46 protein-coding genes and 2 pseudogenes are annotated in these 53,520 nt (G+C 39.2%); 28 read left to right on the top strand and 20 right to left on the bottom strand.

The features are described from left to right. Nucleotides 1-322 precede the first annotated feature (322 nt). Nucleotides 323-3,220, bottom strand: a complete 2,898-nt coding sequence (locus ACH63V_RS11345) for a valine--tRNA ligase (protein ID WP_396463545.1) — start codon at nt 3,218-3,220, stop codon at nt 323-325. A 196-nt stretch (nt 3,221-3,416) separates the two neighbouring features. Here ACH63V_RS11345 and ACH63V_RS11340 point away from each other — a divergent pair, with 196 nt between their 5' ends. The 3 genes from ACH63V_RS11340 to ACH63V_RS11330 are packed head-to-tail and all read left to right on the top strand — an operon-like array spanning nt 3,417 to nt 5,417. Next, nucleotides 3,417-4,094 carry a hypothetical protein gene (locus tag ACH63V_RS11340; protein WP_107972825.1) on the top strand — a complete coding sequence of 226 codons (678 nt, stop codon included), beginning with the start codon at nt 3,417-3,419 and terminating at the stop codon, nt 4,092-4,094. Nucleotides 4,095-4,121: 27 nt separating this feature from the next. After that, nucleotides 4,122-4,928, top strand: coding sequence for an SDR family NAD(P)-dependent oxidoreductase (locus tag ACH63V_RS11335; protein ID WP_396463544.1), 807 nt, complete (start codon nt 4,122-4,124; stop codon nt 4,926-4,928). Between the two features lie 54 nt (nt 4,929-4,982). Beyond that, on the top strand, nt 4,983-5,417 hold the full coding sequence (locus ACH63V_RS11330) for a nuclear transport factor 2 family protein (protein WP_016803829.1): 435 nt from the start codon (nt 4,983-4,985) through the stop codon (nt 5,415-5,417). Here the strand turns inward: ACH63V_RS11330 and ACH63V_RS11325 are convergent. The 9 genes and pseudogenes from ACH63V_RS11325 to ACH63V_RS11285 form a co-directional block, all read right to left on the bottom strand. Continuing rightward, nucleotides 5,414-5,848, bottom strand: coding sequence for a YbjQ family protein (locus ACH63V_RS11325; RefSeq protein WP_396463543.1), 435 nt, complete (start codon nt 5,846-5,848; stop codon nt 5,414-5,416). The two genes, ACH63V_RS11330 and ACH63V_RS11325, sit on opposite strands and share 4 nt — an antisense overlap. Nucleotides 5,849-5,855: 7 nt before the next feature. Further along, entirely contained in the window at nt 5,856-6,206 is a 351-nt protein-coding gene (locus ACH63V_RS11320; RefSeq protein WP_002051367.1) for a YbjQ family protein, read from the bottom strand. A 109-nt stretch (nt 6,207-6,315) separates the two neighbouring features. Then, nucleotides 6,316-7,770 (bottom strand): multidrug efflux RND transporter outer membrane channel subunit AdeK, encoded by a 1,455-nt coding sequence (gene adeK, locus ACH63V_RS11315; RefSeq protein ID WP_263614919.1) that lies wholly within the window; start codon nt 7,768-7,770, stop codon nt 6,316-6,318. Beyond that, a complete protein-coding gene (adeJ, locus tag ACH63V_RS11310; RefSeq protein WP_263614466.1) occupies nt 7,770-10,946 on the bottom strand; it encodes a multidrug efflux RND transporter permease subunit AdeJ in 3,177 nt (1,058 codons plus the stop codon). Before adeJ ends, adeK begins: the two co-directional genes overlap by 1 nt. Before the next feature lie 12 nt (nt 10,947-10,958). Further along, nucleotides 10,959-12,209, bottom strand: coding sequence for a multidrug efflux RND transporter periplasmic adaptor subunit AdeI (gene adeI, locus ACH63V_RS11305; RefSeq protein WP_263614465.1), 1,251 nt, complete (start codon nt 12,207-12,209; stop codon nt 10,959-10,961). A 24-nt stretch (nt 12,210-12,233) separates the two neighbouring features. Next, complete coding sequence (locus ACH63V_RS11300) at nt 12,234-12,860, bottom strand: phosphatase PAP2 family protein (RefSeq protein ID WP_396463542.1); 627 nt, start codon at nt 12,858-12,860, stop codon at nt 12,234-12,236. Nucleotides 12,861-13,043: 183 nt separating this feature from the next. Then, complete coding sequence (locus ACH63V_RS11295; RefSeq protein WP_396463541.1) at nt 13,044-15,104, bottom strand: site-specific recombinase; 2,061 nt, start codon at nt 15,102-15,104, stop codon at nt 13,044-13,046. 14 nt (nt 15,105-15,118) lie between these two features. Beyond that, on the bottom strand, nt 15,119-16,096 hold the full coding sequence (gene sdsA, locus ACH63V_RS11290; protein WP_240287935.1) for an All-trans-nonaprenyl-diphosphate synthase: 978 nt from the start codon (nt 16,094-16,096) through the stop codon (nt 15,119-15,121). Nucleotides 16,097-16,142: 46 nt separating this feature from the next. After that, nucleotides 16,143-16,442 (bottom strand): annotated as a pseudogene (locus ACH63V_RS11285) (hypothetical protein). Between the two features lie 96 nt (nt 16,443-16,538). Between ACH63V_RS11285 and rplU the strand changes: the two are divergent. From rplU to ACH63V_RS11250, 7 genes are all read left to right on the top strand, one after another. Continuing rightward, nucleotides 16,539-16,850, top strand: coding sequence for a 50S ribosomal protein L21 (gene rplU, locus ACH63V_RS11280; protein WP_000271409.1), 312 nt, complete (start codon nt 16,539-16,541; stop codon nt 16,848-16,850). 18 nt (nt 16,851-16,868) lie between these two features. Further along, complete coding sequence (gene rpmA, locus ACH63V_RS11275) at nt 16,869-17,126, top strand: 50S ribosomal protein L27 (RefSeq protein WP_000201632.1); 258 nt, start codon at nt 16,869-16,871, stop codon at nt 17,124-17,126. A gap of 240 nt (nt 17,127-17,366) precedes the next feature. Then, complete coding sequence (lolA, locus tag ACH63V_RS11270) at nt 17,367-18,062, top strand: outer membrane lipoprotein chaperone LolA (protein WP_311086962.1); 696 nt, start codon at nt 17,367-17,369, stop codon at nt 18,060-18,062. Between the two features lie 132 nt (nt 18,063-18,194). Further along, entirely contained in the window at nt 18,195-18,983 is a 789-nt protein-coding gene (locus tag ACH63V_RS11265; RefSeq protein ID WP_396463540.1) for an RsiV family protein, read from the top strand. A 118-nt stretch (nt 18,984-19,101) separates the two neighbouring features. Continuing rightward, nucleotides 19,102-20,373: a serine--tRNA ligase gene (gene serS, locus ACH63V_RS11260; RefSeq protein WP_004705874.1), complete on the top strand. Its 1,272-nt coding sequence runs from the start codon at nt 19,102-19,104 to the stop codon at nt 20,371-20,373. A 67-nt stretch (nt 20,374-20,440) separates the two neighbouring features. Next, nucleotides 20,441-21,814 carry a siroheme synthase CysG gene (gene cysG / locus ACH63V_RS11255; protein WP_396463539.1) on the top strand — a complete coding sequence of 458 codons (1,374 nt, stop codon included), beginning with the start codon at nt 20,441-20,443 and terminating at the stop codon, nt 21,812-21,814. Between the two features lie 73 nt (nt 21,815-21,887). After that, nucleotides 21,888-22,361, top strand: a complete 474-nt coding sequence (locus ACH63V_RS11250) for a tRNA (cytidine(34)-2'-O)-methyltransferase (RefSeq protein ID WP_002051239.1) — start codon at nt 21,888-21,890, stop codon at nt 22,359-22,361. Nucleotides 22,362-22,421: 60 nt separating this feature from the next. On the opposite strand, the gene ACH63V_RS11245 is transcribed toward ACH63V_RS11250, so the two are convergent. Continuing rightward, complete coding sequence (locus tag ACH63V_RS11245) at nt 22,422-22,802, bottom strand: helix-turn-helix domain-containing protein (RefSeq protein ID WP_032010152.1); 381 nt, start codon at nt 22,800-22,802, stop codon at nt 22,422-22,424. A 114-nt stretch (nt 22,803-22,916) separates the two neighbouring features. On the opposite strand from ACH63V_RS11245, the gene ACH63V_RS11240 reads away from it, so the two are divergent. Next, nucleotides 22,917-23,477, top strand: a complete 561-nt coding sequence (locus tag ACH63V_RS11240) for a flavodoxin family protein (RefSeq protein ID WP_151684918.1) — start codon at nt 22,917-22,919, stop codon at nt 23,475-23,477. Nucleotides 23,478-23,514: 37 nt separating this feature from the next. Here ACH63V_RS11240 and ACH63V_RS11235 read toward each other — a convergent pair whose 3' ends face one another. From ACH63V_RS11235 to rpoD, 6 genes are all read right to left on the bottom strand, one after another. Next, entirely contained in the window at nt 23,515-24,900 is a 1,386-nt protein-coding gene (locus tag ACH63V_RS11235) for an APC family permease (protein ID WP_080961315.1), read from the bottom strand. A gap of 264 nt (nt 24,901-25,164) precedes the next feature. Then, nucleotides 25,165-26,349: an iron-containing alcohol dehydrogenase gene (locus tag ACH63V_RS11230; protein ID WP_004705881.1), complete on the bottom strand. Its 1,185-nt coding sequence runs from the start codon at nt 26,347-26,349 to the stop codon at nt 25,165-25,167. A 1-nt stretch (nt 26,350) separates the two neighbouring features. After that, complete coding sequence (locus ACH63V_RS11225) at nt 26,351-26,884, bottom strand: hypothetical protein (protein ID WP_002051257.1); 534 nt, start codon at nt 26,882-26,884, stop codon at nt 26,351-26,353. Nucleotides 26,885-26,964: 80 nt separating this feature from the next. Further along, a complete protein-coding gene (gene lipB / locus ACH63V_RS11220; RefSeq protein WP_396463538.1) occupies nt 26,965-27,618 on the bottom strand; it encodes a lipoyl(octanoyl) transferase LipB in 654 nt (217 codons plus the stop codon). Between the two features lie 181 nt (nt 27,619-27,799). Then, nucleotides 27,800-28,087, bottom strand: coding sequence for a YbeD family protein (locus ACH63V_RS11215; protein ID WP_002051390.1), 288 nt, complete (start codon nt 28,085-28,087; stop codon nt 27,800-27,802). Between the two features lie 97 nt (nt 28,088-28,184). Then, a complete protein-coding gene (gene rpoD, locus ACH63V_RS11210; RefSeq protein WP_396463537.1) occupies nt 28,185-30,071 on the bottom strand; it encodes an RNA polymerase sigma factor RpoD in 1,887 nt (628 codons plus the stop codon). Between the two features lie 358 nt (nt 30,072-30,429). Between rpoD and ACH63V_RS11205 the strand changes: the two genes are divergently transcribed. From ACH63V_RS11205 to ACH63V_RS11195, 3 genes are all read left to right on the top strand, one after another. Next, nucleotides 30,430-30,636, top strand: coding sequence for a PA3496 family putative envelope integrity protein (locus ACH63V_RS11205; RefSeq protein WP_000099358.1), 207 nt, complete (start codon nt 30,430-30,432; stop codon nt 30,634-30,636). 73 nt (nt 30,637-30,709) lie between these two features. Beyond that, complete coding sequence (locus tag ACH63V_RS11200; RefSeq protein ID WP_001274941.1) at nt 30,710-31,234, top strand: YecA family protein; 525 nt, start codon at nt 30,710-30,712, stop codon at nt 31,232-31,234. 225 nt (nt 31,235-31,459) lie between these two features. Further along, nucleotides 31,460-32,545 (top strand): hypothetical protein, encoded by a 1,086-nt coding sequence (locus ACH63V_RS11195; protein WP_396463536.1) that lies wholly within the window; start codon nt 31,460-31,462, stop codon nt 32,543-32,545. Nucleotides 32,546-32,620: 75 nt separating this feature from the next. On the opposite strand, the gene ACH63V_RS11190 is transcribed toward ACH63V_RS11195, so the two are convergent. After that, complete coding sequence (locus tag ACH63V_RS11190) at nt 32,621-33,553, bottom strand: rhodanese-related sulfurtransferase (protein WP_396463535.1); 933 nt, start codon at nt 33,551-33,553, stop codon at nt 32,621-32,623. Between the two features lie 111 nt (nt 33,554-33,664). Between ACH63V_RS11190 and ACH63V_RS11185 the strand changes: the two genes are divergently transcribed. Continuing rightward, a complete protein-coding gene (locus tag ACH63V_RS11185) occupies nt 33,665-34,150 on the top strand; it encodes a DUF1289 domain-containing protein (protein WP_396463534.1) in 486 nt (161 codons plus the stop codon). Nucleotides 34,151-34,220: 70 nt separating this feature from the next. On the opposite strand, the gene gltA is transcribed toward ACH63V_RS11185, so the two are convergent. Next, nucleotides 34,221-35,495 carry a citrate synthase gene (gltA, locus tag ACH63V_RS11180; RefSeq protein WP_396463533.1) on the bottom strand — a complete coding sequence of 425 codons (1,275 nt, stop codon included), beginning with the start codon at nt 35,493-35,495 and terminating at the stop codon, nt 34,221-34,223. A 953-nt stretch (nt 35,496-36,448) separates the two neighbouring features. Here gltA and sdhC point away from each other — a divergent pair. The 10 genes and pseudogenes from sdhC (at nt 36,449) to sucD (ending at nt 48,107) form a co-directional block, all read left to right on the top strand. After that, entirely contained in the window at nt 36,449-36,850 is a 402-nt protein-coding gene (sdhC, locus tag ACH63V_RS11175) for a succinate dehydrogenase, cytochrome b556 subunit (RefSeq protein ID WP_001984863.1), read from the top strand. Beyond that, nucleotides 36,850-37,215 carry a succinate dehydrogenase, hydrophobic membrane anchor protein gene (gene sdhD / locus ACH63V_RS11170; RefSeq protein ID WP_000833672.1) on the top strand — a complete coding sequence of 122 codons (366 nt, stop codon included), beginning with the start codon at nt 36,850-36,852 and terminating at the stop codon, nt 37,213-37,215. Before sdhC ends, sdhD begins: the two co-directional genes overlap by 1 nt. Nucleotides 37,216-37,227: 12 nt before the next feature. Then, entirely contained in the window at nt 37,228-39,063 is a 1,836-nt protein-coding gene (gene sdhA, locus ACH63V_RS11165) for a succinate dehydrogenase flavoprotein subunit (protein WP_227062829.1), read from the top strand. Nucleotides 39,064-39,077: 14 nt separating this feature from the next. Continuing rightward, complete coding sequence (locus tag ACH63V_RS11160; RefSeq protein ID WP_004705893.1) at nt 39,078-39,788, top strand: succinate dehydrogenase iron-sulfur subunit; 711 nt, start codon at nt 39,078-39,080, stop codon at nt 39,786-39,788. A gap of 283 nt (nt 39,789-40,071) precedes the next feature. After that, a pseudogene (locus ACH63V_RS11155) lies at nt 40,072-40,200 on the top strand (hypothetical protein). Nucleotides 40,201-40,357: 157 nt separating this feature from the next. Further along, entirely contained in the window at nt 40,358-43,198 is a 2,841-nt protein-coding gene (locus ACH63V_RS11150; protein WP_263614459.1) for a 2-oxoglutarate dehydrogenase E1 component, read from the top strand. Further along, a complete protein-coding gene (gene odhB / locus ACH63V_RS11145) occupies nt 43,198-44,391 on the top strand; it encodes a 2-oxoglutarate dehydrogenase complex dihydrolipoyllysine-residue succinyltransferase (protein ID WP_200027436.1) in 1,194 nt (397 codons plus the stop codon). The genes ACH63V_RS11150 and odhB overlap by 1 nt, the downstream gene beginning before the upstream one ends. Before the next feature lie 62 nt (nt 44,392-44,453). After that, complete coding sequence (lpdA, locus tag ACH63V_RS11140) at nt 44,454-45,887, top strand: dihydrolipoyl dehydrogenase (RefSeq protein ID WP_002051272.1); 1,434 nt, start codon at nt 44,454-44,456, stop codon at nt 45,885-45,887. A gap of 148 nt (nt 45,888-46,035) precedes the next feature. Next, nucleotides 46,036-47,202, top strand: a complete 1,167-nt coding sequence (sucC, locus tag ACH63V_RS11135) for an ADP-forming succinate--CoA ligase subunit beta (RefSeq protein WP_001048573.1) — start codon at nt 46,036-46,038, stop codon at nt 47,200-47,202. Between the two features lie 14 nt (nt 47,203-47,216). Continuing rightward, nucleotides 47,217-48,107: a succinate--CoA ligase subunit alpha gene (sucD, locus tag ACH63V_RS11130; protein ID WP_002051332.1), complete on the top strand. Its 891-nt coding sequence runs from the start codon at nt 47,217-47,219 to the stop codon at nt 48,105-48,107. 410 nt (nt 48,108-48,517) lie between these two features. Here the strand turns inward: sucD and trpS are convergent, their stop codons facing one another. Continuing rightward, complete coding sequence (gene trpS, locus ACH63V_RS11125) at nt 48,518-49,531, bottom strand: tryptophan--tRNA ligase (RefSeq protein WP_000072941.1); 1,014 nt, start codon at nt 49,529-49,531, stop codon at nt 48,518-48,520. 206 nt (nt 49,532-49,737) lie between these two features. Here trpS and ACH63V_RS11120 point away from each other — a divergent pair, with 206 nt between their 5' ends. The 3 genes from ACH63V_RS11120 (at nt 49,738) to ACH63V_RS11110 (ending at nt 53,326) form a co-directional block, all read left to right on the top strand. Beyond that, nucleotides 49,738-50,661, top strand: coding sequence for a DUF808 domain-containing protein (locus ACH63V_RS11120; RefSeq protein ID WP_396463532.1), 924 nt, complete (start codon nt 49,738-49,740; stop codon nt 50,659-50,661). Between the two features lie 28 nt (nt 50,662-50,689). Further along, on the top strand, nt 50,690-51,589 hold the full coding sequence (locus ACH63V_RS11115; RefSeq protein ID WP_311070069.1) for a neutral zinc metallopeptidase: 900 nt from the start codon (nt 50,690-50,692) through the stop codon (nt 51,587-51,589). A 234-nt stretch (nt 51,590-51,823) separates the two neighbouring features. Continuing rightward, a complete protein-coding gene (locus ACH63V_RS11110; protein WP_002051161.1) occupies nt 51,824-53,326 on the top strand; it encodes a sodium:proton antiporter in 1,503 nt (500 codons plus the stop codon). The last annotated feature ends 194 nt before the right edge of the window (nt 53,327-53,520 follow it).

Genomic DNA, 53,520 nt, shown 5'->3' with positions numbered 1-53,520 from the left:
ATATAAAAATCTCTGTTTTATTAGAGACTGTATTTTAATATTGAAGTATTTTTTTTAATATGAGAGCTAAGTTGTATAAAAGAAGATATTTTATTTAATACTAGTCATTATAATTATTTAGAGAGTGTTCATTTTGAAGAGTTAATGATCTATTTTTATAGATGTGGCTGTATAAAATTTTATAAGTAAAATCAATTGGTTTTGATTTTTAAGAAATGAAGTATATCCATTTATTATTTCATTTAGATTGACTAATTGTATAGTATAAAGGGCTGAATAATCAGCCCTTTATACTACGATTTAGATTAAAATTATCAATACCTTAAAGCGCAGCAATTTGTTCCATATTCGCTTTAACTTTCTCTAACTGAGCAGCAAACTCAGCAAGCTTCGCTTTTTCACCTTCAACCACTGCTGCTGGTGCTTTAGAAACAAAGCCTTCGTTTGCAAGTTTGCCCGCGATTTGGTCGTGTTGCTTTTGGATTTTATCCAAGTCTTTTTGCAAACGAGCAAGCTCAGCTTTAGGGTCAATTAAGCCTTTCATTGGTACAAATACCGATGCATGGCTAACAACGCTAGAGCAAGATAACGGTGGTTCTTGGTCTTTATTCAAGAACTCAATGCTTTCAACTTTAGCCAATGCTTTGAACAACGCTTCAATACGAATGATTTGTTCACGTTCAGCGTCAGATGTGTTTTGAAGTAATACTGGCAACAAGCGCGCATTACCTAAGCCTAACTCACCTCGAATGTTACGTACTGCACCAATCAAACCTTGAAGCCATTGCATATCTGCTTCAGCTTGTTCATTGATTTTTGCTTGCTCAGGAATAGGGTATTGAGCAGTCATAATCGTTGGACCGCCTTGACCAAGCATTGGTGCAAGAGTTTGCCAGATTTCTTCTGTCAAATACGGCATTAACGGATGAGCCAAACGTAAAGAAGCTTCCATGACTGCAAGCAATACACGGCGTACTTCAGCTTTACGCTCTTCTGAAACTTCTGCATCGTTTAGAACTGGTTTCGTTAACTCAACGTACCAGTCACAGTATTCATTCCAGATAAAGTCGTAAATCGCTTGAGCAGCAAGGTCTAAACGATACGTTGCAAACGCTTGGTGTACAGCAGCTTCTGCTTTCTGCAGACGGCTCATAATCCATTGTTCTGGAAGTTCCCAAAGATCAGGACGAGCGTCTGTACCAACAGTTTGACCTTCAACATTCATGAGAACGAAACGAGTTGCGTTCCAGATCTTGTTACAGAAGTTACGGTAGCCTTCAACACGCTTTAAGTCGAACTTAATGTCACGACCAGTGTTTGCAAGCGCACAGAACGTGAAACGAACTGCGTCAGTACCATAAGCATTAATGCCTTCTGGGAACTCTTTGCGCGTTGATTTTTCAATCTTCGCAGCATCTTTCGGGTTCATGAGGCCAGTAGTACGTTTTGCAACTAAGCTTTCTAAATCAATACCGTCAATCAAGTCTAATGGGTCAAGTACGTTACCTTTAGACTTCGACATTTTTTGACCTTCACCATCACGTACCAAACCGTGAACGTAAACAGTCTTAAATGGAACTTGCGATGAACCATCTTCATTTTTCATGAAGTGCAGGGTCATCATGATCATGCGGGCAACCCAGAAGAAAATGATGTCAAAACCAGTCACCAACACATCTGTTGGATGGAAGGTTTTAAGGAAATCATTTGCTGCATCTTTTTGTGCGTCGCCAGTCCAACCTAAAGTTGAGAATGTCCAAAGTGCAGATGAGAACCATGTATCAAGAACGTCTTCGTCTTGTTTAAGTTCAACGTCAGCAGCGATATTATTTTTCGCACGTACTTCTTCTTCGTTACGGCCCACATAGATGTTGCCATTTGCATCGTACCAAGCTGGAATACGGTGGCCCCACCAAAGCTGACGTGAAATACACCAGTCTTGAATGTCACGCATCCACGCCATGTACATGTTGCTGTACTGCTCTGGAACAAACTTAATACGGCCATCTTGAACTGCTTCAATTGCAGGTTCAGCAAGCGGAGCAATTTTTACGTACCATTGGTCAGTAAGTAATGGCTCGATGATTACGCCTGAACGGTCGCCACGTGGCGCTTTTAAGTCATACGGTTGGATTTGATCTAACCAGCCTTCAGCTTCAGCTTGAGCAACTAATTTTTTACGTGCTTCAAAACGCTCTAAACCAGCATATTCCGCAGGTGCAGTAATGGTTTTAGAAATTTGTTCGCCAGCTTTTGCAATATATTCAAACTCAGCCAAAACTTCGGCATTTTTGTTGAAGATATTAATGATTGGCAAGCTGTTGCGTTTACCTAGGTCATAGTCATTGAAGTCATGAGCAGGGGTAATTTTTACACAGCCAGTACCGAAGTCTTTTTCAACGTAGTCGTCAGCAACGATTGGAATTAAACGACCAGTAATTGGCAATACAATGTTTTTACCAACGAGGTGTGCATAACGCTCATCTTCAGGATGAACAGCAACCGCAGTATCACCAAGTAAAGTTTCAGGACGAGTTGTTGCAACGACTAAATAGTCTTTGCCGTCTTGAGTTTTAACTGATTTGTCTTCAAAGAAATATTTAAAGTGCCAAAGTGAGCCTTTTTCTTCTTTGCTTTCCACTTCAAGGTCAGAAAGAGCAGTTTGAAGTTTAGGATCCCAGTTTACAAGACGCTTACCGCGGTAAATTAAACCGTCTTCGTGCAAACGAACGAATACTTCTTTAACTGCGTTTGATAAACCCTCGTCCATCGTGAAGCGTTCACGTGACCAGTCTACAGACGAACCTAAGCGACGAATTTGTTTCGTAATTGTGCCACCAGATTGTTCTTTCCATTCCCAAACTTTTTCAATGAACTTTTCACGGCCTAAGTCGTGACGAGTGATACCTTGTAAGCCAAGTTGACGCTCAACAACCATTTGAGTTGCAATACCAGCATGGTCAGTACCCGGTTGCCACAACGTGTTTTTACCCATCATGCGGTTATAACGGGTGAGGGCATCCATAATGGCATTGTTAAAACCATGGCCCATGTGCAAACTACCAGTGACGTTTGGTGGTGGAATCATGATACAGAATGATTCACCGTGACCAGAAGGTTTGAAGTAACCTTGTTCTTCCCACGTTTTGTACCACTTCTTTTCGATCTCGGTTGGATCGTATGTGGTTGCAATATTTTGAGCGGTTTGAGCGTCAGTCATAGTAGCTTAGATCGAATATGCATAAAAAATTGCATCTATTGTAGCAAAAAAATGCCTCGAAATTAATGTGCTGAAAACAGATAAACGGTTTTGTATTTTTTTCAAAAAACGGTAGATTTATGAAGCATGGATCACAATTTAATCGTGTAGCGGCACGGCACAAAAATTACAAAAGAATTGATAAGGGATGCGACTCATGAGCTACAAAGTTTTTTTGAAAATTTCCGACTCGACCTATACGCAATTTGCTGCGATTCGAGAGAAATTGCACGCTGGGGTAAAAGAAAGCCAGTCCAAAGTATTAGGTAGTGTTCTTTCCGATTTATCTTGCGAAATTATTGAGCAAGTGTTCTCCGTATTGTTACAAGGAGAGCAAGGTAACTCGACCATGACCGAAAAGCAGCGCCAAGAATCTGAGAAAGTTCTTCAACAAATTTTAGATACTTTCCGAAAGTATATGCCTTGGTCAGTTTCTTTTTTTGGTAATGATCGACTATTACCTTTGGTTGATTATATGACGTCACTCATGAAAGAACGTGAGCAAGATGTTTATATTACGTACCCGATCACACCTCAACTTGTGCAACAAGCCCAAACACTGACCGAGCAAATACGTGCGGGCAATATGCAAAGTGTAGAAGAAGCTTTTCAAACCTTGATTCAAATTGTGGATTTAGGCGTAACAAGCCTAGTACGTGAACCTAAAAAACGTTTAAAATTTAATTTAGTTGTCGATAAAACCCTAAATGGGGTCATTAATATGACAACGCATTTGGGCTATAAACGTTTGGAAAAATTGGGGACGCAGGTTGATCAGACTACAGCAACTCACTATATCAATCACTTTTTGGCCTTCATGCATCAAGCAGCATAATTTAAAAAGATAATAGGAATTTAAAGCATGGCCAAACTTGATAATTTGCAAAATAAAGTGGTGTGGATTACGGGAGCATCTTCTGGATTAGGTAAAGCTTTAGCTGGTGAGTTGGCTCTGCAAGGGGCTCAAGTGATTTTAACTTCACGTCGCTTTGAAGAGTTAGAAGAAGTTCGCGTTGGTTTACTCCATCCAGACCAGCATTTGTCGGTAGTTGCAGACATTACCAATCAAAAGCAAGTTCAAGAAGCGTATGAGCAAATTTTAAAAGCCAAAGGCCGAATCGACTGGCTTATTAATAATGCAGGTTTAGGTCAGCGTGCTCTTATTAAAGACACCACAATGGAAACTGAAAGAGCCATTATGGAAGTGGACTATTTCTCACAAGTCGCACTAACTAAAACTGTGTTGCCGACCATGCTCAAACAGAAGTCTGGCCGAGTTGTATTTGTCTCTAGTGTAGCAGGGCTTTTAGGTACGCAGTACCGTGCAACTTACTCGGCTGCTAAAGCTGCTGTTCATCTGTGGGCCAACAGTTTACGTGCCGAAGTTTCAGATCAGGGCGTTGAAGTTTCTGTGATTTTCCCAGGCTTTGTAAAAACGAATGTTTCATTTAATGCGTTAAATGGTGCAGGGCAGCCTCAAGGTCATCAAGACGAAGCAATCGAAAATGGATTGGAAGCAGATGCTTTTGCAGAACAGGCAGTTAAGGCATTAATGCAAGGGCAAGAATATATTGTAGTGGGCGGAACTAAAGAAAAACTAGGTGTGATGGTTTCCCGTATGTCCCCGAAATTACTCTATAAAATGATTCGAAAAACAAAAGTGAAATAAAAAAGAGATTTCGCCGTGCTAAATTGATGGAAAAACCCACATAGAAGGTTCGCCATGGATCAAGACTACCATCGTATCTTAGACGTTGTAACGCGTTTTCAATTGGTCTTTGACCAGAAAAATTGGGATGCGTTTGATGAGTTATTGGCCGATCAACTTGAGGTGGACTATTTCCAGTTTAGAGGAGAACCTTTATGTGTGGTGTCTTGTCATGAATATAAAGGTTCACGGCAACAAGCTTTGTCACATTTGCGACTACAGCACAATTTGAGTAATCCTCTTATTCGGATTGAACAAGACCAAGCATGGCTAGAGTGTAATTATCAAATTTACCGTTTTTCGGAAAATGATTATTTTCATTCTTTTGGTCGCTATTATTTTACGTTGGCGAAACAACAGGACAAATGGAAAATTACCGGAATTTGCCAACATTTAACTAAAAATATTGGCAATCCGCGTATACATTTTTCTGCTATGGGGCAGTGCTAGTCTTTGACTGCTGTACCATAAGCAAAAACTTCAACCATTCCGCCTTGCATACCGAGTTCGGTTGTACTCAGCCGAACTCCCATAATATGGTTAGCACCCACACTATATGCTTGTTGTTTTAAACGAATAATCGCTTCACGACGAGCACGTTCAACAATACTTTCATAACTGCTAAGGCGACCACCTAGAACATTTTTTATAGAAGCCAGTACATATTTAAAGTAGTCATGGGAAATGACCACGTTACTGCTAATAAAGTGGCCCAACTGATCACTCGTTGCAAAACGATTGGTATCAATTCTGATATGGGCAAATTGTTGCTCTTTTTCTAGAAGTTCATTCAAATGTTTTTGTTCAATATGACGGCCAAAAGCCCAACCGATACTGAAAAGAATGAGAAAAACAACAAGCTGAAAAATAAGATTTTCCATTTTCTACCTATGCATTAAATGGATCTGGTAGATGTGGAGCTTGCGGTTGCACCACGACTGCTGTGCCATATACAAATAGCTCTGAAGCGCCTTGGGCAATGTTTGAAGTTGAAAAACGAATACCGACAATTGCATTTGCACCAAGCTGCTGGGCTTTGGCAATCATACGATCCATGGCTTCTTGGCGGGATTCTTCTAAAAGTTCGGTGTAGCCCGTGAGTTCACCACCTACAATATTTTTTAAACTTGCCATGAGGTCACGGCCCACATGTTTGCTACGAACAGTGCTTCCATAAACAACATCGAGTTGCTTTAAAATTTGATGACCTGGCACACTTTCTAAGTTACTTAATAACATTGTTTTTTATCAATCTAAATTTCTTAAGGTTTCAAGATAAAAAATATTCACATCAGTTGCAATAAAAAAGCCCACCGAAGTGAGCTTTTATAAGAACATGATTTAAAGCCTATTGCTTTTTAAGCTCAGCACTTGATGGTTGGTGTGCCACTGTATCTGAAGTATTTGCTTTTAAACCACCACCTAGAGTTTTATATAACTCGATTTGGTTGTTTAAGTTTGCTTGTTGAAGCAATAACAAACCTTGTTCAGCTGAATAAGATGAACGCTGTGCATCAAGAACCGTCAAGTAACTATCAATACCAGCACGGAAGCGAGCATTTGAAAGTGTGTAGTTGCGGTTAGTTGCTTCTACCAAACGTTGTTGCGCTGTTAAACGGTCACCAATGTTGGCACGCGTAGCAAGTGCATCATTCACTTCACGGAATGCAGACTGAACTGATTTTTCATAGTCAGACAATGCAATTTTCTGATCAGTTTCAGAAATTTTTACATTGGCACGACGAGTACCCCAGTCAAAGATTGGTAAATCTAAGCTTGGACCAATTGACCATGCAAAACCACCAGACTTAAATAGATCACTTAAGTCAGTTGATGCATAACCTGCTGAACCCGTTAAGCTAATGGTTGGGAATAAACGTGCTTTTGCAGCACCAATATTCGCACCCGCAGCGCTTAAGTTATATTCAGCCGCTTTTACATCTGGACGGTTGTTTAACAAGTCACTTGGTAAACCAGCAGTGAATACATTTTGCTGAGCAATACGTTTCACAGGTTGTGTTGGCAACAAGTTTTGTGCAACTGGTTGACCCACAAGTAAGTTCAACAAGTTTTGTGCTTGAGCAATTTGAGTCTTGTAGTTCGCTACATCATTACGCGCAGTTTCTACAGAAATCTGTGCTTGACGTAATGGAACTTCACTGTCGATACCTACATCAAAACGTTTTTTGTTGAGATTGTAAGAATCTTGCTGTGCTTTAAGCGTTTGCTCTGCAAGTCTTAAATTTGCTGTTGCAAATGAATAATTCAACCATGCTTGAGCAACTTGGCTGATCAAGCTGATCTGAGTCGAATCACGCGCACTTTGTGTTGAGAGATAATTATCTAAAGCAGCGTCTTTTAGACTACGAACACGGCCCCAGAAATCAAGCTCATAAGCAGTTACACCCAAACCTACTTGGTAAGTAGAGTAGGGGTTATTCGGGTCACGACTTGGCGTAACCTGACGAATTGCACTACCACTTGCTCCAATCGTTGGAAGCTGGTTGTTCTTCGTAATCTGATATTGCTCTTGAGCACGTTCAATATTGAGCGTTGCTTTACGTAAATCACGGTTATTCGCAAGAGCCAAGTCGATTACTTCCAGCAAACGCGGATCAGCAAAGAACTGTTTGTAGCCCTGTTCAGCAATAGATGTACCAGAAGCGCTGTTATATGCATAGCTCTGTGGAATATCGGTTTTCACGACTGGTTCTGGGCCGCGCATGCTTTGACAAGCTGCCAAAGCAAGCGCAAGTGCAGATACCGCAATGCTACGACCTGAAATAGACCATACTTTTTGCATCACGATTTATGCTCCTGAGTGTTTATGGTTTTTGGTTTGTACTTAAAGATACTACGAATCCACACATAGAATACAGGGATAAAGAAGATACCTAAGAATGTCGCGCTGAGTACGCCACCAAGTACACCGAAGCCTACTGAGTGCTGACTTCCTGCACCAGCACCTGTTGAAAGAGCAAGTGGAAGTACACCAAAACCGAAGGCAAGGGTCGTCATGATAATTGGACGTAAACGCATTTTTGCAGCATGTAAGGTTGCATCAAGCAGATCTTCACCTTTTTCCTGCAATTCTTTTGCGAACTCAACAATCAAGATCGCATTTTTTGCCGAAAGACCGATCACCGCAATAATCGCCACCTGGAAGTAAATGTTATTTGAGAGATTTGGATCTCCTTTAATAATCATACCCAAGTAGGTCAATACAAGTGCACCAATGACACCAAGTGGTACCACAAGTAAAACCGAGAACGGAATAGACCAGCTTTCATATAATGCAGCTAAGCAAAGGAATACGATTAACAATGAAAGTGCGTATAAGAACGGCGCTTGAGCACCAGACTCACGTTCTTCAAGTGATAAACCTGTCCATTCATAGTCGAAACCTTGTAAGCCCATAGATGGTAACTTACCAATAATTTCTTCCATTGCTTTCATCGAGTCACCAGAGCTCACGCCAGGTGCAGGAGTACCTTGAATGTTAACCGATGATACGCCGTTATAACGTTCAAGACGTGGAGAACCATAAGTCCATTTACCTGTAGCAAATGCAGAGAATGGAACCATCACACCTTTGTTATTACGTACATACCACTTGTTTAAGTCTTCAGGCATCATACGAGTATCCGCATCGCCTTGAACATAAACTTTTTTCACACGACCACGGTCAACGAAATCGTTAATGTATGAACCACCCCATGCAATACGCATTGTATTGTTGATGTCAGCAATGCTCACACCCATCGCGCCAGCTTGAGCTTGATCTACATTAATTTGATACTGAGGTGTATCTTCCTGACCATTTGGACGTACACCCATCAGGCGTTTATCTTGTGATGCTAAGCCTAGAATGGTGTTACGAGCTGCAATCAATTTCTCATGGCCTTGACCACTTGAATCTTTAAGCTGCAAGTTAAATCCGGCAGTTACACCCAATTCAGGCATTGCAGGAAGCTGTAATGGCATAACGTATGATGCATCTTTAATGATCATGTTTAATGCCATACCACGCTTAATTAATGCGCCGATTTGAGTTTCTGGTGTTGTACGTTTGCTCCAGTCTTTCAACTTAACGAAGCCAATACCAGCATTTTGACCCACACCCGTGAATGAGAAACCAGATACGGTGAAAATAGATTCCACAGTGTCTTTTTCATTCATGAAGAAGTTAGTCATGGTGTCAATCACTTTACCTGTACGGTCAAGCGTTGCATTTGGTGGTAATTGAACAAGTGTCATGACCACACCCTGATCTTCTTCTGGTAAGAATGAAGATGGGAGTTTTTGGAACAAGAATACTAAAAGGGCAACTACAACAGCATAAAGCACGCCAGAGAAGATTTTGCCTTTAAGCATGCGGCTAACACCATTTTGGTAGCTATGCGACATGCGGTCAAAACCGTTGTTAAAGCTTCTAAAGAAACGCGCAAAGATATTATTGCTTGGTTCTTTATTTGGATCATGCTGTTTTAAGATTGTTGCACAAAGTGCAGGGGTGAAGGTTAATGCCACAATTAACGATAAAACCATTGCTGTTACAAGGGTAATCGAGAACTGACGGTAAATTACACCTGTTGTACCACCAAAGAATGCCATTGGTACGAATACCGCAGTCAATACGCTGGTAATACCCACTAAGGCACCAGAAATCTGCTGCATTGAACGAGAAGTTGCTGTAACTGGATCGGTATGGTCTTCACTCATTACACGTTCAACGTTTTCGACTACAACAATGGCGTCATCAACCAGAAGACCGATTGCCAATACCATAGCGAACATGGTTAAGGTGTTAATTGAGAAACCAAAGATATTAATAACTGCAAATGTACCTAATACAACTACTGGAACTGCAAGCGTTGGAATAATCGTCGCGCGCCAGTTTTGTAAAAATAGGAACATAACAATGAATACCAAAATCACGGCTTCAATTAGCGTGTGTACAACACTTTCAATTGAAAGACGGATAAATGGAGTCGTGTCATAAGCGAGTTTATCTTGTAAACCTGCTGGATAGTTCTTACGTAATTCAGACAAACGTTGTTCAACAGCTGCTGCTGTATCAAGTGCGTTCGCACCAGTTGCAATTTTAATTGCAAGACCAGCCGCTGGTTTGCCATTAAACTTCGAATCGAACTGATAGTTATCAGAACCTAACTCTACACGAGCAACATCTTTTAAACGAACCTCAGCACCTGATGCTGTGTTCTTTAAGAAGATATTTTTAAACTGTTCAGGTGTCTGTAATAAGCTTTGCGCATTTACAGTTGCGTTAAGCACTTGACCTTGTACAGCAGGTGCACCACCTAACTGACCTACAGCAACTTGCGAGTTCTGCGCTTGTAAAGCAGTTGCAATATCACTAGGAGTGAGTTGGTAACTTGTTAATTTAGCTGGATCAAGCCAAATACGCATCGCGTATGAACCACCAAAGACTGTTACTTCACCAACACCAGCAACACGGCTAAGCGGTTCTTTAATTGATGAGTTTACATAGTCTTTAATGTCTGAGTCTGAAAGGTTGTTATCTGGTGAATAGAATGCAATAACTTGCAAGAAGCTCGCACCAGATTTAGTTACTGTCACACCTTGACGTTGTACATCTTCAGGTAAAAGTGCAGTTGCAGATTGCAATTTGTTTTGAACTTGAACCTGTGCAATATCAGGGTCAACACCTTGTTCAAAGTTTAATTGAATAGATGCTTGACCGTTACCTGCACTGTTAGAAGAAATATAACGTAAACCATCGAGACCATTCATTTGTTGTTCAATGATCTGGGTTACGGTGTTTTCAACTGTTTCAGCCGACGCACCAGGATAAGTCGCAGCAATTGTGACTGTCGGTGGTGCAATCGTTGGATACTGTGCAATAGGCATTTTTGTTAGCGTGAGAATACCCGCCAACATAATGACTAATGCAATCACCCACGCAAATATGGGGCGATGAATAAAAAATTGTGCCATTCAATCTACCCCTTATGCATTTGAAGCTGCTTTCTGTTCTGCTTGAGGTTTACCTGATTGAGCCGGTTTCGCAGCATTTGGCGCTGCACCTTGAGGATTTGCTGGTTGAGCTTGATAAGGTTTTGCTGTTACTTGTTGCCCTTCTTTAACTTTGGCAACGCCATCAACAATGACTTTATCGCCAGCTTTTAAGCCGTTAGTCACAATCCAGTTTTGTCCTTGAACCCCTGAGGTTTCAATTGGACGACTCTCAACAGCCCCTTTGGCATTAACAAGCATTGCTACAGCTTGACCTGTAGGTAAACGTGTAACGGCAGCTTGTGGAATCAGATAAGCATTTGGAACAACACCCTGAACAATTTGTGCAGTGGTATACATACCCGGAAGCAATAAATGATTCGGGTTAGAGAATACGGCACGTAACGTAATTGTTCCTGTATCTTGGTTTACAGAAGCGTCAGAGAAAGCAAGTTGCCCTTCGATTGGATAGGTAGAACCATCTTCAAGCTTTAATTTTACTTTCGTATTGTTACTGTTGTTTAAACTGCCTTTACTTAATTGCTGACGTAAACGTAACAACTCGGCGCTAGACTGATTAATATCAACATAGATTGGATCTAACTGTTGAATCGTTACTAACGGGTCAGTCTGGTTTGCAGTAACTAAAGCACCAGCCGTTACTGAAGAACGCCCAGATTGTCCAGAAATAGGAGAGCGAATTGTAGAATAACCAAGATCTACATTTGCATTTGTTACTTGAGCCTTAGCAGCAGCAACTTGTGCTTCTGAGACATTGACTTGACCAAGTAAGTCATCATATTCCTGTTTAGACACAGCATTACTAGAAACAAGTTGTTTATAACGATTTAACTTGGTACGTAGTGAAGCTAGATTTGCCTGTTGTTGTAGGAGTGATGCTTTTGCATTTTCTAACGTTGCGCGGTTCGTTCTAGAGTCGAGCTCATAGAGCGCTTGACCTTCACGAACATAGCTTCCTTCAGCAAATAAGCGTTTTAAAATCACGCCACTTGTTTGAGGACGAACTTCAGAAATTTGATATGCTGAAGTACGGCCTGAAAGCTCAACGCTTTGTTCAACACTTTGTGGTTGAGCAACAATAACACCTACTTCTGCAGGCGGCATTTTCTGAGCAGCAGCAGCTTGCTGTTTCTCATCGGAGCCTTTGCTACAACCAACAAGCGCGATACTTGTTGCTAATGCGCAAGCAGTAAGGGCTGGTGCCCAAAGCTTAGCCGACATCATTGTTCCACCTCGTTTAGATAAAATCTAAAAATATATTTGTTTTCTACTTAACCTACTTTGTGTTTGTAATAACCAGAGCCAAAGCAGTGCAATCCAAATAAAACCAATGCCCCAACCAGCGAGTACGTCTGTTGGGAAATGAACTCCTGCATATATTCTTGAAAGCCCCATACACACAAACCAAAGACAGGAGATCAAAACAATATAAGGAGAGTTAATGTTGTGCTTACGGCATAACATAATCATTGCCAGACAAGCCAGTGTTGATGCATAAACACTATGTGCACTTGGGAACGATGCACCGTAACTTTCAACGATATGATATGCCTCAGGAGGTCTAGGCCGGTTAACACACCACTTGAGCAGCCAACCAATGGTGATACTGCCAATAACTCCCAAGCTAATGAAAATAACAGTAATATATTTTTTATACCATGCTAAATATACACATACTAGAAAGGATAAAAAACATACAAAAGGCATGCCGCCTACGTGTGCAAGAAAGGCAGTTATAGTATTAAGATAATCTAAACGATGATGACTCAATGTTTGAACGGTGAGCAAGTCCAAAGATTGAAGACTTGGTACAACCAGACCAAGAACACCTAATCCTAAAAAAACGCAACCAATACAAAGCAATAGATAGGGCATATACACACCTTTGCTTATTCATGTAGTGTTTTACTACTGAATGCCGTTGAAAGTGTACTTGCCAGTACACTTTTTTTCAAGCCTGATAGATCATCGTAAATTCATTTTGAAATTTTTTTAACATTTGGAAAAACAATCACAACAAAATTGACGGAGTTCACAATTTGTGTACAAAGCAAAACGCTAGTGTTCTGTTTTTTTCCCGCCACTCGTTTGGGTATTTTCTTCTAATTCTAAAGGCTGTTTCGGTGGCCAGAAGAAGTCACTTGGTCGGGTAAGAAAATGGGTCATGACCAGTTTAGCTAATGGCTTCCATTGTTCAAAGCGAACTCGACGTGCACGTAATGCGACAATAATAGTGAGCGTGAAACTCACAAATAAGTTAGTGAGACCAATACAAAGCACACCTAAAAACGAAACTATAATCAAGCCAATATCGGGACTACCATTAATAGTCATTAAACCTTGAATAAAGTTCGCTGATGCAAAGGCAATATGGCGAATATCTAAAGGTAAACCTAGAATAAAGCCGATTGTTCCCATACTTCCTAGCATGACACCGAACAGGAAGTTACCAGCAAGCGCACCTAAGTTACGTTCAATATATTCTGCAAAACGATTTAGGCGCTCTTGACCAAATAAACTGCGTAAACGTCGGTGTGCTTTTAAACGAGGTCCTACTTTTCTATAAACAGCCATATTGTCGAAGTAGCCTGCAATAAGACCCGACAAGAACAAACATACGCCTGCAATTGCTGCATGTGGAACGGCTAAAGATGTAAATGGATTTAAGCTGTGTAAAAGAGAAGTGGCTTTGGTATGGGTTAATAAAGGTTCATCAAGATAAAACTGCCAAGCAAAAGTAATGAGTGCAGCAGTAGGGATTGCAATCGAGATATTACCCAAAATAGCAATAAACTGAGTTCGAATAATATTGATAATAAGTGCGGCTAACTCTGCAATTTGTGCAGTTTTAGAGCCTTTACGCTGCTGAACAGTTGCAGCGAGGGCAGCCGCTGTCATTGCTGGCTGTTTTGTCGCAACAGTAAAGTGCAATACATGAATCAGAATAAAGCCGAGTGAATAGTTCATACTGAACGTAAAGGCTTGCATAAGCGGGGCCATCGTCATACGTGCAGCAAGAATTTTTAATGATGCCATACAGGCAATAATCACACCTGCACCAGCAGCGGCTTTATACATACCCCAAAAGCCTTTAGTGTCTGTACTCACATAGTGCTCACCAGTACGGCTTGCATTTTCTGTAACTTGAAAGGCGATGAGTTCACTAGTGGTACTTAATAACGAGCGAACACTTTTTTCGCTGTAATGTGCTTTAGTTAAGTCCGAAATTAAATTCCCTAAAGAAATATAGCGGCCTTCACTGTCGTCTACGACCAAGTAGAGTAATAATTCAATTCGATCTAAACATTGCTCAAGCAAAGACAGTAAATAAGTCAAACTTAAACTAACACCGATTCTTTTGGTGGCCCGACGTATTTTTAAAACGACGTCACGGCATTGTTCCAACATTACAAATGCTTGAGATGCATCTGGCGGGGGAACAACTGCAATGTCATTGCTAGAAATATCTTGTTTTTTATATTTTTCGATAAACTCAATAATTTCACGGTTCTGTACTAAAAACGGCGATTCATATTCAGTTAACTCAGGCTGAGCATTAATAAACTCAGGATAAAGCCCAATACCACTAATACGATAAGATAAGACAGTAATCGCCTTAATCATTTCTCGTTGAATGGCATGTTTTTCATCGACATTGCTGTTACTTTGCCCAATTAAACCGAATAAGGTTGCCCAATCTTTGTCATCAACATTGTTTAACCAGACTGAATCACTTTCTAAATAGAAAATTTTTCCAATCAAAATTTTGAGCTGGCTTGCATCTTCAATGAGTGGCAGAAAATGGCCACCTAGTCTTTGTCCAAGTTGGTTCCAGAAACCATCTAAAGACAAAATGCCGCTATCTGCATATAAGCTCACTTGCTTATATTGATTAATGAGACGTAATAAAAAGGTTTGTAAAAGGACAGGAGCGGTAGGAGTAAGTAATAAGCTATCAATAAATGCTTGTATTTTTTGCTCTATTTCATCCGTATCGTGAGGATCGGATGGCCGTAAAGCATTGACTAGGTCAATGAGAATATTTTCGTCGATAACAGCTTGAGGATTTTCAAGCTGTTTCTGGATTTCTAAAAAATGATCTGAAAAATTTATATGCATAGGCAAAATAATATCTACTGTATTCGATGTAATGCAAGCCGAGTAAGGTTAATCAACGCCTGACGATAAGGTGTATCAGGCAAGATTGTTAAGGCTTGCAGTGCTGCTTCTGTTTCTTCTTGGGCACGGCGCTGGCAATAATCTAAAGCACCAGACTTTTGTACAATTTCAATAACTTTGGATAATTGGTCAACCCCACCAGTCGCAATACTACGACGAATAATGGCGTGCTCTTCACCAGTTGAATGTGCTAATGCTGAAATTAACGGTAAAGTCGGTTTACCTTCCATTAAATCATCACCAATATTTTTACCTAATGTTTCAGCATCTGAAGTGTAGTCTAAAATATCGTCAATAATTTGGAATGCATTTCCAAAATGACCTGCAAATAATCTTAAAGGTTCACGGTAGGCTTCTTGCCCAGCCAAAATGGCAGCACCTTCAGTTGCAAGTTCAAATAAACGAGAAGTTTTCCCGTGAATAATTTTTAAATATGTTTCTTCGGTTGTATCCGGTTGATGCTGAGATTGAAGTTGTAGTACTTCACCTTCAGCGATTTCACATGTACCTGTTGAGAAATCTTTTAATAAGGTCATGTTGTTTAAATCAACCAATAGATCAAAAGCGCGAGCAATAAGGAAGTCACCTACTAACACAGCAGTTTGGTTGTTCCAAGTTGCGTTGGCAGTAGGGCGGCCACGGCGAAGCCCAGATTCATCGACCACATCATCATGCACTAAAGTTGCGGTATGAAGCATTTCAATAATGGCAGCCAGACGCTGTGCATTTTGCATATTGTCTAGACCACAAGCTCGTGCTGCAAGTAAACACATGATCGGGCGCATACGTTTGCCGCCAGCTTCAACAACATGTTTACTGACCGACATGACCAAGCCGACTTTTGAGCTAATTCCTTCATTAATCAAGTGATCCATCGCAGCAAAGTCTGTAGCAACAGGAGCGAGAATGTCTTGCTTAAAATCGATGACCATATGAAGAAAAACCCCGTATTGGTGATAAGTGGCGTTAGTGTATCAATTAAAAGTGCATTAAACAGGGAAACAAGCAATTGATATTAATCATTTGTAGGTTCATGAAGAGTTCTTTGTTCTTTATTTCGGCAAAACGATGTGTTTCCGACAAAACAATAAATTTTAATAACGTCAACATGAATACAGCTTGTTCTTGTTGCAAGTTGTGTTTGGAACTGTATTTTAAATTCCATTCAGAATCAATGAAAAGTACTAAATTCGAATTGAAGCTGTTTTTATTATGTAAGAATAACGGTCTCTATTGCTTAGATAAAGATAAAGCACTTGTCGTTTGATCAAATTTCACTTAAAATCTGTCGCCTTGTATAACCCCAGTGGCGTTCGTTTTAAGATCGATATATCCCTTTATCGACACGACGACACGGGCTGATTGGAGTACATTATGTACGCAGTAATCCAAAGCGGTGGTAAACAGCACCGTGTAGTTGAGGGTGAAACCCTTAAAGTTGAATTATTGAAGGCTGAATCTGGCGCAACTATTACATTTGATGATGTATTAATGGTTGTAAACGGTGACAACATTCAAATCGGTGCTCCAGTTGTAGCTGGCGCTAAAGTAACTGCAGAAGTGATTGGTCATGGTCGTCACGACAAAATCCGCATTATCAAAATGCGTCGTCGTAAACACTACCGTAAGCAACAAGGTCACCGTCAATGGTTCACTGAGTTGAAAATTACTGGTATTTCAGGCTAATCACGAGGAGTAAGAGACATGGCAACTAAAAAAGCCGGTGGATCGACGAAGAACGGTCGTGATTCAAACCCAAAAATGTTAGGTGTTAAAGTTTACGGTGGTCAAACTGTAACTGCTGGTAACATCATCGTTCGTCAACGTGGTACTGAATTCCACGCTGGTGCAAATGTTGGTATGGGCCGTGACCATACTTTATTTGCTACTGCTGACGGCGTAGTAAAATTCGAAGTGAAAGGTCAATTTGGCCGTCGCTACGTAAAAGTTGAAACTGTTTAAGTTTTAGCTTAAGAAAAAGCCCACATTTTGTGGGCTTTTTTTATGGAATTTCATTAATTTCATCTTCATCATGATGAATGAAATTCTACAAACAATATGAATAACATAACAAAATATCTTATTTTCTCAATGATTAGCACAGAGTTTGTCGGTTAATATGAGTCTTGAATGAAGAGCTTGTTTGGCTTAGTGAAATTAAAAGCGAACAAGTTATCTTACAGCAACTAAAAAGGTGATGACATGAATATGCTTCGTAAAACCATGTGTGCTATTACACTCAGCGCGTCAGTGCTTGCTCCTGTAATGAGTACTACAGCGTTTGCTGCACCAGTAGCAGCACCGGAGCAACAGGCGATTGGGAACCTGGTAAATCAGTTATCAGGATTACAGCGTTTAACTGCTGATTTTGAACAAACAACGAAAGCAAATACAAAAGCTGTAGCACAGAAAAAAGGCTTAGGCGCTCAGCATATGAACCAGACATTTAAAGGTTCAATGAAAGTTGAACGTCCGGGGAAATTTTATTGGGAAACTGTGAGCCCGTCTAAACAAACTATTGTGACGAGTGGTAAAACGGTCTGGATTTATGATCCTGATTTACAACAAGCTGTACGTCAAAGCTTAGATTCGCAAGTAGCTGATACTCCAGCTTTATTGCTCTCTGGTAATACTAATCAAATCATGAAGTCTTACCGAGTGACTCAGCCAGATAAATCTAAATTATATTTCACGTTGTTCCCTAAAAAAGAAGATGGCGCTTTCCAAAGCTTAACGATTAGTTTTGGTGCCAACAAAGCACCGACATTAATGGTGTTACAAGATTCTTTAGGACAAACCACTTACGTGAAATTTAATAATGTAAAAGTGAATGCTTCAATTCCAGCTTCAACTTTTAATTTTACGCCACCTAAAGGCACAGATATTATTGATCAATAATTATTGCGCCTCTTTAAGAAAGCCACCTAAAAGGGTGGCTTTCTTTTTATATATCAATCACAGATACATTTTTTAACCCCGTCTTATTCTTACGCTTTGTATAGTGATAAAAGAGAATACACGGGGATTAACATGCGACTTTACGATAAGAAAATTATTTTCATTCTTCCTATGGTAGCTGCCATGGTGGCAGTAAGTGGCTGTCAGCCAAAATCTGCAGCTAAAGATGAGCAACCCGCATCTAGTGCTTCAGTAAAAGAGCAAAAACAAGCAGAAGTTCCTGTTATTCAGGCAAAAGTAATTCCAGTAAAATTACCAAAGTCTAAAGTTTGTCTTGAAGATGGCTGTACTGAATATGATTTTCAGACAGTACAAACGAATCAAAAATGGATTAATGATTATTTTACGAACCGTATAAAAAAAGCAGATCCGAATGCATTTGCCAACTTGGCTGATAAACCTGTTGAAGTACCAGAGGGAGAGCCTCGTTCAAGTCAAAGTGCAATTTATGTCCGTTATTTGGGACAAAATTATAATCTAGCAACCTTTGCCTTACAGACATACTCATACTCTGCAGGTGCAGCACATGGCATGTCACATCAAGAATTCGTAAATTTTGATTTATTAAATAAAAAGCACATTACTGTTGCTGAACTTATTAAGCCGGATGTAGAAAAACAACTCGTTGATGCACTTTTTGATGCGAATACCAACTGGCTTCAAGAACATAATATTAGCCGTGAAAAACTGCAGTTAAGTGATAATTACTACTACGGTGCCAATGGGATTGTTTTTGTTTATCCAGTTTATGAATTGGCTTCTTATGCAGAGGGTATGACTGAATTAACACTGCCGTATTTTGAGGCAGCTAAGTTCATTAAACCTGAGTATTTACCAAGTGTGCCAAACTACAACATGTAAAATATGTGGTCTCTTCTTAGAATTGTGTGAAAGCTATTCGATATGAAGATGATCACTATATTTTTTAGTTCTAAGGGCTTACACTATAGCCAGTTTTTTACCCATATTATGATTAATTATGATCGACCCTAAGTTACTCAGAAATAATATTGAAGTCGTTAATGCAGCTTTGGCAAAACGTGGTGTTCAGCTAGATGTCCAAGAATGGGCATCTTTAGAAACTCGCCGTAAAGACTTGCAATCAAAAACTGAAAAGTTACAGGCAGAGCGAAATGCCGGTGCTAAACAAGTGGGTCAGATTAAAAAATCCGGTGGCGATGCTTCTGAAATCATGGCACGTATGCAGGCCATTGGTGATGAGATTAAAGCTGCTGAAGTTGCTTTATCAGAACTACAAAACGAGATTGAGCAAAAAGCACTAAGCATTCCAAACTTACCAGATGAGTCTGTTCCAGTTGGTAAGGATGAAAGTGATAACGTTGAAATCTCAAAATGGGGTACACCTCGTCAGTTCGATTTTGAAATCAAAGATCATACTGATTTAGGCGAGTGGATGGGCGGCCTAGAGTTTGAAACTGCGACCAAACTTACTGGTTCACGTTTCAGCGTGTTGAAGGGGCCTTTAGCGCGTCTACAACGTGCTTTAACTCAGTTCATGCTTGATACCCATACTTTAAAGAATGGCTATACTGAAGCTTACGTGCCTTATTTGGTTAATGCTGACTCACTTCGTGGGACAGGACAATTACCAAAATTTGAAGAAGATTTATTTAAACTTCAAGGCGAAAAAGAATACTACCTTATTCCTACAGCTGAAGTTCCTGTCACAAACTTTGTTCGTGACGAAATCATTGATGCAGACCGTTTACCATTAAAATATGCAGCCCATACACCATGTTTCCGTAGTGAAGCTGGTTCTTATGGACGTGATACACGTGGCTTAATCCGTCAGCACCAATTTGATAAAGTTGAAATGGTGCAAATCGTTAAACCTGAAACATCTATGCAGGCACTTGAAGAACTCACTGCACATGCTGAGGGCATTTTGCAGGCACTTGGTTTGCCATACCGCAAAATTTTGCTCTGTGGTGGTGATATGGGCTTTGGTGCGATGAAAACTTACGACTTAGAAGTATGGGTTCCAAGCCAAAATACATATCGTGAGATTTCAAGCTGCTCTAATATGGGTGATTTCCAAGCACGTCGTATGAAAGCGCGCTTCCGTATGGATCAGAAGAAGACTGAATTAGTGCATACGCTAAACGGCTCAGGTCTTGCAGTAGGACGTACTTTGCTTGCGGTAATGGAAAATTACCAACGTGAAGACGGCTCAATCGAGATTCCAGAAGTATTACGCCCATATATGGGTGGTGTAACGTTTATTGACTAAACTTTGCATCTAAATTGTGCACGTTTTTTGCTTAAACATAATCAGATGATTGATGTAGAGGTTTAAGGTGGATATTTTTCCAATCTCTTTGAAGTTGCAGCAGCAACGTTGTCTGATTGTGGGCGGAGGGCATATTGCTTTACGCAAGGCAACCTTATTAGCTAAGGCGGGAGCAATAATTGATATTGTTGCTCCTGAAATTGAAGAACAACTTCTGCAATTAGTAACAACAACAAATGGTCAGCATTTTGTTGAAGTCTTCTCTGAGAAATTTTTAAGTACACCATATCGACTCGTCATTGCCGCGACCAATGATCCGCAAGTCAATAAAACAGTTTTCGAGCAATGCGAAGTACGTAATTTACTCGTAAACAGTGTTGACGATATTCCACATTGCCGCTTTATGGTTCCTGCGATTATTGACCGTTCACCTTTAGTGATTTCGGTTGCTTCAAATGGGAAATCTCCTGTTTTATCTCGTCAAATCCGTACACAATTAGAAACATCCATTCCGCATGGAATGGGAAAGTTAGCTGAGTTTTCAGGAAAATGGCGAAATCAGGTTAAAGTAAAAATTTCTAATCCCGATGAACGCCGTATTTTTTGGGAAAACTTGTATGCAAGTCCTTTAAAAGAGCAGGTTTTTAACGATAATCTAGATGTTGCAAATAGCATGCTTGAACAAGCATTGCAGGAGTGGAAAGCACCTAAAGGTGAAGTTTATTTAGTGGGCGCAGGTCCTGGTGATCCTGAACTGCTTACCTTAAAAGCTTTACGTTTAATGCAGCAAGCTGATGTAGTCATTTATGATCGTTTGGTATCTCAACCTATTTTAGAGTTATGCCGTCGAGACGCGACAAAAATATATGTCGGAAAAGCTCGCTCAAATCATTCGGTTCCCCAAGATGGTATCAATGCTTTACTCGTTGAATATGCTCAACAAGGAAAGCGCGTTTGTCGTTTAAAAGGCGGTGATCCGTTTATTTTTGGGCGTGGTGGAGAAGAGATCCAAGAATTATTCCAAGCTGGTGTGCCATTTCAGGTGGTTCCGGGTATTACGGCAGCGTCAGGCTGTTCAGCTTATGCGGGTATTCCGCTCACTCATCGTGATTATGCGCAGAGTGTACGTTTTCTAACTGGCCATTTAAAAGAAGGCTCTCCTGAGCTTCCTTGGAATGAGCTGGTATATGAGAACCAGACTTTAGTTCTTTATATGGGCTTAGTCGGCTTGGAACGTATTTGTGAGCAATTAATCGCTCACGGACAGCGTCCAGATATGCCAGTTGCATTAATTTCAAAGGGTACAACCCCTGAACAAAAGGTTGTGGTGGGGTCACTTGCTGATATCGCATCTAAAGTGACAGAACATCAAATTCATGCGCCGACTCTTACTATTATTGGTGAGGTCGTACGTCTGCGTGAACAGTTACAGTGGAACTAATGGGCTAATAATTTCTTTGATAGATTTAATGATTGCCTGAGTTAACCAACAAGTAATTTAAGTGAGTAATTAAGTGATTCATGTTGTTCTATACGAGCCTGAAATCCCTGCAAACACAGGGAATATTATTCGACTATGCGCGAATACGGGGGCTCAATTGCATTTGGTTAAGCCTTTAGGTTTTGAGCTTGATGATAAAAAGCTTAAACGTGCAGGGCTTGATTATCATGAATGGGCAAGAATGCAGATTTGGGACAATATTGAAGCATGCCTTGCTGACTTAAAGTCAAAAGGTGTTGAGCATGTCTTTCCTCTAACGACAAAGGGTTCTGCAACTCCGCATACAGTTGATTTGAATCGACCTGTGGCTTTACTGATGGGGCCTGAAACACGTGGCTTGCCTGAGCATGTACGTTTGATGTTTCCTCAAGAACAGTGGATTCGCTTACCAATGGCTGAAAACTCTAGAAGTTTAAATTTATCTAATGCGACTGCTGTGATTGTTTATGAAGCATGGCGTCAGCAAGGCTTTAAAAATTTAGGTTAGTTTCATAAATACAAAAAAATAAGGCCTTTAGTGGCCTTATTTTTTTGATCTAATTTTAATTTAAGCTTGTTCTAGTACTTTTTCATCATAGATGATTTGTGCTGCTAAAACTTGTTCGATGTTTGTTTCAGCCCATTCTTTTAACTGGAAGGCCATTGAAGCGACATTCTGTCCTAATGGTGTAAGTGAGTAGTCAACACGAATAGGTGAAGTGTCTTGAATCTTGCGTTCGATAAAGCCGTCTCTTTCAAGCATTTTTAACTTTTGTGACAAGACTTTAGGTGAAATACCTTGAATATTCTTTTTGAGCAAATTGAAGTGCTGTGTTTCTTCTTCAAGAATGTTTAAGATGAGTAAAACCCACTTGTCTGCAATTTTTTCAAAAAATAAACGAGCAGGGCAATGTTGTTGAAAAATATTATATTTTAGACATTCATTCATACCATTTACCTACTTATTTTAAAAAAAATATACTAGTTACCAAGTGGTAACTAATTGACACCTAGTTTCTAAAATATATCATAAAATGGAATTTAATAAAACACAGGTTCTTCCATGTCTAATTCTAATATTGCGGTTGTATATTTCTCTGGTTATGGCCACACGAAAGTAGTTGCTGAAACTTTTGCTAATGAAATTAATGCTCAACTTATCCAGATTGATCAGGAAGGTAATATTACTGAGCAAGATTGGGAAACATTAAACAATGCAAAAGGTATTGTTTTCGGTGCTCCAACTTATATGGGTGCAGCACCATGGCAGTTTAAAAAATTTGCTGATGCAACTTCAAAAGTTTGGTTTACACGTGGTTGGGAAGATAAAGTATTTGCAGGCTTTACCAACAGTGCAAGCCTAAATGGTGATAAGCAAGTTACGCTTATTCAATTACAAACTTTAGCATCACAACACGGTGGTATTTGGGTGAGCTTAGGTCTATTGCCAGCAAACACTAAAAACGCAAAACGTGAAGATGTAAATAACTTGGGTGGCTCGGTAGGTCTACTTGTTCAGTCGCCATCAGATGCAAGTGTAGATGAGATTCCAACAGGGGACTTGGAAACAGCAAAACTTTATGCAAAACGCGTACAAGGTATTGTAAATAAAATATTCGGATAATAAGTCCATAAAAAAGGCGCTTTAAGCGCCTTTTTTATTATTCATGCTCGTTGTGTTGAGGAGCATTGTATTTAAAGCCTTTGGTCTTGTAAGCAAGATAACCTACACCAACCACTGCCCAAGCTAAGCCAATTTGTAAAGCAAGCTTGTCAATTTCTAACCACATTAGGAACACACTGGCAAAGCCAAGCGTCGGTACAATAATGTAATTAATAATATCTTTAATAGATTTGTTTTTACCATCTCTAAGCGCATAACGCGAAATGACAGAGAAGTTCACAAAACTAAAAGCAGTTAAGGCCCCGAAACTAATTAAGTTAACAATATGTTCAAGGTCTAAAAAGCCAGCAGATAACGCAACTACACCAACAATAAGAATGTTGTAAGTTGGAGTATGTAGTCTTGGGCTGATATGACCAAACAACTTTTTATTGATAACGCCATCACGTCCCATAACATACATTAAGCGAGATACGCCAGCGTGTGCCGAAATACCAGATGCCATTACTGCAACCACAGCAAAGTATAAAACTAATGTTTTAAAGGCAATGCTACCAATTGCTGCAACCATCACAGGTTGTGATTCATCTAACGGTTTAAAGTAAGTCGTTGGGTTGCTTGGGAAATACAACTGGATAAAGTAAGTACTTATGATGAAAATGACACCAGCAAGCAATGCTGTTGAAAAAATCGCTTTTGGAAGTGTTCTTTCAGCATCTTTTGTTTCTTCGGCAAGTGAAGATAAAGCATCAAAACCTGTGAAAGAGAAACAAAGTACCGTTGCACCACCAATCAAAGCACTAATAGACGTCATATCATTCCAAAAAGGAGTGAGTGACCATAATTCAGCTTTATCCGGATTTAGCGTACCATCGGCATATACACCTTGGGTAAGCAAGGTATACACTTGATAAACAAAGTAAAAGATAACACCAAGTTGAATAACTACAATTGTACTGTTAAAACGAGCAACGAAACGTGCGCCGAATAAGTTAATAACAGTCATTAATGCAGTTAGGCCAATTACCCATAACCAATTATTTACTTCTGGAAACAATGCTCTTAAATAAATATCGGCCAAAATGATATTGACGAGTGGTGAAAGTAAATAGTCTAGCCAAGATGACCAACCCACCATAAAACCAACATTAGGGTGAATTGACTTTTGGGCATAGGTGTATGCTGACCCTGAAGAAGGATAGCGTTTGATCATGTGTCCATAACTGATCGACGTCAATAAAATTGCAACTAACGCAAAAATATAAGAAGTAGGTACATGACCACCACTTCGTTCTGATACTAAACCAAAAGTATCAAATAAAGTTAATGGCTGAATATAAGCTAAACCAATAATAATGATGTGCCATAGCACAAGATTCTTTTGAAGTTTAGCTGTTGGTTTAGTCCCAGATAAGTTTGTCAACGGCGTTATCCTCATAATCGTTGATCAAGGATCAGCTTGGTGTTAAGGATCGTTTGAGACGAACGATCCCCCCTACATAAAAGATAAAGTGCGCCAATCTATCCTAAATTGATGCAAATTGTCAGTACTTTCGTGGATTTTTTAGCAAATTTTTTGCCATATTTCCAAAGAAAATGATGAATAAAAATTCATAGATATAAAAAAGGTCTGATTTGTCATAAAAATCAGACCTTTAGTTTTTTCTTTAGATAGCTAAAACTTAAATTACCAAGCTTTTTGTAAGATCTCGCGTATATCTTTTAAGCTTGCTTCTTTAGGGTTGTAAATAATAGAGCCATCATTTAGTGCTTTTTCTGCAACTTCATCAAGTTGTGCTTCAGTAACCTTACCAGTTTCGCGCAAGGTACGTGGTAACTTGGTTAAGCTAAATAAGCGATCACGCATTGCTAAAATAGTTGTAATTGCTCTATCTGCACGTTGGGTTGCTGGAGTTTGCGCATAGATATCTGCACCAGCTAGAGGTAATAGTAATTCACCAATTTTCTGACCATTTACTTGTTTGTTGTATTCAAGCACATAAGGTAAGAATAGGTTCATACATAAACCGTGGGGCAGGTGAGCAACTGCACCTAATGCATGTCCTAACGAGTGCACAAGGCCTACCATCGAGTTAGAAAATGCGATACCTGCCATTGTAGAAGCTTGTGCGAGTTCTAAACGGCCTTGCGAGTCATTTGGATTTTCTAAAACATTAAATAAATTTTCACTAATCTTTTTGATACCCGCACTTGCATAGGCATCACTGAGTGGATTAGCTGCCATGCAAGTATATGCTTCAACACAGTGTGTTAACGCATCCATACCAGTCATTGCCGTCAAGTGAGGTGGCAAAGTTAATGTCATGCGTGGATCTAAGATTGCAGCATGTGGCATTAAATAGTATGAAGCAAATGCCAATTTAACATTCTTTTGTGTGTCGGAAACCACAGCAACCATAGTCACTTCTGAACCTGTACCTGATGTGGTTGGAATCACAAAAAATGGCTTTAATGGTTTTGGTAGGTTATGTGCACCAGAATATTGAAGAAGGTCATTTCCACCTTCAGAGACTAAAATATTGGTTGCTTTAGAGGTATCAATAACAGAGCCACCGCCAACAGCAATAATCGCGTCACACTTATTTGTACGATAAGCTTCTGCTGCAAGACGAACCACTTCAAGACTTGAGTCTGGTGGAACATCATCAAAAACATGGCCAATCACAGCATCAGTTGTGCTGAATGCAGCTTCAATAGGGTTGAGTAAGCCATTTGCACGAACGCCTTTATCGGTAATGATAAGAGGACGCTTTGCACCTAAAGTCGCAAGTTCAAACGGAATATGTTCTAAAGCAGCATTACCGGCAATGACTTTTACAGGACAAAAGAATTCGTAATATGGTTTAGCCATGTTATGCGCTCCGCTTGAAGTAAGACTTAGCTACTTTTAAATAAATATTTGCAGCTTCGTTGAATTTTTCTTTTAGGGTGAGTTCGGTTGGGTATTCTTTAACTGCGAGTGAAGCTACCAATTTCGGTAAAATGAGAGATTCCATTTTGTTTAGGCAGCGTACTAAACGAATTGCTGCGGATACGTCACCATCGGCAATCATTCGATCATTTGCAAATGCTTGAGCAGTGCTTTCCTGAAATGAGAAAACCAGAAATGCATGGGTTACATGCTTAAATGTAATGGTTAAATCAGGCTTTTTTTCTGCTCTTTTCAGCAGTTCTAATTGTTTGTTCTCTGTCACTCGGGCAAAAAATGCTGGTCCATTTGGGAAGACATTCATTGAAAGTACAAAGTGAACAGGAAATTTGGATACTTCCTCTTGTATTTCACTATCTACCTGACTCGCCATGACTAAGCCACGACCAACAACATCCATCATGAGCTTAACGTAGGCAAGTTGCAGAGTGGGCTTTACAGCTTTTGTCGAAATCACTTGCTATCCCTTCTTAAAATTATGCAAAAGCAAATTTAGAGTAATTACTCTAATCTATTTTTATTCCATCTCAAAATCATTTATTCAATTTTGACTTCAGGGTCATTAAAGTACCCAGAGGCCTTAATATACTCAATAAAGTCCTGACAAAGTTGTTCAAATGATGGATATGGAGTCACCAAATCTTGTATGCGAACCATTTCTAAACCTGCATATCCACATGGATTAATGGTTTGAAAACCTGTTAATGCACAGTCCAAGTTTAGGGCTAAACCGTGATAACTACGTCCACGACGAATTTTGAAACCTAAGGAACCAATCTTTCTATCATTTACATATACGCCTGGAGCATCTGGTTTTGCATATGCTTCAATATTATATTTCTTTAAAACATCAATCATAAATTGTTCAGCAAAACTAACCAATGTACGCACATTCCACTTTAGCCGATTAAGATCAAACATAAAGTACGCCACCAGTTGGCCAGGGCCATGCCATGTTACTTGTCCACCACGATCAGTTTGAACTACAGGAATATTGGATGGAATAAGAATATGCTCTGGTTTTCCAGCTTGACCTTGAGTTAATACTTCGTGATGTTGGAGTAACCACAGCTCATCTGCTGTGTTTTCATCACGTTGATTGGTTAGACTCTTCATCAATTCGAATTTGCTTTGATAATCTTGTAAATCGTTCCACTGACGAATAATCAAAGTGGGTTTATCAAGGCTCATTAAACATTTTCCTGTGCGATGTACTTAACAGAAGAGCAACTTCACTTTTAAATTATGAGAGTATGCTCTTGATGAGTTTAAAGTATTTTGCTTAAACGATTCTAAATATTTGTAATTATTTATAATAAGCTTGATAGAAATAAAAATGCCATGACATTAAAGTTGTCATGGCATCTTAAAATTAAAGTGCAGTTCTTATTTGCGGACAAGCAGCCAAGTCTGCATACAAAGCATGAACTTGTTCCAATTCATCAAAGCGTAATTGTGCGGTTAATGAATGGTATTTACCTGTACGAGATTCTTGTACTTTTAACGTTGATTGGTCAAAGTCAGGAAAATGTTTTACTAGAATATCAACTACAGCTATACGTAATTCTTCACCCGCATCGCCAATGAGTTTAATTGGATAGTCCATTGGAAATACCCAAAGGTCTTCACGGAGTTCGCGAGATGGAGTGCGGTCTAACATAAGTAACCTCATCATGTGAAACGCCTGCATCATCGCAGGCGTTTGTAGCTCTTTCTATTAAATGGGGACTAGCGTCGAAATTTCAAGATTTCAAAACTTAGTCATTCTCTAAGAAAGAACGCAAGTGTTCAGAACGAGAAGGGTGACGTAATTTACGTAATGCTTTCGCCTCGATTTGACGAATACGTTCACGCGTTACATCAAACTGTTTACCAACTTCTTCTAAAGTATGATCGGTTGGCATATCGATACCAAAACGCATTTTCAATACTTTAGCTTCACGTTCAGTTAAGTTTTCTAGAACTTCACGAGTTGCTTCTTTTAAGCCTTCTGAAGTCGCAGCATCAATTGGAGAAGTGATGTTCTGGTCTTCAATAAAGTCCCCAAGATGCGAATCTTCATCATCACCGATTGGAGTTTCCATTGAAATTGGTTCTTTAGCAATTTTAAGAACCTTACGAACTTTGACTTCGTCCATTTCTAAACGTTCGCCCAACTCTTCTGGAGTAGGTTCACGGCCCATTTCCTGTAATAACTGACGAGAGACACGGTTAATCTTGTTAATCGTTTCAATCATATGTACAGGAATACGAATTGTACGTGCTTGGTCCGCAATAGAACGGGTAATTGCCTGACGAATCCACCAAGTTGCATAAGTCGAGAATTTATAACCACGACGGTATTCAAACTTGTCTACAGCTTTCATCAAACCAATGTTCCCTTCTTGAATCAAGTCAAGGAACTGTAAACCACGGTTGGTGTATTTCTTCGCAATAGAAATTACCAAACGAAGGTTGGCTTCTACCATTTCTTTTTTCGCACGACGAGCTTTGGCTTCACCAATTGCCATACGTTTAGAAATATCTTTAATTTCAGCAACGCTTAAATTAAGTTCTTTCTCAATATCTGCAATCTTTTGTTGGAATGCTAAAACATCTGGACGAACTTTCTCTAAATGTCCTTTGATTTCTGCAGGAGCTTTAGCAATTTGTTCATCTAACCAAGCTGGATTAGATTCTTGTTTAGGGAAAGATGTACGGAATTGAGTACGGTCCATACGGCCACGACGTACTGCATAACGCATAATTTCACGTTCGTTGGCACGGATTTGTTCGTGAGTTCCGCGAATCATTTCTGAAATAATGTCAAATAAACGTGGAGTAAATTTAAACATCATGAATACAGTTGCTAAAGACTCAAGTGCTTCATTTGCTTCACGGCTATTACGACCATGTTTTTCAATCACGGACTTAGTTTGAGCCCATGCAGCTTCTAATTCAGCAAAACGAACTTTTGCAACTTCAGGGTCTGGACCTGAATCGCCTTCAGAGTCATCATCACCTTCAGATTCTTCTTCCTCATCGTCATCATCAAGCTTAACTTCTTTCGTTGACTTTGTAGATGATTCGTCTTCTTCCTCAATCTCTTCAACTTCTTCTAAAACTTCAGGAATATCTTCATCAGTTTCAGGGTCGAGGTAGCCAGATAAAATATCGGCAAGACGGCGTTCGCCAGTTAAAAAATCATTATATTCTTTTAATACAACTTCAACAGCATTTGGCCAGTAAGCGATTGAGTTCAGGACATCACGAATCCCTTCTTCAATACGTTTGGCAATGCTGATTTCACCTTCACGGGTTAATAGTTCTACTGTACCCATTTCACGCATGTACATACGTACAGGGTCTGTCGTACGTCCAGGCTCATTTTCAACAGATGCAAGTACGGCAGCAGCCTCTTCTTCAGCAACTTCGTCAGTTGCATCAGCTGATTCGCCGAACATGGTATCGTCAGATTCAGGTGCACGCTCGTGTACAGGAATACCAACGTCTTGAAGCATCTGGATGATGTCTTCAATCTGTTCGCTTTCAGTAATCGAGTCCGGCAGATGATCGTTAACCTCAGCGTAAGTTAAGTAACCTTGTTCTTTGCCTCGGCTAATCAGAGCCGCTACTTGAGAAGTAGGGGAATGCATATCGCTCATCTTTGCTTACTCTTTGTTGAATCTGTGGCAGTGAAAAACCGTGCATGATAGCACAATTTGCTTGAAATGTTTCGGCTTTGATCGGTGACCGTTAAATAAAAAATATCTTTGAATTCACGACTATTTTTTGAATATTGGGCTAAAATCATTTTTTTCAAGTTTAAATCATAGAAAAATTTGTAGAAATCTTCGATTATCAAAAGACTGTGCTGTTTTATAAATACACAATTTTTTGGGCGAAAAAAAGTACAAATAGGCAATTAAATGAAAAAAATATAAATAAAACTTGACAAGGAAAAGTAAGCCAGATAAATAGCGGCTAGACCCATTCACATTTTTTCATTATGAGGTAGTTTTAGTGTCTTCTACAGATTTTGAACTAGATGATAACTACGGCGATGATGATGATGTCGGTTTTGATGAGTCATCAGGCAAAATCAGTGCAAAAGAATCGTTGGAAAAACGTAGATTAATTGATGATCTATTGGCACAGCGCCGTTTAGAGCGTGAGTTGAAAGATTTCGATTATGATTTAGACGACGATGATCTTGATGATGAAGACTGATCAAAACTAAATAGGGCATCGTCGGCTTAAGTGCTATGCTATCGTCAATTTCTTTTTAAAGTCAGGTAACACAATGAGTGCATTAGATTTAGACCAGTTAAGTGAATATCTAGATGGAGACCACAATGAGTATGGTCTAGACTTTGCTGCAACTCATGGTTTTTTGTGTGCAATTGCAGTAGGTCCTCAGTTTGACCGCTGGTTAGATGAATTGTTCGAAGGTAACCAGAAAAAGGTTCCGGCAGAAATTATTCAACAAATCAAGGTTTGGCTAGAGTCGATTCGTCAAGATTTAGCAAATGAAAATGGGATTGAATTTCCATTTGAAGTTGAAGAAGCTGACGTTGAATCAAGCCTAGGCGATTGGAGTGTAGGGTTTGTTGACGCAATGTTCTTAAACGAAGAGGCGTGGTTTGCTCCAGAGTATGAAGAACAATTGGTTGATTTAACTTTACCGATCATGGTTTTTAGTGGAATTGATGAAGAAGATCCACAGATGGAATCTTTCCGTCGCAATGGACAGTTAATGGATGAACTGGCAGAAGAAATTCCAGATAATTTGAATGAATTATATTTGATGTACCATACTCCAAATTAATTTATTAGAAGAAATAATAAATAACGTCCTTTCTAGGGCGTTTTTTATGTTTTTAGTATTTTTAATACATAATTAAATATAATATTTTTACATTAATTTTATTTCTATATAATCACTTGCAAAATTTTTTGATATCAATCTCTTAATCAAAAAATTAATTTATTTCGCCATAAATATTTTATAGGCGATATGAAAATCTTTAATGCATTAACAACGTGATTTAATATGAATATAATTTTTAAAATTACTAGCGTACTGTCAGTAATATTACTTGTAGCTTGCGGTGATGAAAATAGCAACAGTGTCAGTGAAGAAAAAATTGCACCCTCTACCCAAAATCAAGTTGCTTATAAAATAATCTCTGGTACTGCATTTTCAACTTCTGCTTTAAATGGGGCAAATGTAACAGCAATTTGTAAAGATGGGCTTGGTTTTAAAGATAATGTAATTGTTAATGCACAAGGGCAATGGCAAGGTGAAATAGACACCAGTAAATTTCCTTGTCGTTTAGAGGCAAAAGCTGATGGGCAAACTTATCATAGTTATATCGACCATGAGGGTAGTGTAAATATTAACCCGCTTACAGATATGGTTGTTGCTTATGCAAGTAACCAGGTTCCTGTAACGTGGTATCAATCTGGAAGCATGGCTACAGAAAAGTTAAATTTGGCAAATTCTGCTTTGGTGGCTGAACTTATTAAAAAGGGATACCGTATTAATAATGATATAGATCTATTTAATGCTGAGATGAAAGCAAATAACCCTATTCCTCAAGCTATTCAAGAGTTGTTGGAAGCTATTAAAAATAATGGAAATATTAAAGACTATGATGCACTGTTAATGTTAATTAAAGACGGAAATTTATCTCAAATACCGATTAAATCAGATCAAATTCTTGTTAATCCTTTAAATATTAATATAGATACGACGGCTTGCCAACAATATGACTCAGGTATGATCGAAAGGTATAATTATTGTACTTCAAATGTTTTGCCTGATTTTAAGGAAGATCAGTTAATTACACCTTTTGGTGAAAAATGTAGTTTAACAAAAGTGGGCGATATGCTCACAGTTAGTAATGGTAAATTGACTATATCTACATTTATCAATAAAGATGAGAATGATGAGATTCCTTCGAAAACATCTATTGGTACTTTATTTGTAGCCTCTAATCCTGTTTTATCGTCCCAAGAGAATGTTTTATATAATATTGGAATTTCATTTCTAACTAATGGGCAAATTAATGGTGTAAGTGCTGGCAATGGGGAAGGTGAAGCTTTAGTTTGTGCAACAACTAGATCACGTACCTAATAATAACGACTTATATCTTAAATTTGCTTTATATAATTTATTATGAAAAGGGCATCGTTTGATGCCCTCTTTTAATTATAAACGTTTACGCTTAGCTGCAGCAATTTGTGATTGACGCATACGGAAACCAGCTTTTTGTTTCTCAGTCGTTTTATCGATGCAATATACGCAAGAAACACCATGTTCATAGCTTGGTAGAGCAGACTCTTCCGGAGTTAAAGGCCAGCCACAAGCATGACATTTAATGTTTGCACCTTCTTCGACACCATGAGTTACAGCAGTACGTCCATCAAATACGAAACATTCACCTTCCCAAAGGCTCTCTTCCGCTGGAGTTTCTTCTAAGTATTTAAGAATACCGCCTTTGAGGTGGTAAACCTCTTGAAAGCCTTCCTGAAGAAGTAAAGAGGTCGATTTTTCACAACGAATACCGCCTGTACAGAACATCGCGATTTTCTTGTCTTTATGCTGTTCTAACTCTTTTTTTACGTACTCAGGAAATTCACGGAATGTTTCGGTTTTAGGATCGATCGCACCCTTGAAAGTACCAGCTTTATATTCATAGTCGTTACGCGTGTCGATTAGAATTACATCATCACGTGCAAGAAGCTCATTCCATTCTTTAGGGTCAAGATAGTGACCTACTAAATCACGAGGTTTTACTTCTACGCCTAAAGTTACAATTTCTTTTTTAAGCTTAATTTTCATTTTGCGGAAAGGTTTGTCAGAGCTATGGGACTCTTTATATTCCATAGCGGTAAAACCTTCGTTTAACAAAAATTGATGAATTTTATCAATTGCCTCACGGTCGCCAGCAACGGTACCATTAATTCCTTCACCTGCTACAATCAGAGTTCCGCAAAGGTTAATTGTTTTCACTAAGTCTAAAAGACGTTGTTGAAGATCCGCAGGATCTTGAACTTCTTTAAATTGATATAGTGCTGCAACAACCCAACCCGCGGTCGCTTGCTGTTCTACAGGTGCAAGCTGTTCTACAGTAGCGTTCATGGAAAACTCCAAATGTATTAAGATAGAAATTTAAGGCGCGTATTTTAGCGCGAAAATTTGTAATAAGCGAGAAAACCATAAAAAGTATATGGTTTATTTAAGGAGTCTGTTTTGAGTAATGATCATCGAACGCTCTCTCTCACCCCATGTGCAGGGCGTTGTTCAACAGTTTTTGGTGATCAGGTATGTCGTGGTTGTCGCCGTTTTAACCATGAAGTGATTCAATGGAATACTTATACAGCAGAGCAGCGTTTAGCTGTCTGGAAGCGCTTAGATGATCAATTAGACCAGATTTTGGTACCTATGTTGCCACAGGCGAATGTCCAGCATGTGGAAGGTTTTATATTAAGCAAGCGTGTTCGTCTAATGGAAGGGGCGAGTAAAGGTCGTAAACTTTACCATGCCTTAAAAATATGTGAAAAAAATAAACATTTTGCATCTGAAAGTGGTTTAGGGATTTCAGAAGCACAAGTTAAAGAGGTATGGACTGAATTTGAAAGACGTGTCTTGGCTTTGGCTAAAGCAAGTTATGAGTTGGCTTGGTTAAGAGCTGATGGTATTAGTCATCACTTGTTAAATATGTTTGAAGAAGAATAACTTTTAAAAAACTTATTTATAAAAAAAGCTGCCATAAGGCAGCTTTTTTACATTAATGTTCTTTTGAATATTAACGCTTGATGTCACGTTGAACTTCACCAGTGTAAAGCTGACGTGGACGACCAATTTTGTAAGGACCGCTGTGCATTTCTAACCAGTGGCTGATCCAGCCAACTGTACGTGCAAGAGCGAAGATTACAGTAAACATTTCTGTTGGAATACCAATCGCTTTAAGGATGATACCAGAGTAGAAGTCTACGTTAGGGTAAAGTTTACGTTCAACGAAGTACGGGTCGTTCAACGCAATACGTTCAAGTTCCATAGCAAGCGCTAATTGAGGATCATTGATACCTAAAGCTTCAAGAACTTCGTCACAAGTTTGTTTCATAACTTTAGCGCGTGGGTCGAAGTTTTTGTAAACGCGGTGACCGAAGCCCATAAGTTTAACTTCTTTGCGTTTAACTTTTTCCATGAACTCAGCAACATTCTCAACGCTACCGATTTCATCAAGCATTTTAAGAACTGCTTCGTTCGCGCCGCCGTGTGCAGGTCCCCAAAGTGCAGAGATACCAGCAGAGATACATGCATATGGGTTCGCACCAGTAGAACCAGCAAGACGAACTGTAGATGTAGACGCGTTTTGTTCGTGGTCAGCATGAAGCGTAAAAATACGATCCATTGCGCGAGCAAGAACAGGGTTTACTTTGTAGTCACGATCTGCAGGAGTCGCAAACATCATGTGTAAGAAGTTTTCCGCGTAATTTAAGTCATTACGTGGATAGATGAATGGCTGACCTACAGTATATTTGTAGCTCCAAGCAGCAAGTGTTGGAATTTTTGCAATTAAACGAATTGCAGTGATTTCACGGTGGTTAATGTCTTCGATGTCAAGATTGTTGTGATAGAACGCAGATAATGCACCAACAACACCAACCATGATTGCCATAGGGTGAGCATCACGACGGAAACCATTGAAGAAACGGCTAACTTGATCGTGAACCATAGTGTGAGCACGAACTTTCGTATCAAACTCAACTTTTTGTTCAGCAGTTGGGAGCTCGCCATTTAATAATAAATAACAAGTTTCAAGATAGTCTGCTTGAGTTGCTAGTTGGTCAATCGGGTAACCGCGGTGTAATAAAATACCTTTGTCACCATCAATGAAAGTAATTTTAGATTCGCATGCGGCTGTCGCCATAAAACCAGGATCGAAAGTAAAATGACCTTCTTTCAGTATGCTGCTCACATCAATTACATCTGGACCTAAAGTGCCACTGTAGATTGGTAATCCAATTTCTTTGCCATCAAGATGTAATACGGCTTTTTTGCCATTTGCTTCAGACATTCAATAGATCTCCTGTCCTGGTGAATGATTATCTGACTCGAAATCCTAATTTTCTCATGTGCGAATCAGACGGTGTCAAAATTTGCTATAAGATTAGTGAGTACTGAAATTTTGTCAATTATACTTATGGATAAAAAATGACGTTCCCACAGAGAGTTAGTCATCAAGACCCGAGCAAAAAAGTCAGTAAAATCACTGCATCGGGATGGTATCATAAGTCAATTCAAGAAGAACGTGCAGAAAAAAAATGAAGCGTGAGTACAATTGTAAGCAAATTTTTAAATAAAAATTAAGAATTCGTAGTGGTCATAAAATGCCAATCGGCTTAAAAAAATCATAAAACTCAGTCTGTAATTTTAAATTGCAATTCAAAAATTGCTTCATTATCACCATTTGATAATTCCAAAAGTTGTACTTTTTTTGAGTTTAATTGTCTAAAAAATAGCTTGTTGATCATGCTTGAAAAATTAAAAAGCTTTTTTTGTAAAAATACTGCTCACTGTTAAGAGTCAAGTAGCTCTTTATTACTTTTAAGATAAGTATGGATAGTTACCATTTTAAAAATAAAAACGATCAAAATTGGTAAGTAAGAATAATTTTAGTTTATGCTTTCGATTAGACTTGATGATTTATTAACTTTATCTTTAGTCTAAAACTCACTTATTTTAAATAAAGCAGTAGAAAAGATATTTTTTATAAAATATGAGGTTAAACAAGCACATGTTTTGTTTTATCTTAAGTTTTGGATAGGGAAGACTGCTGTTTGGCTATGTGAATGATTCTTATTTGATGAGTTTTTGCGGAAAAGGCAAAGTGGATTGTTTGTATTTTGATATTTCGCGTTTTATAATTCAGTGTCGTTTATAGGTTAGGCATGAGCTGTGCTTGCCTAACAATGCCAGCTTTCCTTGGAATTAATTCAACAAACTCCGGTCGGAGTTTCTACCTACAGGATGCCCGCTGTGAAAAGCAACAGACCTGTCAATTTGTCCATGGGTCAGGTGTTAGCGGTAAATTTACGCTCACCCGTGGCTATTGCATCAATTTTACACCGTTTATCAGGTGTCATCGTTTTCTTATTAGTACCAGTTCTCTTATGGATTCTAGATAAATCATTATCTTCACCAGAAGGATTTGACTACGTTAAAAATGTCGTTTTTGGAAATATCCTTGTACGTTTTGTCGTGTGGGTATTTGTAGCCGGCTTAATTTTCCACTTTATTGCTGGGGTTAAGCATTTGCTTGCAGATCTAGGTTTTGCTGAAGAACTGCAAAGCGGTCGTATTGCAGCGACAATTTCATTGATCTTATCTGTGGTAGCCATTATCGCAGCCTTTGTATGGATTATGTTCTAATGAAAAGTGCTACAGGTTTAACAGGTTCAGGTTCTCGTGATTGGTTTATCCAGCGTGTAAGTGCTGTGGTATTAGCAGCTTATACTGTTGTTCTTTTTGGTTGGATTCTCTGCAAAGGCGGATTTGACTATCAACAATGGGCTGGTTTCATGATGACATTACCAATGAAGATTTTTTCTTTATTGGCAATTTTATCGCTTATCGCACACGCATGGATTGGTATGTGGCAAGTTTTCACTGACTATGTCACTACTCGTCAAATGGGTCCTTCAGCGAAAGGTTTACGCCTTGTACTGACGACGGCTGTCATTATTGCAGTGTTTGTGTACGCAATCTGGGGTATCCAGATTTTCTGGGCGAATTGATAGGAAGATATCATGGGCGCGATAACCCCTAAAGAAGATTATTCAAATATTCAAAACCTCACTTTCGATGCAGTTATCGTTGGTGGTGGTGGTTCTGGTATGCGTGCATCTTACCAACTTGCTCAAGCAGGTTTGAAAGTTGCAGTACTTACTAAAGTTTTCCCAACACGTTCACATACAGTTGCTGCTCAAGGCGGTATCGGTGCGTCGTTAGGTAACATGCAAGAAGATAACTGGCATTTCCACTTTTACGATACAGTAAAAGGTTCTGACTGGTTAGGTGACCAAGACGCAATCGAATTTATGTGTCGTGAAGCACCAAAAGTTGTGTATGAACTTGAACACATGGGGATGCCGTTTGACCGTAACGCTGATGGTACAATTTACCAACGTCCGTTCGGTGGTCACTCTGCGAACTATGGTGATAAACCAGTTCCACGTGCTTGTGCTGCTGCTGACCGTACTGGTCACGCATTATTGCACACGCTTTATCAAAGCAACGTGAAAATGGGTACTCAATTCTTCGTTGAATGGATCGCTCTTGATTTGATCCGTAATGAAGCAGGTGATGTACTTGGTGTAACTGCAATTGACCAAGAAACTGGTAACATCGCAGTATTCCAAGCAAAAGCAACATTGTTTGCGACCGGTGGTGCTGGTCGTGTTTACCGTGCATCAACAAATGCTTATATCAACACTGGTGACGGTCTTGGTATGGCTGCTCGTGCTGGTATTCCATTACAAGATATGGAATTTTGGCAATTCCACCCTACGGGTGTTGCGGGCGCAGGCGTATTGTTAACTGAAGGTTGTCGTGGTGAAGGTGCGATCCTTCGTAACAAAGACGGCGAACCTTTCATGGAACGTTATGCACCGACTTTAAAAGACTTGGCTCCACGTGACTTCGTATCACGTTCTATGGACCAAGAAATTAAAGAAGGTCGTGGTTGTGGTCCAAAAGGTGATTATATCTTACTTGATATGACTCACTTAGGTGCTGACACAATCATGAAGCGTTTACCATCTGTATTTGAGATCGGTAAAAAATTCGCAAACGTAGACATTACTAAAGAACCAATTCCAGTAGTACCAACAATCCATTATCAAATGGGTGGTATTCCTACGAATATGCATGGTCAAGTGTGCTTACCAGAACCTGGTACAGACAACTACACTAAACCTGTAAAAGGTTTCTATGCAATTGGTGAATGTTCTTGCGTATCAGTACATGGTGCAAACCGTTTAGGTACTAACTCACTTCTTGACTTGGTTGTATTTGGTAAAGCTGCTGGTGAGCACATTATCGATTACGTAACTAAGCATCATGGTGATGAATATGCGCCACTTCCAACAAACGTATTAGAGCAAACTTTAGATCGCGTACGTAAGTTAGATGAATCAACTTCTGGCGAAAATGCACAAGAAGTTGCTGATGCAATTCGTGATATCGTTCAAGACCACGCTGGTGTATTCCGTACCCAAGCATTGCTTGATAAAGGTGTTAAAGAGATTCTTGCTCTTGAACCACGCGTGCGCAACATTCACTTGAAAGATAAATCTAAAGTATTTAACACTGCACGTGTTGAAGCGCTTGAAGTTGAAAACTTATATGAAGTTGCAAAAGCTACATTAATTTCAGCTGCTGCGCGTAAAGAATGTCGTGGTGCGCATACGGTAGTTGACTATGAATTACCAGCTGATCACCCAACTTATTCATACGGTCGCCGTGATGATGAGTGGATGAAACATACTTTATGGTATTCATCAGATAACCGTTTGGAATATAAGCCAGTGCGCTTCAAACCGTTGACTGTTGATCCAATTCCACCAGCACCACGTACATTCTAATCGGGAGTATAAAGATGAGTAGAGGTACTCGTACATTCGAAATCTACCGCTATGATCCTGATAAGGATAAAGCGCCGTACATGCAAACTTTCAAACTTGAATTGACTGATAAGCACCGTATGTTGCTTGATGCATTACTTGCTTTGAAAGTTCAAGATGAAACGTTAACATTCCGCCGTTCATGTCGTGAAGGTATTTGTGGTTCGGATGGTGTGAACATCAATGGTAAAAATGGTTTGGCTTGTTTATGGAATTTAAACGACCTACCTGAGAAAATTGTAATTCGTCCATTGCCAGGTTTGCCGGTTATTAAAGATTTGGTTGTTGATATGAACCAATTCTATGATCAATATGACAAAATTCAGCCATTCTTGATCAATAACCAACCAGCTCCACCTAAAGAGCGTTTACAGTCTCCTGAAGAGCGTGAACACTTGAATGGTTTGTATGAATGTATTCTTTGTGCATGTTGTTCAACTTCATGCCCATCATTCTGGTGGAACCCTGATAAGTTCTTGGGTCCTTCAGCATTGTTGAATGCATACCGTTTTATTATCGATTCTCGTGATACTGCGACTGCAGATCGTTTGGCTCGTCTTGACGATCCATTCAGTTTGTTCCGTTGTAAAGGTATCATGAACTGTGTGTCAGTATGTCCTAAAGGTTTGAATCCAACAAAAGCTATCGGTCATATCCGTAACATGTTGTTAGATCAAGCGGGTTAATTCTGCACAAATAGAGAACGCACATCCTTGATGTGCGTTTTTTTTTAACTTTATAATAGGCGTCTTATACTTTAGTCGCTAAAAAAGGGGTTTTTATATCAAGCACCATATATTAATAGATAAAATTGGATATGTATTTCGCTAATTTATAGATGGTATGTGTCAAAAAAATCAATCGTTCGTTAAGAACATGATACGATTTGCCACAAAGTTGTAGGTGAAAAAAGCGTATACTAGTGAAATTAAATTAAGTGGCACGATCTTAGATCAGTGCTTAATTTTTATGGTCAAAGTCATTTTAGAAAAGTTAATTGTGTAGTTAATTTTTCTAAAAAGATTTGCAAAAAATTGCTCGGTTTTAATCGAGTATAAGGTGAGTGATGATGCCATTGAGGGCGTTGTGATTCATTAATTACCTATGGAGTTTTCTCTCTAGGTAGTATGACGCCCCATGGTCTTGAAGACCTGTTGGGTAAGTAGTGTCATTTTTACCAATTTGACATTATGCATCATGGGTGTGCTTAAAAGGCAGCCTGTAATATTTTTTGCAATAGGAAATGGGTCCACAAATGCAAGAAGTTGCTGACGCATTGCGTCTTGACACTGAACTTTCCGCTGATAGTGCAGCGTATATTGAAGAACTTTACGAGCAGTACCTGACTTCCCCAACCTCCGTCGCTGAGGACTGGCGCCAATATTTCGATAAATATCCAAAGGGTGACCAACCACACAGCGCTGTGCGTGAGCAATTCCTATTACTAGGACGTAATGCTAATCGTGTTCAACCTGTTGTACAAAGTACTGTAAGTACTGAGCATGAGCGTCGTCAAATTGGCGTTTTACAACTTATTGCTGCTTATCGCAATCGCGGACATCAAAAAGCTAAATTAGATCCATTAGGTCTTGCTAAGCGTGAAGATATTCCTGATTTAGATCTTTCAGCACACGGTTTAACCAAATCAGATTTAGACACAGTATTCAACACAGGCAATCTTGAGATTGGTAAGAGTGAAGCAACTCTTGCTGAAATGATTGAAGCAATGGAAGCAATCTATTGTGGTTCAATCGGTGTTGAATACATGCATATCGTGGACACAAAAGAAAAGCGTTGGATTCAACAACGTCTTGAAAGTGCCCGTGGTAAATTCAATTACTCAAATGATCAAAAGAAAGGCTTCTTAGAGCGTTTAACCGCTGCTGAGGGTCTAGAAAAATATCTTGGTAATAAATACGTCGGTGCTAAACGCTTTGGTGTTGAAGGCGGCGAATCTTTTATTCCTATGGTAAACGAGATTATCCAGCGTGCTGGTGCTGTAGGCTGTAAAGAAGTTGTTATCGGTATGCCACACCGTGGCCGTTTGAACCTTCTTGTTAACATTATGGGTAAAAACCCTGCGGACTTATTTGGTGAGTTCGAAGGTAAATCAATTCATAAGAAAGGTTCAGGTGACGTTAAATACCACCAAGGTTTCTCAAGTAATGTAATGACTCCAGGTGGCGAAGTTCACTTGGCATTGGCATTTAACCCATCTCACTTGGAAATTGTTGGTCCTGTAGTTGAAGGTTCTGTACGCGCACGTCAAGTACGTCGTAGAGACATCGGCGGTGATGACGTATTGCCAGTTATTGTTCATGGTGATGCTGCATTTGCAGGTCAGGGCGTGAACATGGAAACCTTCCAAATGTCACAAACTCGTGGCTATACGGTTGGTGGTACAGTTCATATTATTGTGAACAACCAAGTTGGTTTCACAACTTCTGATCCACGTGATGCACGTTCTACAGAGTACTGTACAGACGTTGCTAAAATGATTCAGGCGCCAATTTTCCATGTAAATGGCGATGATCCTGAAGCTGTTATCTTTGCTACTCAATTAGCACATGATTTCCGTCACGAATTCCGTAAAGATGTTGTTATCGATTTGTTCTGTTATCGTCGTCGCGGCCATAACGAAGCGGATGAGCCATCTGGTACACAACCATTGATGTATCAAGTAATTGCGAAGAAAGCAACTACTCGTACACTTTATGCTGATCAACTTGTACAAGAGAAAGTACTTGATCGTGCTGAAGCTGATCAAATGGTTGAAGATTACCGTTCTGATTTAGAAGCGGGTAATCATGTAGCAAATGCATTGATTCTTGAACCAAATACCAAAATGTTTGTTGATTGGACTCCATATTTGGGCCATGACTATACAGACGATTGGGATACTTCATTTGACTTGAACCGCCTTAAAGAATTAGGCGAGGGCATGAGCAAACTTCCTGAAGGGTTTGTAATGCAGCGTCAGGTTCAAAAAGTAATTGAAGATCGCGTGAAAATGCAAACTGGTGAAACTCCTCTAAACTGGGGTGCAGCAGAAACTTTAGCTTATGCAACTTTATTAGATGAAGACTATCTAGTTCGTATTACTGGTGAAGACGTAGGTCGTGGTACCTTCTCACACCGTCATGCGAAATTGCATAACCAAGTTGATGGTTCAACTTACATTCCTCTTTGTCATGTTAAAGAGAACCAACCACGTTTTGCGATTTACGACTCTCTTTTATCTGAAGAAGCAGTTCTTGCGTTCGAATATGGTTACGCAACTACAATTCCTAAGAGCTTGATTATTTGGGAAGCACAATTTGGTGACTTCGTAAACTGTGCTCAAGTTGTGATTGACCAGTTTATTGCTTCTGGTGAGACTAAGTGGGAGCGTGTTTGTGGTTTAACAATGTTGTTACCACACGGTTTCGAAGGTCAAGGTCCAGAGCACTCTTCAGCTCGTTTAGAACGTTTCTTACAGTTATGTGCTGAAGACAACATGCAAGTGATCACTCCAACGACACCTGCACAGATTTTCCATGCATTACGTCGTCAGGCTGTACGCCCAATTCGTAAGCCATTAATCGTAATGTCACCGAAATCTTTACTTCGTCATAAACTTGCGACTTCTACTTTAGAAGAGCTAGCACATGGTTCATTCCAAACTGTAATTGACGAAATCGATCAAATTAACAAGTCAGATGTAACTCGTCTTGTACTTTGTGGCGGTAAAGTTTATTACGACTTACTCGAAAAACGTCGTGAACAAAACTTAACTAATGTTGCAATCGTACGTATTGAACAGTTGTATCCATACCCAGAGCAACGTCTTGCGGAAATCTTGGCTGCTTATCCAAATGTGAAAGAACTCGTTTGGGCGCAAGAAGAGCCGAAGAACCAAGGCGCTTGGTTGTTTATCGCACCGCGTTTATATGACGATATCTTAAAATCTGGCAAACAAATCCGTATCAGTTTTGCAGGTCGTGAAGCTTCTGCTGCACCAGCTTGTGGCTCACCGTACTTGCATGCAAAACAACAAGCTCAGCTAATTAATGATGCATTGGCAATCGAAGCTGAACAATCAGGAGATTCTCAATAATGGCAACCGAAATTAAAGCACCGGTATTCCCAGAGTCTGTTGCAGATGGCACCATCGCAACTTGGCATAAAAAGGTGGGTGAACCTGTATCACGTGATGAAGTAATCTGTGATATTGAAACCGACAAAGTTGTTTTAGAAGTTGTTGCTCCTGCAGATGGTAGCTTGGTTGCAATCATTAAAGGTGAAGGCGATACAGTTCTTTCTGACGAAGTTATTGCTCAATTCGAAGCTGGTGCTGGCGCAGCTGCTGCTCCTGCAGCAGTAGAACAAGCAGTTGCTCAAACTCAAGCTGGTGCAGCTCCTGTTGTTGAACGTACAGAAACTGTATCTGATCAAGCTCCTGCGGTTCGTAAAGCGTTAACTGAATCTGGTATTGCTGCTGCTGATGTACAAGGTACTGGCCGTGGTGGTCGTATCACTAAAGAAGATGTTGCAAACCATCAAGCTAAACCAGCTGCTAACGTTACTCCGTTAAGTGTTGCTGTTGGCGAGCGTATCGAAAAACGTGTTCCAATGACTCGTTTACGTAAGCGTGTTGCTGAGCGTCTTCTTGCTGCAACTCAAGAAACTGCAATGTTAACTACATTCAACGAAGTTAACATGAAGCCAATCATGGAATTGCGTAAGCAATATAAAGATGCTTTCGAAAAACGTCATGGCGCTCGTTTAGGCTTCATGTCATTCTTTGTTAAAGCAGCAACTGAAGCGCTTAAACGTTACCCAGCTGTAAACGCTTCAATTGATGGCGATGATATCGTTTATCATGGTTACTATGACATCGGTGTTGCAGTATCTTCTGATCGTGGTCTTGTTGTACCAGTATTACGTGATACTGACCGTATGAGCTATGCAGAAGTTGAAGCAGGTATTGCTGCTTATGCTGGTAAAGCACGTGACGGTAAATTATCTATCGAAGAAATGACTGGTGGTACTTTCACAATCACTAACGGTGGTACTTTCGGTTCATTGCTTTCAACTCCTATTTTGAACCAACCGCAAACTGGTATCTTGGGTATGCACAAAATCCAAGAGCGTCCTATGGCGGTAAATGGTCAAGTTGAAATCTTACCAATGATGTACTTAGCGCTTTCTTATGACCACCGTATGATCGATGGTAAAGAAGCTGTAGGTTTCTTAGTAGCAATCAAAGAATTGTTAGAAGAGCCAGCTAAACTCATCCTTGATCTTTAATTTCTTCGAATAAATACCTACCAGGGTAGAGCGATCCTCTATCCTGGTTTATGGAGATAAAAATGTCTCAACAATTTGATCTTGTTGTCATCGGCGGTGGTCCTGGTGGTTATGAAGCTGCGATTCGTGCTGCTCAACTAGGCTTCAAAGTCGCTTGTATTGAAAAACGTATTCACAATGGTAAGCCTTCTTTAGGTGGTACTTGCTTAAACGTAGGTTGTATCCCTTCTAAAGCTTTGCTTGATTCTTCTCATCGTTATGAAGATACAGTGCATCACTTAGCTGATCACGGTATTACAACTGGTGAAGTGAATTTCGATCTTGCAAAACTTCTTGCTCGTAAAGACAAAATTGTTGACCAATTAACTGGCGGTATCGATCAATTGCTTAAAGGCAACGGTATTGAGTGGTTAAAAGGTACAGGTAAATTACTTGCTGGTAAAAAAGTTGAGTTCGTTTCTCATGAAGGTGAAACTCAAGTTTTAGAACCTAAATACGTGATTCTTGCGTCTGGTTCTGTGCCTGTAAATATTCCTGTAGCTCCTGTAGATCAAGATATTATTGTTGATTCAACTGGCGCATTAAACTTCCCAGAAGTACCTAAGCGTTTAGGTGTGATTGGTGCTGGTGTAATCGGTTTAGAACTTGGTTCAGTATGGCGTCGTCTTGGTGCTGAAGTTGTTGTATTTGAAGCAATGGATGCATTCTTGCCAATGGCTGATAAAGCTTTGGCAAAAGAATACCAAAAGCTTTTAACTAAGCAAGGTCTTGATATTCGCGTTGGTGCTAAAGTTTCTGGCACTGAAGTTAATGGTCGTGAAGTGACTGTTAAATACACTCAAGGTGGCGAAGAAAAAACTCAAACTTTTGACAAATTAATCGTTTGTGTTGGCCGTAAAGCATATGCAGAAGGTTTATTGGCTGAAGATTCAGGTATTAAATTAACTGAACGTGGTTTAGTTGAAGTAAATGATCACTGTGCAACTTCTGTAGAAGGTGTATACGCGATTGGTGACTTGGTTCGCGGTCCAATGCTTGCTCATAAAGCAATGGAAGAAGGTGTAATGGCTGTTGAGCGTATTCACGGTCACGCAGCTCAAGTGAACTATGACACAATCATTTCTGTTATCTATACACACCCTGAAGCGGCGTGGGTAGGTTTAACTGAAGAGCAAGCTAAAGAAAAAGGTCATGAAGTAAAAACTGGTCAATTCGGTTTTGCTGTAAATGGTCGTGCTTTAGCTGCTGGTGAAGGCGCAGGCTTTGTTAAGTTCGTTGCTGATGCCAAAACTGACCGTTTATTAGGTATGCATGTCATTGGACCTGCTGCATCTGATATCGTTCACCAAGGTATGATCGCTCTTGAATTTGTATCTTCTGTTGAAGATCTTCAGTTGATGACTTTTGGTCACCCAACATTCTCTGAAGTTGTTCATGAAGCTGCACTTGCTGTAGATGGTCGTGCAATTCACGCGATTCAACGTAAGCGTAAATAAAATTAAAGAGCGGTTCTCCGCTCTTTTTCACATTCGATGGTGTGATTAAAAAATCATCAAGTTGATAGACGTAGACAGCAATTTGCATATACAACATGAGAATGTTGCGCAAATTGAAGACAACAAACAAAGTTAAGTAGGTAACTAAATGAACTTACATGAGTATCAAGCTAAAGCGTTATTGAAAGAATATGGTATGCCGGTACAAGAAGGTATCTTGGCAACCAATGCAGACGAAGCAGTTGCTGCATTTGAACAGCTTGGTGGTAAATTCGCTGTAATGAAGGCGCAAGTTCATGCTGGTGGTCGTGGTAAGGCTGGTGGCGTTAAAGTTGCAAAATCTAAAGAAGATGTTATCGAATTTGCAAACAATATCATTGGTACTCGTCTTGTAACGTATCAAACTGATGCAAATGGTCAACCAGTAAACAGCATCATTGTTGCTGAAGACGTATATCCAGTTGAGCGTGAGCTTTACTTGGGCGCGGTTGTAGACCGTTCTAGCCGTCGTATTACTTTCATGGCTTCTACAGAAGGTGGTGTAGAAATCGAGAAAGTTGCTGAAGAAACTCCAGAAAAAATTATCAAAGTTGAAGTTGATCCGTTAGTTGGCTTACAACCATTCCAAGCACGTGAAGTTGCGTTTGCTTTAGGTTTGAAAGACAAACAAATCGGTCAATTCGTAAAAATCATGACAGCTGCTTACCAAGCATTTGTTGAAAATGATTTTGCTTTATTTGAAATTAACCCACTTTCAGTTCGTGAAAATGGCGAAATTTTATGTGTAGACGCGAAAGTAGGTATCGACTCTAACGCGCTTTACCGTTTACCTAAAGTTGCTGCTTTACGTGACAAATCTCAAGAGAATGAGCGTGAATTAAAAGCATCTGAATTTGATCTTAACTATGTTGCTTTAGAAGGTAACATCGGTTGTATGGTTAACGGTGCTGGTCTTGCAATGGCAACTATGGACATCATTAAACTTTATGGTGGTCAGCCTGCAAACTTCCTTGACGTTGGTGGCGGTGCAACTAAAGAGCGCGTAATTGAAGCGTTCAAAATCATCCTTGCTGATACTTCTGTACAAGGTGTTTTAATTAACATCTTCGGTGGTATCGTACGTTGTGACATGATTGCTGAAGCAATTATTGCAGCGGTTCAAGAAGTAAACGTAACTGTTCCAGTTGTTGTTCGTTTAGAAGGTAACAACGCTGAGTTAGGTGCTAAATTACTTGATGAATCTGGTTTGAAATTAATTTCTGCGAACGGTTTGTCTGATGCCGCAGAAAAAGTTGTAGCTGCAGTTAAAGCGTAAGGGGAGTATCAATCATGAGCGTATTAATTAATAAAGACACTAAAGTATTGGTACAAGGTTTTACTGGTAAAAACGGTACTTTCCACTCTGCACAAGCTTTAGACTACGGTACAAAAGTTGTTGGTGGTGTTACTCCAGGTAAAGGTGGTACAACTCACCTTGACTTACCAGTATTCAACACAATGAAAGAAGCTGTACGTGAAACAAATGCAGATGCATCTGTTATCTATGTACCAGCTCCATTCGTTTTAGACTCAATCGTTGAAGCGGTTGATTCAGGTGTTGGCCTAATCGTTGTGATCACTGAAGGTGTTCCAACAATCGACATGCTTAAAGCAAAACGTTATTTAGAAACTAACGGTAACGGTACTCGTTTAGTTGGTCCTAACTGCCCAGGCGTGATCACTCCGGGTGAATGTAAGATCGGTATTATGCCTGGTCACATCCACCAACCAGGTCGTATTGGTATTATCTCACGTTCAGGTACATTGACTTATGAAGCTGTTGCTCAAACAACTAAGCTTGGTTTAGGTCAGTCTACTTGTATCGGTATTGGTGGTGACCCAATCCCAGGTATGAACCAAATTGAAGCTCTTCAATTGTTCCAAGACGATCCAGATACTGATGCAATCATCATGATCGGTGAGATCGGTGGTACAGCGGAAGAAGAAGCTGCTGAATTCATCAAATCTAACGTGACTAAGCCTGTAGTAGGTTACATTGCTGGTGTAACTGCTCCTAAAGGTAAGCGTATGGGTCACGCTGGTGCGATCATTTCTGGTGGTCAAGGTACTGCTGAAGAGAAATTTGCTGCATTTGAAAAAGCAGGTATGGCTTACACTCGTAGCCCAGCTGAGCTTGGTTCAACTATGTTGCAAGTATTAAAAGAGAAAGGTTTAGTTTAATAGCTGCCTTAAATCTTTAAAAAATACCGCATCTGAAAAATGATGCGGTATTTTTTTGCATCATTGAAAAGTCGCATAAAATGAAATCAGAAATAATAAGGCTAAAAAAAAGACAAAAAAATACGCAATGATTGGGGTGATCATTGCGTAGAACAACGAATCTGTTAAAAACAGTTTCGGCTTAAGGAGAAATGTCGTGAGGTTCATATCAACCTACTTGAGCTATATTAGTGAGGTGTTCATATTTGTTCATTAAGGTTCGCGTTAATTAGTGTTACTTCACGTTAAAAGGGTAAGTGCATGTGAATCATTATAAATATATTAACAATGTGAAATTTTAAACTATTGAATCTTAATATAATTATAAAAAAAGCCCCGTAGGGCTTTTCATTTATATATTTACTCTAGAGTTAAAACTTAAATAAGCCTAAGCCATCTTTAACTTCATCTAAAGTTTGTTGAGTAATGATTCTGCATTTGTCAGTACCTTGACGTAAAACATCCATAATATAGTCAGGATCTTTAGCAAGTTCTTCACGGCGTTCACGAATAGGTGTAATTAATTCTTTTAACACACCTTCAAGACGTTTTTTAACAGTACCATCACCAAGACCACCACGGCGATAATGCGCTTTTAATTCTTCAACTTCTTCTTTATTTGGATCAAATGCATCTAAATAAGTAAATACAATGTTTCCTTCAACTTGACCTGGGTCTTCGATACGAAGGTGATTTGGGTCTGTGTACATTGCATTTACAGCTTTCTTAATGTCTTTGTCAGAAGCATTTAAAACAATGGTATTGCCTAATGACTTAGACATTTTCGCTTTACCATCAAAACCAGGTAAACGAGCCATATTAGAAAGCAATGCTTTGCATTCAGGTAAAAGGTCTTGACCAATTTGACGATTCACACGACGTACAATTTCATTGGTTTGTTCAATCATTGGAATCTGATCTTCACCTACTGGTACCACAGTTGCTTTAAAAGCCGTAATATCAGCTGCCTGTGCAACAGGGTAGCAAAGGAAACCAGCTGGAATGTCACGTTCAAAACCACGCATTTGAATTTCAGATTTAATAGTCGGGTTACGTTCTAAACGAGCCACAGTTACAAAGTTAAGATATAACATTGTAAGTTCATTCAGTGCTGGTAAACATGACTGAACACAAATAGTTGTTTTAGTTGGATCAATACCAACAGCTAAATAATCTAGAGCAACTTCTAAAATGTTACGACGTACTTTATCTGGGTTATCAGCATTGTCTGTTAATGCTTGTGCATCTGCTAATAAGAGATGTTGATGATGGCTATCCTGTAAACCTACACGTGAACGCAAAGAACCGACAAAATGCCCAAGGTGAAGTTGTCCGGTAGGGCGGTCGCCTGTCAAAATAATTGGACGCTGATCAACATTACTCATTATTTATTCCACTATCGTATTGGCTTAATCTGGGATAGTAAGCCCTGTAATATAAAAGATTGGCATTATTGTACGGGAAATAAAATTTTTTCGTCAGCGATTGGTTAAACTTTCTTAAAATAATATTGTGAATTTATTCAGTAAAATTACAGAAATTAGAATATTTCATCTTACAATAGTCAGATAAATACAAACCTGGATAAGAAATGGCAAGTGGCTTACTTTTATTACTAGATGATATTGCAACAATTTTAGATGATGTCGCTTTAATGAGCAAAATGGCAGCAAAGAAAACTGCTGGTGTTTTAGGTGATGATTTGGCTTTAAATGCACAACAGGTAACAGGTGTGCGAGCAGATCGTGAATTGCCTATTGTGTGGAAGGTCGCGAAAGGTTCTTTAGTTAATAAGCTTATTTTAGTTCCTTTAGCTTTATTAATTAGCGTTATTGCACCTTGGCTGATTAACCCGCTCTTGATGTTAGGTGGCTTATTTTTATGTTATGAAGGCGTTGAAAAAGTTCTTCATACAATTACGCATAGAAAAGCTTCGACCTCTGAGGAAGCAGAAAAAGAATTTAACAATGAAGAGCTAGATCTGGCTACTTTTGAGAAAGAGAAGGTAAAAGGGGCTATTCGTACAGATTTTATTTTATCAGCTGAAATTGTCGTAATCTCGTTAGGTACAGTGGCGACTGCTACGTTATTAACTAAAGTTAGTGTTCTTAGCATTATTGCAGTTGTGATGACGCTTGGCGTTTATGGCTTGGTTGGCGTGATTGTTAAGATTGATGATTTAGGATTATATTTAACAAAACAAGCTGCTTCTTTCAAACAAACTCTAGGACGTGGTTTACTTGCTTTTGCTCCTCTTTTAATGAAGCTACTTTCTATTGTTGGAACTATTGCAATGTTTTTAGTAGGTGGAGGGATTATTAATCATACGATTCCTTTACTTCACCATGTTACTGAAGATACGGTTGATCAGGTAGAAACTATACCGGCAGTAGGAAATATTATTGGTGCTTTAACACCGACATTAATGAACTTTGCGATTGGTATGATTGCTGGTGCAGTTGTGTTGCTTGTGGTGAGTTTAATACAGAAAATGTGGCCAAAAGCTTCTGACTAATCAGGCCATTTAAAAGAAGAGGGAAGTTATGCGTTGGAGAGATCGTAGAGTCAGTACCAATGTTGAGGACCGTCGAGGTGGGGGCGGTGTTAAAGCAGGTGGTATTAGTATTATTGGTTTGGTTGTGGCATTTGTCGCATGGAAATTTTTTGGCGTTGATCCACAAATGGCTTATCAGGCAACGCAGCAGGTTACTGCTTCACAACAATCAAATGCAACTTCACCAGAAAGTTTAACACCTGAGCAAAAAGAAGCGTCAGATTTTGTTGGAACTGTATTAGCTGATACAGAAGATACGTGGACACCTATATTTAAGCAGTTAGGTAAAACTTATACACCGCCAAAGTTGGTTTTATTTAGTGGAGTGACTCGCTCAGGTTGTGGTACCGCTCAATCTGCTATGGGACCCTTTTATTGTCCAGCTGACCAGAAAGTTTATATTGATACCGAATTCTTTAAAGATATGCGTGAGCAAATGGGTATCTCGGGTGAACAAAATAAATCAGAGCTTTCTCGCCAAGATGAGGCAGGGGATTTTGCCCAAGCCTATGTTGTTGCTCATGAAGTGGGTCATCATGTTCAAACCTTGCTTGGTATTTCTTCTCAAGTGCAACAAGCGCGTTCGCAAGTTAGTCAAAGAGAGGGTAACCAGCTATCTGTGCGTCAAGAGTTACAAGCCGACTGTTTAGCAGGTATATGGGCAAATCATAATCAACAACGTACTCAGTTTTTAGAGTCTGGTGATGTTGAAGAAGCAATGGATGCAGCTCAAAAAATTGGTGATGACTATTTGCAAAAACGTGCAACTGGCCAAGTTGTTCCTGATAGCTTCACCCATGGTACGAGTGAGCAGCGGATGCATTGGTTTCAAGTGGGCTTAAAGTCTGGTGATATCAATCAATGTGATACTTTTAATAATTCTATCTAATGCGAAAGATGAGTTTATTAAAGCATTTTTAATAAGCTCATCTTTTAATACCCCTCTGATTCATAATTAATGTTAAGAAATTTAACTGATCGATAGAATGATTAAAGTAATTCGTTAAACTTATATTTCAATTTTTAACTGTTTGGGCACATATAAAGTGCCTATTTTGTCATTCTGTTCAGTTCAGCTGTCTAGGTTTTCTTATTTGGTCATTGACCCAGAAGAAGGGTGTTCATGGGTAATTTTTTCTTATTACAAGCACTTACGGTTGTATTTGCCTTATCAATTGCAACTACTATATTCAATAAGCGTATTTTAGGCTTCCCTCAAGCTATTGGCGTGCCTCTTGTTTCTGCAATTTTTGTCTTTATTTTGCAATGGGGAGCCAGTCTCTTAAATGGTAATCAGTTTATTACTATTAATATTCATAATATTGAAGAAGCAGTACGTCATATCGATTTTTATGACTTTTTAATTAATGGCGTCATCTGTTTTATTCTGACATCTTCTGCACTGAAATTTAAAATTTCAGACTTAAGAAGTTATTGGAGACAAATTAGTATTTTAGCGACTATTGCGCTAGTCATCTGTGCGGTATTGTTTGGTGGTTTACTTTACGGCTTTCAATTGCTGGTTGGTCATCATGTGCCAATTTTAGTTCTTCTGTTATTAGGTGCGGCATTGGGTGCAACAGACCCGATCGGTATTAAAGGTGTTTTAAGTTCAATTCGCGCACCCCATCATCTTATTGTCAAATTAGAGGGTGAGTCTTTATTTAATGACGCGATGTGTATTGCATTATTTATGACGTTATTGAATGTTTTACAAGGTGAACATTTTTCATTAGTTGCTACATTAGAAGCTTTGCTTTATGAAATTGTGGTTGCTGTCGGTATTGGATGGGCATTTGGTATAGGAACATTACGTCTATTACGTGGCAAACATGAAATGGAATCTCTGATCTTAACAACTGCCTTACTTGCTAGCGGAGCATATTTAGTTGCTTTATTTGCTCATGCATCTGCACCGATTGCTTGTGTGATTGGCGGTTTAATCGTTGGTAATAAGTGGAAAGAAATCCGTGAAGAGCGAGAAATTAGGGAAGTTAACCATTTTTGGCATACTGTAGAAGGAATTATTAACTCATTCTTATTTACTTTAATTGGTCTTGAGCTATTTATTCTTGATTTAAACTTTAGCTTGATTTTAGGTGGAATAGTCGCTTTCTTTATTTTGCATATTTCACGCTTTGCAGCAAATTTTATGTCTTTTGCTTTCTTTCCGACAATGCGTAAGACCAAAAGCTACAATGGTAGTTTAACCATTTTGTCTTGGGGTGGGGTACGAGGAGGGATTTCACTTGCTTTAATTTTGGCAGTCGCGAATATTCCAGCACTTAGCCCTTATAGTAGTATTCTGATTGGATATACTTTTATTAGCGTATTGTTATCTGGTGTGGTGTGTGGTCTTGGCCTACCAGCGGTAATGAATGCATTTTATTACAATCCTAATGAAGAAACAGAAGGCCTTAAAGGTTTTTACCAGAAACTATGCCATAAAATGAACCGCCGTGGCTTTCAATATATCGTAGGGGAAGACGCATTAGGAAGAGAAACGATTACTATCTTTAATCCCGATGTAATCGTTGACCAGAAAACAGAAGATGGTATTGCAACTATGCATGATCCGAATAAGTTGCAAGAAGTAAAACGTTTTGAGAGTCCAGATAATTTTTAAATAAACTTAAAGGTATTTTTATTTAAATTAAAAAATAAGGCTTTAGTGTAATAGTAAAATATTAACTAAAGCCATTTTTCTGCATATTATTAATTAATAATATATTTTATTTTATTAAGATATTGAAACTTGTTATATAAAACTTTTAATTAAAATAATTTTCAACAAATATTGGATAATAAAAAATTAAATTT

Origin of the sequence: Acinetobacter sp. ABJ-A23_2 (assembly GCF_044538765.1) — a bacterium.
Taxonomy (GTDB): domain Bacteria; phylum Pseudomonadota; class Gammaproteobacteria; order Pseudomonadales; family Moraxellaceae; genus Acinetobacter; species Acinetobacter nosocomialis_A.
The sequence above is the reverse complement of the archived record's forward strand: the minus strand, read 5'-3'. Positions and strand labels throughout refer to the sequence as shown.

Coding starts and splice junctions, on each gene's coding strand:
- ACH63V_RS11345 (WP_396463545.1), bottom strand. CDS start 3,220: ATGACTGACGCTCAAACCGCTCAAAATATTGCAACCACATACGATCCA.
- ACH63V_RS11340 (WP_107972825.1), top strand. CDS start 3,417: ATGAGCTACAAAGTTTTTTTGAAAATTTCCGACTCGACCTATACGCAA.
- ACH63V_RS11335 (WP_396463544.1), top strand. CDS start 4,122: ATGGCCAAACTTGATAATTTGCAAAATAAAGTGGTGTGGATTACGGGA.
- ACH63V_RS11330 (WP_016803829.1), top strand. CDS start 4,983: ATGGATCAAGACTACCATCGTATCTTAGACGTTGTAACGCGTTTTCAA.
- ACH63V_RS11325 (WP_396463543.1), bottom strand. CDS start 5,848: ATGGAAAATCTTATTTTTCAGCTTGTTGTTTTTCTCATTCTTTTCAGT.
- ACH63V_RS11320 (WP_002051367.1), bottom strand. CDS start 6,206: ATGTTATTAAGTAACTTAGAAAGTGTGCCAGGTCATCAAATTTTAAAG.
- adeK (WP_263614919.1), bottom strand. CDS start 7,770: ATGCAAAAAGTATGGTCTATTTCAGGTCGTAGCATTGCGGTATCTGCA.
- adeJ (WP_263614466.1), bottom strand. CDS start 10,946: ATGGCACAATTTTTTATTCATCGCCCCATATTTGCGTGGGTGATTGCA.
- adeI (WP_263614465.1), bottom strand. CDS start 12,209: ATGATGTCGGCTAAGCTTTGGGCACCAGCCCTTACTGCTTGCGCATTA.
- ACH63V_RS11300 (WP_396463542.1), bottom strand. CDS start 12,860: ATGCCCTATCTATTGCTTTGTATTGGTTGCGTTTTTTTAGGATTAGGT.
- ACH63V_RS11295 (WP_396463541.1), bottom strand. CDS start 15,104: ATGCATATAAATTTTTCAGATCATTTTTTAGAAATCCAGAAACAGCTT.
- sdsA (WP_240287935.1), bottom strand. CDS start 16,096: ATGGTCATCGATTTTAAGCAAGACATTCTCGCTCCTGTTGCTACAGAC.
- rplU (WP_000271409.1), top strand. CDS start 16,539: ATGTACGCAGTAATCCAAAGCGGTGGTAAACAGCACCGTGTAGTTGAG.
- rpmA (WP_000201632.1), top strand. CDS start 16,869: ATGGCAACTAAAAAAGCCGGTGGATCGACGAAGAACGGTCGTGATTCA.
- lolA (WP_311086962.1), top strand. CDS start 17,367: ATGAATATGCTTCGTAAAACCATGTGTGCTATTACACTCAGCGCGTCA.
- ACH63V_RS11265 (WP_396463540.1), top strand. CDS start 18,195: ATGCGACTTTACGATAAGAAAATTATTTTCATTCTTCCTATGGTAGCT.
- serS (WP_004705874.1), top strand. CDS start 19,102: ATGATCGACCCTAAGTTACTCAGAAATAATATTGAAGTCGTTAATGCA.
- ACH63V_RS11245 (WP_032010152.1), bottom strand. CDS start 22,802: ATGAATGAATGTCTAAAATATAATATTTTTCAACAACATTGCCCTGCT.
- ACH63V_RS11240 (WP_151684918.1), top strand. CDS start 22,917: ATGTCTAATTCTAATATTGCGGTTGTATATTTCTCTGGTTATGGCCAC.
- ACH63V_RS11230 (WP_004705881.1), bottom strand. CDS start 26,349: ATGGCTAAACCATATTACGAATTCTTTTGTCCTGTAAAAGTCATTGCC.
- lipB (WP_396463538.1), bottom strand. CDS start 27,618: ATGAGCCTTGATAAACCCACTTTGATTATTCGTCAGTGGAACGATTTA.
- ACH63V_RS11215 (WP_002051390.1), bottom strand. CDS start 28,087: ATGTTAGACCGCACTCCATCTCGCGAACTCCGTGAAGACCTTTGGGTA.
- rpoD (WP_396463537.1), bottom strand. CDS start 30,071: ATGAGCGATATGCATTCCCCTACTTCTCAAGTAGCGGCTCTGATTAGC.
- ACH63V_RS11200 (WP_001274941.1), top strand. CDS start 30,710: ATGAGTGCATTAGATTTAGACCAGTTAAGTGAATATCTAGATGGAGAC.
- ACH63V_RS11195 (WP_396463536.1), top strand. CDS start 31,460: ATGAATATAATTTTTAAAATTACTAGCGTACTGTCAGTAATATTACTT.
- ACH63V_RS11190 (WP_396463535.1), bottom strand. CDS start 33,553: ATGAACGCTACTGTAGAACAGCTTGCACCTGTAGAACAGCAAGCGACC.
- gltA (WP_396463533.1), bottom strand. CDS start 35,495: ATGTCTGAAGCAAATGGCAAAAAAGCCGTATTACATCTTGATGGCAAA.
- sdhC (WP_001984863.1), top strand. CDS start 36,449: ATGCCCGCTGTGAAAAGCAACAGACCTGTCAATTTGTCCATGGGTCAG.
- sdhD (WP_000833672.1), top strand. CDS start 36,850: ATGAAAAGTGCTACAGGTTTAACAGGTTCAGGTTCTCGTGATTGGTTT.
- sdhA (WP_227062829.1), top strand. CDS start 37,228: ATGGGCGCGATAACCCCTAAAGAAGATTATTCAAATATTCAAAACCTC.
- ACH63V_RS11160 (WP_004705893.1), top strand. CDS start 39,078: ATGAGTAGAGGTACTCGTACATTCGAAATCTACCGCTATGATCCTGAT.
- ACH63V_RS11150 (WP_263614459.1), top strand. CDS start 40,358: ATGCAAGAAGTTGCTGACGCATTGCGTCTTGACACTGAACTTTCCGCT.
- odhB (WP_200027436.1), top strand. CDS start 43,198: ATGGCAACCGAAATTAAAGCACCGGTATTCCCAGAGTCTGTTGCAGAT.
- lpdA (WP_002051272.1), top strand. CDS start 44,454: ATGTCTCAACAATTTGATCTTGTTGTCATCGGCGGTGGTCCTGGTGGT.
- sucC (WP_001048573.1), top strand. CDS start 46,036: ATGAACTTACATGAGTATCAAGCTAAAGCGTTATTGAAAGAATATGGT.
- sucD (WP_002051332.1), top strand. CDS start 47,217: ATGAGCGTATTAATTAATAAAGACACTAAAGTATTGGTACAAGGTTTT.
- trpS (WP_000072941.1), bottom strand. CDS start 49,531: ATGAGTAATGTTGATCAGCGTCCAATTATTTTGACAGGCGACCGCCCT.
- ACH63V_RS11120 (WP_396463532.1), top strand. CDS start 49,738: ATGGCAAGTGGCTTACTTTTATTACTAGATGATATTGCAACAATTTTA.
- ACH63V_RS11115 (WP_311070069.1), top strand. CDS start 50,690: ATGCGTTGGAGAGATCGTAGAGTCAGTACCAATGTTGAGGACCGTCGA.
- ACH63V_RS11110 (WP_002051161.1), top strand. CDS start 51,824: ATGGGTAATTTTTTCTTATTACAAGCACTTACGGTTGTATTTGCCTTA.